The sequence below is a fragment of the Pyramidobacter sp. CG50-2 genome (assembly GCF_003612005.1).
Classification (GTDB): Bacteria; Synergistota; Synergistia; order Synergistales; family Dethiosulfovibrionaceae; genus Pyramidobacter.
In genome coordinates this window covers 1-44509 of the sequence record NZ_RAWT01000018.1, presented here as the reverse complement: position 1 = coordinate 44509, position 44509 = coordinate 1, and the positions used below count along the sequence as shown (strand labels likewise).

The 44509-nt window shown below is 62.1% G+C and carries 42 protein-coding genes and 2 pseudogenes; 29 read left to right on the top strand and 15 right to left on the bottom strand.

Annotated features, from left to right (window positions below):
- Positions 1-539 precede the first annotated feature (539 nt).
- The 8 genes from D7D26_RS05425 (at position 540) to fic (ending at position 8965) form a co-directional block, all read left to right on the top strand.
- Positions 540-1538 carry a lipoate--protein ligase gene (locus tag D7D26_RS05425; protein ID WP_120372344.1) on the top strand — a complete coding sequence of 333 codons (999 nt, stop codon included), beginning with the start codon at positions 540-542 and terminating at the stop codon, positions 1536-1538.
- A gap of 139 nt (positions 1539-1677) precedes the next feature.
- Positions 1678-2784 carry a glycine cleavage system aminomethyltransferase GcvT gene (gene gcvT / locus D7D26_RS05420; RefSeq protein WP_120372343.1) on the top strand — a complete coding sequence of 369 codons (1107 nt, stop codon included), beginning with the start codon at positions 1678-1680 and terminating at the stop codon, positions 2782-2784.
- Positions 2785-2848: 64 nt separating this feature from the next.
- Entirely contained in the window at positions 2849-3250 is a 402-nt protein-coding gene (gene gcvH / locus D7D26_RS05415; RefSeq protein ID WP_120372342.1) for a glycine cleavage system protein GcvH, read from the top strand.
- Positions 3251-3357: 107 nt separating this feature from the next.
- Positions 3358-4710 carry an aminomethyl-transferring glycine dehydrogenase subunit GcvPA gene (gene gcvPA, locus D7D26_RS05410; protein ID WP_199674701.1) on the top strand — a complete coding sequence of 451 codons (1353 nt, stop codon included), beginning with the start codon at positions 3358-3360 and terminating at the stop codon, positions 4708-4710.
- Entirely contained in the window at positions 4710-6170 is a 1461-nt protein-coding gene (gene gcvPB / locus D7D26_RS05405) for an aminomethyl-transferring glycine dehydrogenase subunit GcvPB (protein WP_120372340.1), read from the top strand. The genes gcvPA and gcvPB overlap by 1 nt, the downstream gene beginning before the upstream one ends.
- A 121-nt stretch (positions 6171-6291) precedes the next feature.
- Positions 6292-7647, top strand: a complete 1356-nt coding sequence (locus D7D26_RS05400) for a dihydrolipoyl dehydrogenase family protein (RefSeq protein WP_120372339.1) — start codon at positions 6292-6294, stop codon at positions 7645-7647.
- A 1-nt stretch (position 7648) separates the two neighbouring features.
- Positions 7649-8371 carry an alpha/beta fold hydrolase gene (locus tag D7D26_RS05395; RefSeq protein WP_120372338.1) on the top strand — a complete coding sequence of 241 codons (723 nt, stop codon included), beginning with the start codon at positions 7649-7651 and terminating at the stop codon, positions 8369-8371.
- 51 nt (positions 8372-8422) lie between these two features.
- Positions 8423-8965: a protein adenylyltransferase Fic gene (gene fic / locus D7D26_RS05390; RefSeq protein ID WP_120372337.1), complete on the top strand. Its 543-nt coding sequence runs from the start codon at positions 8423-8425 to the stop codon at positions 8963-8965.
- 71 nt (positions 8966-9036) lie between these two features.
- Here fic and D7D26_RS05385 read toward each other — a convergent pair whose 3' ends face one another.
- From D7D26_RS05385 to D7D26_RS05355, 7 genes are all read right to left on the bottom strand, one after another.
- Positions 9037-9867, bottom strand: coding sequence for an RnfABCDGE type electron transport complex subunit B (locus tag D7D26_RS05385; protein WP_120372336.1), 831 nt, complete (start codon positions 9865-9867; stop codon positions 9037-9039).
- Positions 9868-9876: 9 nt separating this feature from the next.
- Positions 9877-10455: an electron transport complex subunit RsxA gene (gene rsxA / locus D7D26_RS05380; RefSeq protein WP_120372335.1), complete on the bottom strand. Its 579-nt coding sequence runs from the start codon at positions 10453-10455 to the stop codon at positions 9877-9879.
- Positions 10452-11183: an electron transport complex subunit RsxE gene (rsxE, locus tag D7D26_RS05375; protein ID WP_120372334.1), complete on the bottom strand. Its 732-nt coding sequence runs from the start codon at positions 11181-11183 to the stop codon at positions 10452-10454. The genes rsxA and rsxE overlap by 4 nt, the downstream gene beginning before the upstream one ends.
- 1 nt (position 11184) lies before the next feature.
- The gene (locus D7D26_RS05370; protein WP_120372333.1) at positions 11185-11757 is read right to left on the bottom strand and encodes an RnfABCDGE type electron transport complex subunit G; all 573 of its coding nucleotides are present in this window, start codon (positions 11755-11757) and stop codon (positions 11185-11187) included.
- The gene (locus D7D26_RS05365; protein ID WP_120372332.1) at positions 11741-12679 is read right to left on the bottom strand and encodes an RnfABCDGE type electron transport complex subunit D; all 939 of its coding nucleotides are present in this window, start codon (positions 12677-12679) and stop codon (positions 11741-11743) included. The genes D7D26_RS05370 and D7D26_RS05365 overlap by 17 nt, the downstream gene beginning before the upstream one ends.
- Positions 12679-14022, bottom strand: coding sequence for an electron transport complex subunit RsxC (rsxC, locus tag D7D26_RS05360; protein WP_120372331.1), 1344 nt, complete (start codon positions 14020-14022; stop codon positions 12679-12681). The genes D7D26_RS05365 and rsxC overlap by 1 nt, the downstream gene beginning before the upstream one ends.
- A 315-nt stretch (positions 14023-14337) precedes the next feature.
- On the bottom strand, positions 14338-14778 hold the full coding sequence (locus tag D7D26_RS05355) for a MerR family transcriptional regulator (RefSeq protein WP_078015741.1): 441 nt from the start codon (positions 14776-14778) through the stop codon (positions 14338-14340).
- Positions 14779-15006: 228 nt separating this feature from the next.
- Between D7D26_RS05355 and D7D26_RS05350 the strand changes: the two genes are divergently transcribed.
- The 10 genes from D7D26_RS05350 (at position 15007) to D7D26_RS05305 (ending at position 25165) form a co-directional block, all read left to right on the top strand.
- Entirely contained in the window at positions 15007-16242 is a 1236-nt protein-coding gene (locus tag D7D26_RS05350; protein WP_120372330.1) for an MFS transporter, read from the top strand.
- Positions 16243-16366: 124 nt separating this feature from the next.
- Positions 16367-16840: a hypothetical protein gene (locus tag D7D26_RS05345; protein ID WP_120372329.1), complete on the top strand. Its 474-nt coding sequence runs from the start codon at positions 16367-16369 to the stop codon at positions 16838-16840.
- 508 nt (positions 16841-17348) lie between these two features.
- Positions 17349-18074: a creatininase family protein gene (locus D7D26_RS05340; protein WP_158606281.1), complete on the top strand. Its 726-nt coding sequence runs from the start codon at positions 17349-17351 to the stop codon at positions 18072-18074.
- A gap of 27 nt (positions 18075-18101) precedes the next feature.
- Positions 18102-18926, top strand: a complete 825-nt coding sequence (locus D7D26_RS05335; RefSeq protein ID WP_120372328.1) for a carbon-nitrogen hydrolase family protein — start codon at positions 18102-18104, stop codon at positions 18924-18926.
- 9 nt (positions 18927-18935) lie between these two features.
- On the top strand, positions 18936-19607 hold the full coding sequence (locus D7D26_RS05330; protein ID WP_120372327.1) for an RraA family protein: 672 nt from the start codon (positions 18936-18938) through the stop codon (positions 19605-19607).
- 62 nt (positions 19608-19669) lie between these two features.
- On the top strand, positions 19670-21157 hold the full coding sequence (locus tag D7D26_RS05325; RefSeq protein WP_120372326.1) for an ABC transporter substrate-binding protein: 1488 nt from the start codon (positions 19670-19672) through the stop codon (positions 21155-21157).
- 106 nt (positions 21158-21263) lie between these two features.
- Positions 21264-22238, top strand: a complete 975-nt coding sequence (locus D7D26_RS05320) for an ABC transporter permease (protein WP_078015734.1) — start codon at positions 21264-21266, stop codon at positions 22236-22238.
- Positions 22239-23150: an ABC transporter permease gene (locus tag D7D26_RS05315; protein ID WP_120372325.1), complete on the top strand. Its 912-nt coding sequence runs from the start codon at positions 22239-22241 to the stop codon at positions 23148-23150.
- An 18-nt stretch (positions 23151-23168) separates the two neighbouring features.
- Positions 23169-24152 carry an ABC transporter ATP-binding protein gene (locus D7D26_RS05310; RefSeq protein ID WP_120372324.1) on the top strand — a complete coding sequence of 328 codons (984 nt, stop codon included), beginning with the start codon at positions 23169-23171 and terminating at the stop codon, positions 24150-24152.
- 2 nt (positions 24153-24154) lie between these two features.
- Complete coding sequence (locus D7D26_RS05305) at positions 24155-25165, top strand: ABC transporter ATP-binding protein (RefSeq protein WP_078015732.1); 1011 nt, start codon at positions 24155-24157, stop codon at positions 25163-25165.
- A 286-nt stretch (positions 25166-25451) separates the two neighbouring features.
- On the opposite strand, the gene D7D26_RS05300 is transcribed toward D7D26_RS05305, so the two are convergent.
- The 4 genes from D7D26_RS05300 to D7D26_RS05285 all read right to left on the bottom strand — a co-directional run bounded on the left by D7D26_RS05300 (position 25452) and on the right by D7D26_RS05285 (position 29065).
- Positions 25452-26171: a GntR family transcriptional regulator gene (locus tag D7D26_RS05300; protein ID WP_120372323.1), complete on the bottom strand. Its 720-nt coding sequence runs from the start codon at positions 26169-26171 to the stop codon at positions 25452-25454.
- Positions 26172-26373: 202 nt separating this feature from the next.
- Positions 26374-26742 carry a hypothetical protein gene (locus D7D26_RS05295; RefSeq protein ID WP_120372322.1) on the bottom strand — a complete coding sequence of 123 codons (369 nt, stop codon included), beginning with the start codon at positions 26740-26742 and terminating at the stop codon, positions 26374-26376.
- Entirely contained in the window at positions 26743-27816 is a 1074-nt protein-coding gene (gene rlmN / locus D7D26_RS05290) for a 23S rRNA (adenine(2503)-C(2))-methyltransferase RlmN (protein WP_120372321.1), read from the bottom strand.
- A 157-nt stretch (positions 27817-27973) separates the two neighbouring features.
- Positions 27974-29065: an aminotransferase class I/II-fold pyridoxal phosphate-dependent enzyme gene (locus D7D26_RS05285; protein ID WP_120372320.1), complete on the bottom strand. Its 1092-nt coding sequence runs from the start codon at positions 29063-29065 to the stop codon at positions 27974-27976.
- Between the two features lie 331 nt (positions 29066-29396).
- On the opposite strand from D7D26_RS05285, the gene D7D26_RS05280 reads away from it, so the two are divergent.
- From D7D26_RS05280 to D7D26_RS05265, 4 genes are all read left to right on the top strand, one after another.
- Entirely contained in the window at positions 29397-30296 is a 900-nt protein-coding gene (locus D7D26_RS05280; protein WP_120372319.1) for a radical SAM protein, read from the top strand.
- The gene (locus tag D7D26_RS05275; RefSeq protein ID WP_078015726.1) at positions 30293-31330 is read left to right on the top strand and encodes a radical SAM protein; all 1038 of its coding nucleotides are present in this window, start codon (positions 30293-30295) and stop codon (positions 31328-31330) included. The genes D7D26_RS05280 and D7D26_RS05275 overlap by 4 nt, the downstream gene beginning before the upstream one ends.
- Complete coding sequence (locus tag D7D26_RS05270; RefSeq protein WP_078015725.1) at positions 31311-32138, top strand: lipoate--protein ligase family protein; 828 nt, start codon at positions 31311-31313, stop codon at positions 32136-32138. Before D7D26_RS05275 ends, D7D26_RS05270 begins: the two co-directional genes overlap by 20 nt.
- Positions 32139-32442: 304 nt before the next feature.
- Positions 32443-33705, top strand: a complete 1263-nt coding sequence (locus D7D26_RS05265) for a lactate racemase domain-containing protein (protein WP_120372318.1) — start codon at positions 32443-32445, stop codon at positions 33703-33705.
- Between the two features lie 165 nt (positions 33706-33870).
- On the opposite strand, the gene D7D26_RS05260 is transcribed toward D7D26_RS05265, so the two are convergent.
- Positions 33871-34470, bottom strand: a complete 600-nt coding sequence (locus D7D26_RS05260; protein WP_078015723.1) for a hypothetical protein — start codon at positions 34468-34470, stop codon at positions 33871-33873.
- A gap of 437 nt (positions 34471-34907) precedes the next feature.
- On the opposite strand from D7D26_RS05260, the gene D7D26_RS05255 reads away from it, so the two are divergent.
- The 6 genes from D7D26_RS05255 to D7D26_RS05230 all read left to right on the top strand — a co-directional run bounded on the left by D7D26_RS05255 (position 34908) and on the right by D7D26_RS05230 (position 41509).
- Positions 34908-35774, top strand: a complete 867-nt coding sequence (locus tag D7D26_RS05255) for a DMT family transporter (RefSeq protein ID WP_158606280.1) — start codon at positions 34908-34910, stop codon at positions 35772-35774.
- Between the two features lie 25 nt (positions 35775-35799).
- The gene (locus D7D26_RS05250) at positions 35800-37434 is read left to right on the top strand and encodes a PucR family transcriptional regulator (protein WP_120372316.1); all 1635 of its coding nucleotides are present in this window, start codon (positions 35800-35802) and stop codon (positions 37432-37434) included.
- 168 nt (positions 37435-37602) lie between these two features.
- The gene (locus D7D26_RS05245; protein ID WP_078015720.1) at positions 37603-38349 is read left to right on the top strand and encodes a DUF5058 family protein; all 747 of its coding nucleotides are present in this window, start codon (positions 37603-37605) and stop codon (positions 38347-38349) included.
- Positions 38350-38373: 24 nt separating this feature from the next.
- On the top strand, positions 38374-39057 hold the full coding sequence (locus tag D7D26_RS05240; protein WP_078015719.1) for a hypothetical protein: 684 nt from the start codon (positions 38374-38376) through the stop codon (positions 39055-39057).
- 65 nt (positions 39058-39122) lie between these two features.
- Entirely contained in the window at positions 39123-40316 is a 1194-nt protein-coding gene (locus D7D26_RS05235) for a M20 metallopeptidase family protein (protein WP_158606279.1), read from the top strand.
- Positions 40317-40318: 2 nt separating this feature from the next.
- A complete protein-coding gene (locus tag D7D26_RS05230) occupies positions 40319-41509 on the top strand; it encodes a M20 metallopeptidase family protein (RefSeq protein WP_158606278.1) in 1191 nt (396 codons plus the stop codon).
- A 141-nt stretch (positions 41510-41650) separates the two neighbouring features.
- Here D7D26_RS05230 and D7D26_RS12850 read toward each other — a convergent pair whose 3' ends face one another.
- From D7D26_RS12850 to D7D26_RS05220, 3 genes and pseudogenes are all read right to left on the bottom strand, one after another.
- Entirely contained in the window at positions 41651-41833 is a 183-nt protein-coding gene (locus D7D26_RS12850; protein ID WP_342447422.1) for a hypothetical protein, read from the bottom strand.
- Between the two features lie 115 nt (positions 41834-41948).
- Positions 41949-42263, bottom strand: a pseudogene (locus D7D26_RS12845) (sulfite exporter TauE/SafE family protein); the annotation flags it as partial.
- A gap of 118 nt (positions 42264-42381) precedes the next feature.
- Entirely contained in the window at positions 42382-43107 is a 726-nt protein-coding gene (locus D7D26_RS05220) for a sulfite exporter TauE/SafE family protein (RefSeq protein WP_120372313.1), read from the bottom strand.
- 300 nt (positions 43108-43407) lie between these two features.
- Here D7D26_RS05220 and D7D26_RS05210 point away from each other — a divergent pair.
- A pseudogene (locus D7D26_RS05210) lies at positions 43408-44509 on the top strand (hypothetical protein); the annotation flags it as partial.

Below are 44509 nucleotides of genomic sequence, written 5' to 3'. Positions count from 1 at the left end.
TGTACGTTCGCGTAGACGTTGTTATGGCGGCACGATGGGGAGTTCTTTCGAGGTGTCTTGCTGTGATGAGAGTGTGAGGGGGTGACTTTTTTAATGAGCAGTTATGGTGACATTTTTATTGGCTATTGACAGGGGCGATTCTTTACGGTTTTCCGTCCACGGACGGCCTATGGCGTCGCCGACGATTTCGTGTGACGCGGGAATAAAAACTGTCTCTGAGCAGCGCCGCGGGAAAATCTCTTTTTGCTTCAATAGTGTGAGTTGCATGACTCTAACTTACAAATCAAACAATGCCATGATTTCTTACTTTCAGCGCCTTAAAGAAAAATCTCAAGTGCGAATATTCGCACTTGTCGGTGTAGATTATTTCTAGTTTGATTACTATGATTCGCGGGGTTCTTGCTTGAAAAAAACGGACGGGTAATTTATGATTATATTGTCTTAGAGGTAATATTATTTTACGGCGATTGAAGAAACTTGCGTCGGATTGATGTATCGATGTGGATGTAAAAAAATCGCGCGCACGAGAGGAGAATTTTATGGACATTGTCAGGGCCCGCCTGGTTCGCTCGCCGGTGTGCAATCCGTGGAGAAATCTCGCCTGGGAAGAATATCTGACGAAAAACTGCGCGGACGACGAAGCGATCTTTTATCTCTGGCAGAACGCCCATACCGTGGTGATCGGGCGCAATCAGAACGCCTGGGCCGAGTGCCGCATCGAACTGATGGAGAAGGAAGGCGTGACGCTGGCCCGCCGTTCGACGGGCGGCGGCGCGGTCTATCACGACCTGGGCAATCTGAACTTCTCCTTCGTCGTGCCGCGCGGGCATTACGACATGACGCGGCAGCTCAACGTGATCCTGTCGGCGCTGCGGGCGCTGAGCGTGAACGCGGAGTTCACCGGGCGCAACGACCTGACCGTGGACGGCCGCAAATTTTCCGGCAACGCCTATCAGCTGACGAGGCGCGTCGGGCTGCATCACGGAACGCTGCTGGTCGATTCCAACATGTCGGTGCTGCCGCGCTACCTCAACGTCGATCCCGAAAAGCTCAAGAGCAAGGGCGTCAAATCGGTGGCGTCCCGCGTCGTCAATCTGAAGGAAGCGGCCCCGTCGCTGACGGTGGAGAAGATGTACGCGCCGCTGGAAGAAGCCTTTCTGGCGGAGTACGGTGGCGATCGCGTGACGCGCGAAAACTCGCTGCCGGACGACGACCTGTACCGCGAACTGTACGCCCGTTACGGCAGCCGCGAGTGGCTGCTGGGGCGATCGCCGCAGTGCGAGGCCGCGCTGCGCCGCCGTTTCGCCTGGGGCGGCGTGCAGCTGTGCTTCGACATCGAAGACGCTGCGGTGAAGGATCTGCGCGTCTTTTCCGACGCCATGGACGGCGAACTGATCCAGGCGGCGGAACGCTGCCTGGACGGACAGGCTTTTGACTGGAACGTCTTGGCGGAAGCGCTGGAACGCGCGTTCCCGCAGCAGGCGGAAATGGGCGATCTGGCCGTGTGGTTCCGCGAGCATCCGGCGCTGCAGGCATAACGGCGCGGATTTCAGCGTATTTCAGTCCGCCCCTTGCGGACGGACGCGTTTTTTGTAAAAACAGGCATCCTTGTGGGTGCCGGGGATTGGCGGCGCTGCCGCGCAGGCGGCGCCTTTTGAGAAAGCAGGAGGTCAAAAGATGAAGAGAACCCCGATGTACGAGTGCCACGTGGCCGCCGGCGGCCGCATGGTCGATTTCGGCGGCTGGGAGCTGCCGGTGCAGTACGAAGCGACGGGCATCAAGACCGAGCACCTGAACGTGCGTTCCAAGGCCGGTCTGTTCGACGTTTCCCACATGGGCGAAGTGACGGTGGTCGGCCCCAGGGCCGAAGCCTGGATCTCCGGCCTCGTCACCAACGACGTGACGGAGATGCACGACGGACAGGTGCAGTACAACATCATGTGCACCCCCACGGGCGGCGTCGTCGACGACCTGCTGGTCTACCGCTACACCAGGGAGCGCTATCTGCTCGTCATCAACGCGGCGAACGTGGAGAAGGACTGGGCCTGGTTCAACGACCACCTGACCGACGGCGTGAAGATCGAGAACATCTCCATGCAGACGGCCGAAGTGGCGCTGCAGGGTCCCAACGCCGAGGCGATCCTCAGGAAGATCGTCGATTTCGATCCCGCGGCGCTGGAATTCTTCCACTTCAAGGATCCCGTCGACGTGGGGGGCATCAAGGCCATCGTCAGCCGCACCGGCTACACCGGCGAGGACGGCTTCGAGATCTACGTAGACTGGAGCAAGGGCGCCGAGCTGTGGAACATCGTTATGGAGGCCGGCAAGGACCTCGGCCTGATGCCGATCGGCCTGGGCGCGCGCGACAGCCTTCGCTTCGAGGCCGGGCTGCCGCTGTGCGGGCAGGAATTTACCGACACGCTCGGACCGCTGGAAGCCGGATTCGGCTTCTTCGTCAAGGTCGACAAGGCGGGCGGCTTCATCGGCCAGCCGGTGCTCAAGCAGCAGAAGGCCGACGGCCTGAAGCGCAAGATCGTGGCCGCGAAGCTGATCGACAAGGGCGTGCCGCGCCACGAGATGGAAGTAGCCGACAAGGACGGCAATGTCATCGGCGTGGTCACCACGGGCGGCTACGGCCCCTCACTGGACGCCAACCTGGCCAACTGCCTTGTGAACGTGCCCGCGCCGGCTGTGGGCGAGAACCTGTGGATCGTGATCCGCGGCAAGGCCAAGAAGGCCGAAGTGGTGAAGAAGCCCTTCTACAAGAAGAGCTACAAGAAGTAACGCGGCGTTCGCGCTGAAAACGCATCGAGCGAATCAACAAAAATTTTTGAGGAGGATACTGACAATGACGACCAAAGTTCTGCCTGAGCTGAAGTACACCAAGGACCACGAGTGGATCAAGATCGACGCCGACGGCTTCGGCCTGATGGGCATCACCGACCACGCGCAGCACGCCATGGGCGACCTCGTTTACATCGAGCTGCCCGACGTCGACCGCGAAGTGAAGGCTCACGAAGCCACCGTGATCGCCGAGTCCGTCAAGGGCGCCAACGACGTGTTCGCCCCCGTGTCCGGCACGGTGGTGGAGGTCAACTCCGAGCTTGAGGACGCTCCCGAAAAAGTCAACGCCGATCCGTACGGCAGCTGGATGGTCAAGCTGAAGCCCGCCGACCTGAAGGAAATGGATAACCTGCTCGACGCCGCCGCCTATCAGGCGCTGGTGGAGAAGGAAGAAGCGGAGGCGTAGTTCCGCTACGGGAAGTCTCGTCCGGAGACAGGGCTGTCGCTTTCCGGACGAGATTTCCCGCCGGAAGACCGTGATTTTTGAGCCGATCAATGGAGGTGTTCAACTTTATGAGTCAATATATCCCCAACACCGAGGCTGATCGCCGCGCGATGCTCGACGTCATCGGCGTCGCGTCGATCGCCGAACTGTTCTCGGATATTCCCGCTCAGGTCCGCCTGGCCAAGGCGCTCGACCTGCCCGAGGCGCTTTCCGAGCCTGAATTGGCGCGCCATCTGCGCGCGCTGTCGGGAAAGAACAAGAACCTTGACGAGCTGACCTGCTTCCTCGGCGCCGGCTCCTACGACCATTTCATCCCTGCCGCCGTCGATACGATCGTTTCGCGCGGCGAGTTCACCACCAGCTACACGCCCTACCAGCCGGAAGCGGCTCAGGGCACGCTGCAGGCCATCTTCGAGTACCAGACCATGGTCTGCGAGCTGACCGGCATGGAAGTCTCCAACGCTTCGATGTACGACGGCGCCACCGCCGCCGCCGAAGCGATGGTGATCGCGGCCGCCGAAACGCGCCGTTCGCGCCTGCTCGTATCGTGCAGCGTCAATCCCGAAACGGTCCGCGTGCTCGGCACCTACTGCTGGAGTCGCGGCTATGAACTGACCGTCCTGCCCTGCAAGAATGGTCAGCTCGATCGCGAAGCCCTAAACGCCGAACTGTCCAAGGGCGACGTGGCGGCGTTGCTGTTGCAGACGCCCAGCTTCTTCGGCGTCGTCGAGGATCTGACCGGTCTGGCCGACGAGCTGCACGCCGCCAAGGCGCTGCTGATCGTCTCCACCGACTTGCTGGCGCTGGGCTGCCTCAAGGCTCCCGGCGAGTTCGGCGCGGACGTGGTCGTCGGCGACGGACAGAGCGTGGGCAGCAGCGTCAGCTTCGGCGGCCCCGCTTTCGGCTTTATGGCCGCCACGAAAAAACTGATGCGCAAGATGCCCGGCCGCATCGTCGGCCGGACCAAGGACGTCAAGGGGCGCAACTGCTACGTGCTCACCCTGCAGGCCCGCGAGCAGCACATCCGCCGCGAGAAGGCCACGTCGAACATCTGCTCCAATCAGAATCTGTGCATCGTCGCCGCCTCGGTCTATCTCAGTCTGATGGGGCCGCGGGGACTGCGCGAAGTGGACGAGCGGATCCTCGCCAAGACGGCCTACGCCGTGGACGCTCTGGTCAAGACCGGCAAGTTCCGTCCGGCTTTCGCCGGCGCTCCCGCGTTCCGCGAAGTCGTGCTGATCTGCGGCGAACCGGTCGCCAGCCTCAACGCCCGCCTGCTCGAGGCCGGGATCCTCGGCGGCCTCGACCTCTCGAAGAGCCATCCCGAACTCGGCAACGCCTGGCTGCTGGCTGTGACCGAACAGCGCACGAAGGAAGAAATCGACCGCCTTGTGTCGATCGCCGCAGGAGGTGACCGCTAATGCTCCGCCCTGTTGAATCTCTGTTCGAAGCCAGCCGTCCCGGCCGCGTCGGTTACTCGCTGCCCAGGCTCGACGTTCCCGCCGCGCCGGCGAACGCCCTTGGCGGCATGGCCCGCGCGGAAGCTCCCCGTCTGCCGGAGATGGCGGAAGTGGATGTGGTGCGCCACTTCACGCGCCTGTCCCATCTCAACTTCTCCGTCGACGAAGGATTCTATCCGCTCGGTTCCTGCACCATGAAGTACAATCCCAAGATCAACGAAGCGGCCGCCCGTCTGCCCGGCTTCGCCCGCATCCACCCGCTGCAGCCGGAGAGCACCGTACAGGGCGCGCTCGGCCTGATCCACGACCTGTCCGCGATGCTGGCGGAGATCACCGGCATGGCGGCCGTCACGCTGCAGCCGGCCGCCGGCGCTCACGGTGAACAGACCGGCCTGATGCTGATCAAGAAGTACCACGAAGACCGCGGCGACCTCAAGCGCACCAAGATCATCGTCCCCGATTCGGCCCACGGCACCAACCCCGCTTCGGCCACCGTCACCGGCTTCGAGCCGGTGGCCGTGCCTTCCGACAAGGACGGCATGGTCGACCTGAACGAGCTGGCCAAGCTGATGGACGACACCGTGGCCGGGCTGATGCTGACCAACCCCAACACGCTGGGCATCTTCGAGAAGAACATCCTCGAGCTGACCGACATGATCCACAAGGCCGGCGGCCTGTGCTACTACGACGGCGCCAACGCCAACGCCATCGTCGGTCAGGTGCGCCCCGGCGATATGGGCTTCGACGTGCTGCACCTCAACCTGCACAAGACCTTCAGCACGCCGCACGGCGGCGGCGGCCCCGGCGCGGGCGCGGTCGGCGTCAACGAGAAGCTGCTGCCCTATCTGCCCACGCCCATCGTGGTCCGCAAGGACGGCGCCTATACGTTGGAGACGAAGGCCGAGCATCCCAAGAGCATCGGCAGCGTGCGCAGCTTCTACGGCAACTTCGGCGTGCTGGTGCGCGCCTACGCGTACATCCGCAACCTCGGCGCCGCCGGGCTGAAGGAAGTTTCCGACATCGCCGTTCTGAACGCCAACTATCTGGCCGCGAAGATCGGGAAGTTCTACCCGCTCGCCGTCAACGGCTTCTGCAAGCACGAGTTCGTGGCCGACGGCAGCGAGCTCAAGCACGAGACCGGCGTGTCCACCATGGACGTCGCCAAAGGCCTGATCGACGCCGGCTATCATCCGCCCACGACCTACTTCCCGCTCATCGTCCACGAGGCGCTGATGATCGAGCCGACGGAGACCGAGTCCAAGGAAACGCTCGACGGCTTTGTCGACGCTCTGCAGAAGATCGTCGAAGAAGCCAAGGCCAAGGGCGCGGAAGAATTCCACGCCAAACCGCACAGCACCGTGATCGCGCGTCCCGACGAAACCGAAGCGGCACGCCATCCGGTCCTGCGCTGGCAGTTCTAATACCGGAATCAGACGTCAAAACGCGAAGCGATCGCGCCGCGGGGGATTTTTCGCCACAGGCGGCTCCCCGCGGCGCGACCGCTTCGCATTTTTTTGACGAAAACAGAAGGAGAAAAAACACATGTATGATCTGATCGTCCTCGGCGGCGGCCCCGGCGGCACGCGCGCCGCGGAACTGGCGGCCCGTCACGGCATGCAGGTCGCGCTCGTGGAAAAAGCCCACCTCGGCGGCACCTGCCTGAACCGCGGCTGCATCCCTACCAAAGCGCTCTATTCCCACGTGATCGGCGGCAAAGGCGCGCGCGAAGGACTGTGGGCACGCCTCGAAGGCGTGATCGACACGCTGCGCAAGGGCAACGCCCAGCTGATGAAGATGGCCGGCGTCAAAGTGCTGCGCGGGACCGGCGTCGTCACCGAATGGGAAGGAACCAAAAAAATGACCGTCACTCACGACGACGGTTCTGAGGAACAGATCGAAGGCAAGCGCCTGCTGATCGCCGTCGGCGCGCGTTCCGTGCGCCCCGAGTTCGCCGGCAACGACCTGCCGCAGGTGCTCACCGGCGACTGGGCCATCACCGACCCGCAGCTTTGGGATCCCGAACGCAACGCCGACGTGCGGACCGTGGCCGTGCTCGGCGCCGGCGTCATCGCGCTGGAAATGGGCATGATCCTGCAGGGACTGGGGAAAAAGGTGATCCTGCTCAAACATTCCGACCAGATCCTGCGCCGCCTCGACGGCGACGTTAAGAAGAAAGTCGCTCTGGCCGTCAAGCGCCGCAAGACCGTCGTCAAGGATTACGTGCGCCTCACCGAAGCCGTACCCGACGGCGACGGACTGATCCTGCGCGGCACGTCGAAAGACGAACCGTTCGAGGAGCGCTGCGACCGCCTCATCGTCGGCTCCAGCATGACGCCGATCCTCGAAGGCTACGGTCTGGAAAACAGCGGCGTGAAGATCGAAAAGGGCTGCCTCGCCGTGGACGCGCAGATGCACGCCTCCGTCGACGGCGTCTGGGCCATCGGCGACTGTACCGGCGGCGCCATGCTGGCGCACCTGGCCGAGTATCAGGCGCTGGCGGCCGTCAGCAGCATGACCGGCGGCGAGTACGCCGTCAATCTCGACGCGCTGCCCGCCTGCGTCTTCATCGAGCCGGAAGTCGGCACCGTCGGCCTTACCGAGGAAGAAGCCAAATCCCGCGGCATCGATTACGCGACCTCGCGCGCCTACTTCGCCGCCAACGGCATGGCGCTGACCATGGGCGAGGGCGACGGCTTCGTCAAAGTCGTCGCGCGCAAGGCCGACGGCGTGCTGCTGGGCGTGCACATCATGGGGCCGGAAGCGGCGTCTCTGCTGGGCGAAGCGGCGCTGGCCGTGTCCAAGGGGCTGACCGCGCGCGACGTGGCCTATTCCATCCACGCGCATCCCACGTTGTGCGAGTGCTTCCGCGACGCCTGCCTGAGGATCGTCGAGGGCTAAGATGACGCCGAACGTCCCGCTGCTGTTGCTGCCGGGACTGGCCGGCGGCGCGGACTGCTGGGGCCAGCCGTTCCTCGCCGCCCTGCGGCGGGCCGGCGCGACCCCGCTGCTTTACGCGCCGCCGCGGGATTATTCGTTCGCCCGCGCCGTCGCCGCGGCCGCCGCGCAGATCGAACGGCGCGGCGCTCCCTGTGCCGTGCTGGGCTGGTCCATGGGCGCGGAAGTCGCCCTGCGTCTGGCGCTGGAACGCCCGGAGCTTGTCGCCTCGCTCGTGCTGTGCGCCGCCTGTGCCGGCCAAAACGCGCTGGCGCTCCGTCGCGCCCCTCTGCGCGAACTGCTCGAAGCGCCGTGGCCGCGCTGGCACGAACTGCTGATGCGGGCCGTCATGCCCCAGTCCCTGCGCGAGCGCCCCGCCGCGGCGCTGAACTTTATGCGCCTGACGGCGGCGCGCCGGACGCCGGACGACGCGCTCCTGTGGAACGCCCAGCGCGAAGCGCTGAAAGCCGCGCCCCCGCTGGACCCCGTCCTGCCGCGAATCAAACAGCCGGCGCTGGTCTGCGCCGGGGAACACGATCTTCTGTTCCCGCCGGAAGAAGTCGAAAAACTCGCCGCCGCCCTGCCGGACGCGCGCTTCCGCCTCTTCCCAGCCGGTCACGCCGTCATGTACGACTGCCCCGAAGAATTGGCCCAAACGATCGCCGCGTTCTTGGCCGCTGTGGTATGATCGATGGTATCATGAAAGCGCAAAACGCCGGAAGGAAGAGGGGACGCAAGGATGAACGACGTTGACGAAAAAAGCCTGCGCAACGCCCGCCGTCTTTATGAGAGCGGTGACGTCGATCATGTCGAGGTCGGTACCGTCGCGGGGCTACGGCGGATCCACGAGGCCCTGTTCGGCGGGTTGTGCGATTCCGCCGGGCAGATCCGCACGTGCAACATCTCCAGGGGCAATTTCCGCTTCGCCAACTGTCTTTATTTGGAAGAAGCGCTCCGCGCCATTGAAAAAATGCCCGAAAACTCTTTTGAGGAGATTATCGCCAAGTACGTGGAGATGAACGTCGCTCACCCGTTTATGGAGGGCAACGGGCGCGCCATGCGCATCTGGCTCGATCTGATGCTCAGGAAAAAACTGCGCCGCGTCGTCGACTGGCAGAACGTCGACAAAGCCCTCTATCTTCAGGCCATGGAGCGCAGCCCCGTCAACGATCTGGAGCTGCGCTGCCTCCTTCTGCCCAACCTTACCGACCGCATCGACGACCGCGAAGTCATCTTCAAGGGCCTCGAACAGTCGTACTGGTACGAAGGGCACCGTCGTTAAAAAACGTCTCGCGCCGGACATTCGCGAATGTCCGGCGCGAGACGTTTTTTTGTTCTTTGACGACGCGGATATTACGCCACCGACGCCGGCGGCACGACGACGGGCTTGGCCTTGGAATTGTCGATGGCGTGCACGGGGCACTTGGAGGCGCAGAGGCCGCAGTTGATGCAGTTGCTCGGGTCGATGACGGCGAGAGCGCCTTTCATGGAGATGGTCTGCTTGGGACAGACTTTCACGCACATCTGGCAGCCGATGCAGCCGATCGTGCAGACTTTGCGCACGAAAGCGCCGGGCATGGGGTTGCTGCAGGCGACGTGGACCGTTTTCTTTTTGGGGACCATGGCGATGATGCCGCGCGGGCAGGCTTCGACGCAGGCTTTACAGCCCACGCACTTGTCGCGGTCGACTTTGGCGACGCCGTTTATGACGTGGATGGCGTCGAACTTGCAGGCTTTGACGCAGGTGCCGAAACCCATGCAGGCGAAAGCGCAGGAGGTGGGGCCGCGCCCCGGCACGACGGAAGCGCTCTGGCAGTCGCCGATGCCCAGATAAACGCAGTCTTTGTGTGTCTTGTCGAAGGTCCCCTGGCAGCGCACGAAGGCGACTTCGGGCTCGGCGCCATCGGCGGAGACGCCCATGATCTTGGCGATTTTTTCCGCCACGGGGGCGCCGCCGACGACGCACTTGTTCAGCGCGCAGGCGCCGAGGACGCAGCCTTCGGCGTAGCCGTCGCAGCCGGGATAGCCGCAGCCGCCGCAATTGGCGCCGGGAAGCGCGGCGCGGATCTTGATCTGGCGCGGATCGACGGCGACGGCGAACTTTTTGGAAGCGAAGGCGAGCAGGCAGCCGAAGACGACGCCCAGCCCGCCCATGACGAACATGGGGTAAACGATGGCAGTCATGGCTGTCACCTACTTGACCAGGCCGCTGAAGCCCATGAAGGCGATGGACATCAGCCCGGCGGTGATGAGCGCGATCGGCAGGCCGCGCATGCAGCGGGGCATTTCCGCGTTCAGCTCGATCTTCTCGCGGATGCCGGCCATCATCACGATCGCCAGCATGTAGCCGACGGCGGTGCCGAAGGCGTTGACGACGGCGGTGAGCAGGTCGTACTTCTCGTTCATGTTGATCACGGCCACGCCGAGCACGGCGCAGTTGGTGGTGATCAGCGGCAGGAAGATGCCCAGCGACTTGTACAGCGCCGGCATTATTTTCTTCATGACGATCTCGACGAACTGCACGAGCGCGGCGATGATGAGGATGAAGGCCAGCGTGTAGAGATATTCGAGGCCGAGCGGCACGAGCAGGAAGTTGTAGGCCAGCCAGGTCATCACCGACGAGAAGGTGATCACGAACACCACGGCCAGTCCCATGCCCCTGGCCGTCTCCAGTTTGCCGGAAACGCCGAGGAACGGGCAGCAGCCGAGGAAGCGCATGAAAACGATGTTGTTGACGAAGATGGAGCTGATCAGCAGACCCAGCAGATTCATTTGCCCTCACCGTCCTTTTTCGCGGCGCAGTCCGTCTTGCGGCACGCGCCCGCCAGCGCGCAGCCGCTGCACGAGCCGAGTTCGGCCCAGCCGTCGTAAGCGGGTTCGGCCAGAGGCGCGCGGCTTTTCAGTTCCTTGCGGATCTTGAGCTGATGCATGACGGCCATGAGCACGCCCAGCACGATGAAGCCGCCCGGAGCGAGGATAGCCAGCAGCGCGGGCTGGTAAAAACCGGGCGCGAAAACGTGCGCTCCGAAGACCGAGCCGGCGCCGATCAGCTCGCGGATGGCGCCGATGACGATGAGCGCCAGCGTGAAACCGAGCCCCATGCCCAGACCGTCGCAGGCCGAAGCGAAGACGCCGTTTTTGGAGGCGAACGCTTCGGCGCGCGCGAGAATGATGCAATTGACGACGATCAGCGGGATGAAGATGCCCAGCGCCTTGTCCAGCGCCGGGAAATAGGCGGCGATGACCAGCTGCAGCACGGTGACGAATCCGGCGATGACGACGATGAACGAGGGGATGCGGATCTCGTCGGGGATGGCGCGCCGCAGCGCCGAGATCGCCACGTTGGAACCGATCAGCACGGCCGTGGCGGCCAGCCCCATGCTGAGGCCGTTCATGGCGCTGGACGTGACGGCGATGGTCGGGCACATGCCGAGCACGAGGACGAAGATCGGGTTTTCGGCGAAAAGGCCGTTGATGATGGTTTTGAGAGGATTGCCCATTTTACTTTGCCTCCTCTTTTTTCAGATGGTTTTTCCAGTAAGCGCGCGCGGCGTTGACGGCGTCGGTGACGGCGCGCGACGTGATCGTGGCGCCGGAAATGGCCTGGATCTGGTCGCCGTTCTCGGGCGGCGTCTTGGTAACCTGCAGATCGCCGTCGGCCAGCCGCCCGTGGAACTGCCCGGCGAACGCGGGCTCGGAAGCGCGGGCGCCGAGGCCGGGCGTCTCGCTGGACTCGAGAATCGCGATGTCCGTGACGCGGCCTTCGGCGTCGATGCCGCAGACCAGCGTCATCAGGCCGCCGAAACCCTTGGGCGTGAGCGTGAAATTGTAGCCGAGCGTTTTGCCGCCGCCGGAACCGGAGAAGATCTCGGCGATAATGCCGGCGTCGGTTTTGAGCGCCACGGGCGTGAAGTTTTTCGCGCCGGGCAGCGTCGCCGCCAGCGCGTCGTTTTTCTGACGGGCGCGTTGGGCGGCGATGGAGCCGCTGGTGATGTTCTGCACGGCGCCGAGGAGCAACCCCGTGACGGCCGTGATCGCGAACAGGATCGAACCGAGCTTAGCGATTTTTGGCATGGCTCTTCACCTCTCCGAAAATGCGTGGCTTGGTGGCGCGGTCGATCAGCGGCACCAGCAGGTTCATGATCAGGATCGAATAGGAGACGCCCTCGGGATAGCCGCCCCACGTGCGGATCACCGCTGTGAGCAGGCCGCAGCCGGCGGCGAAGACGATCTGCCCCTTGAGCGTGATCGGCGACGTCGTGTAGTCGGTGGCCATGAAAATGGCGCCGAGGAACAGACCGCCGGACAAAATCTCCGCCAGCGGCGCCGCCGGACGGCCGAAAACCGTGCACAGCACGGCGACGACGGCGACGTAGACCGCCGGAACCTGCCATTTGATAATATCTTTCCAGAGCAGCACGGCGAATCCGATCAGCAGCGCCAGCGTGCAGCTCTCGCCGATGCAGCCGCCCGTCCTGCCGAGGAACAGATCGAGATACGAGGGCAGGGCGCTCACGTCGCCGGATTTCATCAGCGCCAGCGGCGTGGCCGCGGAAACGCCGTCCAGCGTCCAAGTCGTCATCGGTACCGGCCAGCTGGCCAGCATCATGGCGCGTCCGGCCAGCGCCGGGTTGACGATGTTGCCGCCGAGGCCGCCGTAAAACTGTTTGACGACGATGATGGCGAACAGCGAACCGCCGACGGCCATCCAGTAGGGGATCGTGGGCGGCAGGTTGTAGGCCAGCAGCAGCCCCGTGACGGCCGCGGAGCCGTCGCCCACCGTGACCGCGCGCCCCGTGCATTTTTGCCACAAGAATTCGAAGAAGACGCAGGCGAGCACGCACACCGCCATCACCGCCGCGGCGCGCGCGCCGTAGCGGACGACGCCCATGACGCCGGCGGGAACCAGCGCCGCCAGCACCCAGGCCATGATCTGCGGCGTCGTCAGACCGGCGTGGGCGTGGGGAGAACTTGAAACGACCAGCTTATGATCCATTATTTTCCCGCCGCCTTTCTCTTTTTGCGCTGCGCCATGACGAAGCTCTTGCCGTCGCGGCAGCTCTGCGTCAGCGGCCGGCAGGCCGGGCACACGTAGGTGCAGCTGCCGCACTCGATGCAGTTCATGCCGCCTTCGGTTTCGAAGCGCTCGTATTCTTTGCTGAGTACCAGCGAATCCAGCGCGCTGGGCACCAGCCCCATCGGGCAGGCGTCGACGCAGCGGCCGCAGTGCAGGCAGGCCGTAGCGCGTCTGAGCATCGTCGATCGCGCCGTCAGCGCCAGAACGCCGGAAGTGCCCTTGACGGCGGGAACGTCGAGCGAGCGCATCGACATGCCCATCATCGGGCCGCCGGCCAACACCTTGACGGGCGCTTCCTTGAAGCCGCCGCAGAAATCCACGAGCTCCCGAATGGAAGTGCCCAGCGGGATGCGCACGTTCTTCGGTTCGGCGATCGCGTCGCCGGTGACGGTGACGACGCGCTCCGTCGACGGTTCGCCGAGGGCGATGGCACGCCAGCACTGCTGCACGGTGCGCACGTTGGCGATGATGCAGCCCACGTCGGCCGGCAGCGCCGTGACGACGTACTCCTGTCCCGTCAGCGCCTCGATCAGCATCTTTTCGGAACCCTGCGGATATTTGACGGTGAGCGGCTGCACGCGCACGTTCTTCGCCCCCAGGCGCGCGACCGACTCGGACAGCGCCGCGATCGCCTCGGGCTTGTTGTTCTCCACGGCGATCACGCCCTCGGCCTCGGGGAAGAGGCGCAGCAGCAGCGCCGTGCCTTTGACGATCTCGTCGGTCGCTTCCATCATCAGGCGGAAGTCGCAGTTCAGATACGGTTCGCATTCGGCGCCGTTGACGATGAACCACTTTATTTTGTCCTGAGGCGGCGGCGCGAACTTGACGGCCGCCGGGAACGTGGCGCCGCCGAAGCCGACGATGCCCGCCTCGCGGATGCGCGCGAGATATTCTTTGGGATCGCAGTTCTCGTAATCGGGCAGCGGCGCCCAGCGTCCGTCTTTCTCGTAAAGGCCGTCGTTTTCCACGACCACGCAGGTGTCGAACGTGCCGGGCACGGTTTGGCGAGGCCCCACTTCTTTCACCGTTCCGGAAACGCTGGAAAGCACCGGCGCGGAAACGAACGCTTCGGCGCTGCCCAGCGGCGTGCCGACTTTGACTTTGTCCCCCTTGGCGACGACGGGCGCATTCGGCGCGCCGATGTGCTGCGACATCGGAAACGTCAGATTGCCTGTGGGCAGATACGGTTCGATCTGCTTGTCCCGCGTCAGATCCTTGTTTTGAGGCGGATGCACGCCGCCCCAAAAAGTAGGAAATCCCATAAATCTTTCCCCCTTTTGCCTTTTCCGACAGCCGCTGAGTCTGTCGGATCGACGTATTTTGTATACGTGGATCAATTCGTTTTTAATGATAGCATTTTTTATGGAAAACAAAAGATTGATGAAGCAAGAAACATGTAAATTATACTTGAAAATATAATAATGTGAATGAAGGCGCAAAGATTCTATAAAAAAACGCCCGTCAGCGCGGCGAAACTCCATCACGCTTCATGTGTCTTCCTGCGGCGCGTGGAGCCTCGCAAAGGGCAGAACAAAAGCCGGGATCCCGAGCGTTGGCGGGATCCCGGCTGATATTCTTCATAAAAGTTTTCCGGACGGATCGCAGGCGCAGGGCGGCATTTTCAGTTTTTCGCCGCCGCGGTGGATCTTTTCCGTGCCGGCTTCGACGGCGGTCCGGTAATAGTGGCATTTATAGTTGATGAAATCGAGCACGGCCTGATCCTCCCTGAGCTGCCGCTCCATGGCCTGACGGCGGCGTTCGAACAGTTCGAGGCGCTGCCGCAGCGAGGCGTCGCCCTCTTTCAGCAGCTGGATGAAACGGCCGATCTCCTTCAGCGGCATATGGGCCTTTTTCAGCCAGATCACGGTTTTCAGCGTTTCGATATCGTGTTCCGAGAACACGCGATAGCCCGATCTTTTGCGCTCGAGGGAAGGCAGCAGCCCCTCCTTGTCGTAGTACCGGATCGTGCTGATGGGGATGTTCAGCATTTGCGCCGCCTCCTTGATCGAATACTCCATGGCTCTCACCCTGCTCTCACGTAATATGACAACGATGATAATCTAACATTGAAGTGGGCTTCAATGTCAAGAGCCGTTCAGACGGCGCCGCCCCGCACGGGCAGGTCGACGACGCGGGGGCTGATTTTCCAGGTCGCCCTCGTCGGGGGCTCTCCCCAAACTGTTCTGGATCTATTAAAATACGGGCGTGAACGCGTAAAAAATTTTTCTCGAAAGCCGTGAGTCTTCGTGAATGAGCGAGTCGATGAAAACAAGGATCTGAAGCGCGCCGCGCTGTCGTTCATCGTGCTGATGGGCGTCGTCAGCCTCTTTTCGGACATGACGCACGAGGGCGGCAAGAGCATTCTCGGCGCTTATCTGAGCCTGACGGGAGCGTCGGCGGCGGTCGTGGGGTTCGTTTCCGGCTTCGGCGAACTGGTCGGGTATTCGCTGCGCTGCGCGACGGGACGTCTGGCCGACCGCACGAAGAGATATTGGCTGCTGACGATCGTCGGCTACGCCGTGGATCTTCTCGCCGTGCCGACGCTGGCGCTGGTCCCCGAAAACGGCTGGCTCTGGGCGGCGGCGCTGATCGTCGTGGAACGCGCCGGCAAAGCCGTCAAGAAGCCCGCCAAGGACACGCTGCTGTCCTTTGCCGCCGCGCAGAACGGCGTGGGGCGGAGCTTCGCGCTGCAGGAGTTTCTCGACCAGCTGGGGGCGTTTTTGGGGCCTGTGGCGCTGTTCGCCGTGATGTACTTCAAAGGTTCCGGCGACAGCCTTACCGATTACCGCCGCTGTTTCGCGCTGCTGGCCGTGCCGGCGTTGGTCACGATGGGGCTGCTGGCGGCGCGCCGGCTCTTTCCGCAGCCGGAGAATTTCGAACCGGATACGAAAAAAGCTGCCGTCGGAAATTTTGCTTCCGGAAAGAAATTCACGCTTTATATCGCCGGAATCAGTTTATTCGCGCTGGGCTTCATGGATTTCGCGATGATCTCCATGCACGTCTCGCGGCGCGGCTTGATGTCGCCGGGCGCATTGCCGCTGCTTTACGCCGCGGCGATGGGCGTCGACGCGGCGGCGGCGCTTGCTTTCGGCTGGCTTTACGACCGCTGGGGCATGAAGGCGCTGGCGCTGTCGGCGCTGCTGACGGCGCCTTTCAGCGCGTTGATCTTCCTGCTGCCGGGTGGCGTGGCGCTGTACGTCGGCGCGGCGCTGTGGGGCGCCGGCATGGGGGCGCAGGAATCGATCCTCAAGGCGGCGGTGGCGACGTTGGTTCCCAAGGAGCGCCGCAGCTCGGGCTACGGTTCGTTCCAGACGGCGTTCGGCGTCTGCCTGTTCGCGGGCGGCTGGCTGATGGGCTGTCTGTACGACCGCTCTCCGGCGGGCATGGCGATCTTCTCCATGTCGGCCGAACTGGGCGCGGCCGCGCTTTTTTGGCGTACGGCGCGGCCGGAGCGGGGCGGCGAAGGAAAAACCGCCGCGTAAACGCGCCGGAACCGGCAGGCAATCCCCGGAGAGCGCGGACGCCGTGCTATAATGTGCTTGAACTCAGCCGGCGGATTCGCGCGGCTGCGAAGAAACGATATTCGAAAAAGCTGGAGGAAAAAACATGAAGCGCACGTTGTTGTCATTTTTGGGATTGTCGGCGCTCTGCGCTATGCTGGCCGCGCCGGCGAACGCGGCTTCACGGGATCTGACCCCGTTTTCGGAGTACAAGCCGGCGGGGGAAAACGCGCCGGCCGCGAACCGCGCCGAACCGCTCGTGCGCGCGCAGTGGGCAAAAGACGCTCCGGCCGGGATCTCCGTCTGCGGCGAGTTTGTCGCCGGCAGTTCGGAACCGCAGGCCAAGATCCTCTTTTCGGCCGATCGCGCCGTAAAAGACTTCAAGGTGCTGGCGTTGGCGTTTGAGAGCGTGGACGAAAACGGAAAAGTCTCGTTCGCGGTCAAGGAATTGTATCGGCTCGACCAGCTCGCGCCGGAACATCCTCTGGCGGTCGTGACGACGTTTTTCGCGACCTGCCCAACAACGGCGTCTCTTACGTCGGCGAGGACGGCGCGACGCGGAACTTCGCCGTCAACGTGAGCGGCGAGGACGGTTCGCTGGTGCTGACGGAGTTCTGATATTTCCGGGAGCCCGCCGCGCGAGAAAGACGTGCCGACCGCCATGTTCCACGTGGAACACGGCCTATGAAAAATCCCTGAGGCTTCAGTTGATATGCTCCCTCTATGAGAGACAGTGAAAAGAGAAAAACACTGTAATCATAGGGGGAGCATTGTTATGGCACACAAGCAAAGAATATCCGTAAGAGGAACGGTCGAGATCATTCGAGAGTGTCTCGGCAGCGAGCAAGGCATAGGCGAAGGTACAAGAGAAATCGGAGTAGGTAATAAACCTCTATGCAGTTGGATCAGAAACTCTATAAAAAAGGAGCAGAAGGGCACATTCAGCTTTATGCACGTTATACTGTGCCAAAAGGGTAGATCTGCTGAAAAACTTGCGGCCATGTGATTATGATGTTATAATCACATGCAATTCACGGAGATCCATGGTCAAATTCAGAGTTTTTGTAGTGCGATATGGAGGCTGTCAGATGCTGTTGATGAAAGAGATGAACTTTGTCGATTACCGTGCCGAGGTTGCCAAAACTCGCGCGATAATTCTTCCGGTTGGCGCGTTCGAGGTCTGGGGGCCTCATCTCCCCGTCGGTGCCGATACGCTGGTGGCCGAAGAGATCGCCAATCGTATTTCCGAAAAGATTGGCTGGGTCGTCGGCCCTTCGGTTCCCGTCGGCTATTCGGAAAGTCTTTTTGCGCCTGAAGGCGGTACTATTACGGTTCGTCCCGAATCGCTGCGCAATTATCTTTATGACATTGTCGAGAGCCTTGTGGAAACGGGAGTGAACCGTTTCTGCTTTGTTGCCCCGCATCTGGGCAACGTGTCCGTTATTACCGAGATCGCCACGCACCTGCGCCGTACCAGGAACGTGAAGTGCTGTCTGATCGACTGGTGGCGGATCATCCAGCCCATTTGCAGGGGCATTCTCAAGTATGACGGCCGTCCCGCCCATGCTCATGCCGCTGAGGCCGGCACCTCCACGTTTATGTATTTGCGCCCCGACCTGGTCAAGACCGAGCGCTTGAAGGACGTGGGGCTTGCCGCCAACGAATATCCCGATATTCCTCAGTTTGTTCCCTTTGTGGAAACGTATCCCGAGGCCCACGTAGGGGATCCCACGCCGGCCAGCGCGGAGAAAGGCGAACAGATCGTCGGCAAAACAGTGGAACGTGTGGTCGAGTTCCTCAAGCAATGGCGTTAAAGCAGCACAAAGGAGATTGCGAAACAGATGAGAAAATACCTGATGGCCGTGATTCAAATGGATACGCGCGACAATAAAGACGCCAATCTGAAGGCTGCCTGTGACTTTATCGACGAGGCGGCGTCCAAAGGCGCGAAATTTGTCTCTTTCCCGGAAGTTTTCAATGTGATCGACGAGGGGCAGGAGGCGCCTGAACTTGTTCCCGAAGGGCGGACGATTTCCCTGATGGCCGAAAAAGCCCGCCGGCATAATCTCTGGATCCATTGCGGCAGCATCGCCGAAGTGAACCCGGAGGGCGACCGCAAGTTCAACACGACCGCCGTGTTGAATCCCCGGGGAGAAATGGTTGCCAAATACCGTAAGCTTCACACGTTCGACATCACGCTCCCCGATGGCAGCGTGGCTGAGGAATCGGCCCGCATCAAGCCCGGCCGGGAGATGGTGACGGTGGGCACGGAAATGGGCTGTCTTGGGCTGTCGATCTGCTACGATATCCGTTTTCCCGAGCTGTACCGTTATCTGACCCTGCATGGCGCTCAGATCCTGTTCGCGCCGGCCAACTTCCGCATGGCGACGGGAAAGGATCACTGGGAAGCGCTCCTGCGCGCCCGCGCTATCGAGAACACCTGTTACGTGGTGGCGGCCGGGCAGTACGGCAAAAAACACGGAACGTCCGATTCCTTCGGCGGCAGCATGATCGTCGACCCGTGGGGAACGGTTGTCGCCCGCGCCTCCGAAGGCGCCGGAATCGCCGTCGGCGAGATCGACCTCGAGTATCTCGACAAGGTACGCGCTCATCTGCCGTCGTTGAAAAACCGCCGCGCCGACGTGTACGACACGGTCAGGAAGTAGGCGCCTGTCATGGAATGGACGCCTGAACTGACAAAGCGGTTTATGAGCACCGATCCGGCGACTTATGGACATTTTCCCGGCGTCAGCTTCATGATGCCGCGCATCAAACCGATCAGCCGTTCGATGAAAATGGTCGGCCCCGCTTACACGGCGCGCATCCTCGGTAAGGATTCCTGCGCCATGTATAAGGCTATTCAGGAAGCTCCCGGAGGTTCTGTGCTGGTGGTCGATCGCGCTGGCGACGAGGTCTTTGCCTGTGTCGGGGAAATGGTGGCGCGCAACGCCCAGGCTCTCGGTCTGGCAGGGATCGTCATCGACGGTCCGGCGACCGATTCGGTCTGGCTCGACCGTATGGGGTTCCCCGTGTTCTGCGCCGGCATCTCGGCAGCGACGACCAACGTCTGGGGGCTCTCGGGGCAGTACGACATTCCCGTCAACTGCGGCGGCGCCGTCGTGCATCCCGGCGATATCGTTTTTGGCGACGCCGACGGCGTGATCGTGATGCCGCCCGATAACTGCGAAGCGTACTTGGCCAAAGCCGAAGCGGCGGCGATACGAGAAGCGAAGATGCGCGAGGACTTTGTCGAGGGAAAATTTTCGCTGCGCAGCGTCGATCCTCTTATCGAGGCGAACATGGAACAAGTTGTCGCCGATATTCGTTCCGGCGCGAAGAAACTGTAACCTTTGCGGCTCTGCGGCCGCGGGTTGAATCTTGTTATATTTGTTCAGCAGGAGGGAGAAATATGAAGAAATTTTTTGCAATGGTCCTGTGCGTCGTGTCCCTGATGGGACTGTGCGCTGCGTCTGCCCCGGCGGCTTTCAAGGACACGATCACGATGGTGAACGAGCTGGAGCCGGACACGTTGGACCCGCGGCGCGGCAACGGCATTTCCAACAACATCGTCATGACGCTGATCTACGACTCGCTGGTGGATCTTGACCGCGAGGGCAAAGAGATTCCCCGTCTGGCGACGAGCTGGGAGTTCATCGACAGCACGCACCTGAGAATGCATCTGCGCCGCGACGTGGTGTTTTCCAACGGTTATCCTCTGACTGCCGAGGATGTCCTCTTCAGCCTGGGGCGCACCAAGGACGATTCCACCTCCTATTCGACGATGATCTGGTACGACGAGAAAAACTCCAAAGCCGAAGATCCCTACACGGTGGTCCTGGCCATGCATCAGCCTTACGCTCCCGTGTTCAACGTGCTGGCCAGCGGACGCTGCTGGATCGGCTGCAAGAAAGCCATGGAGGAGATGGGCGAAAAGGATTATGCCCGAGCGCCCGTCGGTTCCGGCGCTTACAGGCTGGTCAAGTGGACCAACGGCGCCAGCATGCTGTTTGAGCGGAACGAAAAATATTGGGGTACGCCGGCGAAGACCAAAAATGTCCTGCTCAAATTCGTCCCCGAGCCCGCTTCTCGCGTGATCGAGCTGGAGACCGGCGCCGCCGACTTCGCGTTCTACATCAACGGATCCGACATCGACCGCGTCAACGCGATCGACGGCTGCCACGTCGAATCGGGACGTTCCGAAAAATATTATCTGATCACGATGGCCATGAACCACCCGATTCTGTCGAATCAGAAAGTCCGTCACGCCCTGTCGTATGCCGTTGACATTCCCGCTTTGGCCGACGCGGCCTTCGACGGTCACGCTCACGCCATGACGGGCGTATATCCCTCCATCGTCGAGGGCTGGAAGGATATGGGCGGCTGGGAATACAACCCGGAGAAAGCCAAGCAGCTTCTGGCCGAGGCCGGCTATCCCAACGGCTTCGACGTCGAGCTGCACCTTCTGCCCGAGGCGCTGTATCAGCAGATGGGCGAGATCGTTCAGGCGTACTGGGCAGCCGTCGGCGTGAACGCTCGCATCGAACAGAGCGCCCTGGCGACCCGCGAGGCGCAGGGGCCTTGGGAGGCCTCGATCCGCACGGCGACGGCCAACGAGATCTCCAATATCCTCATCATTTACGAGAAAGAGTTCGGTTCGCGCCTGGCTCCCAACGACATGAAACTCGACGGCATGCTCAAAAAGTTGAAGACGTTGTACGATCGGGAGGAACGGAAGGTCCTGCTCGGCGAGATCCAGGATTATCTCTATGAGAAACGCTATTCCATTCCCTTTGCCGAAGCCGACACGATCTTTGGCGTCAGCGACAAGATCAAAAACTTCGTCATGCCTACGACGATCTTCCGCGTCAACGTCAAGGACTGGGAAGTCGAAGAATAGCATTCGCGTCTCGTCTTCACGCGCCATGATTGGGCAGCCGGACTCTTCCGAAGGATCCGGCTGCTTTTTAGAATGAGTATTTCACGAGGAAGGGGAAATCCGGCGTATGCTCAAATTCATCGGCAAACGCGTCCTGATGATGGTTCCGGTCATGCTGGGCGTCGTGCTGCTGGTCTTCAGCATGATGTACTTTTCTCCCGGAAAGCCTGAGGATTACATCCTCGGTGACATGGCGACCGTAGAGGACAAGGCAAAATTCCGGGCTGAAAACGGCTTGAACGATCCATTCATCATCCAGTATTTCAACTATATCAGGAAAGCCCTGACGGGGGATCTGGGCATTTCCTACACGACGAAGCAGCCTGTGGTCACCGAGATCATGAGCCGCTTCCCGACCACGTTTCAGCTGGCTTTTTTCAGCACGTTGATCGCGGTGGCTCTGGGGATTGTCACCGGCATTGTTTCGGCGGTCAAACAGTATACTGTGTGGGACAATATCTGCCGCGTGCTGGCCATGATCGGCGTGTCCATGCCGAATTTCTGGCAGGGCCTGCTGCTGATCATTCTCTTTTCGGTTGTTCTGAAGTGGTTCCCGTCGTCGGGATTCAGCAGCTGGAAACATGTGGTGCTTCCGGCGCTGACCATCGGTACTTCCTCGGCGGCGGCCGTGATGCGCATGACCCGTTCCAGCATGCTGGAGGCCATCCGTCAGGATTATGTGCGCACGGCTCGTTCCAAAGGACAGTCTGAAGTGAAAGTCGTCTGGCATCACGCCTTCCGCAACGCGATCATTCCCGTCATGACGGTGGTGGGCGTCAACTTCGGCAAGATGTTGGGCGGCGCGGCGATCAGCGAGGTCGTTTTCGCCATCCCCGGCCTGGGGAACCTGATCATCGGCGCCATCAAGGTGAAGAACGCGCCGCTGGTCCAGGGAGGCATCATGTTCATCGCTCTGGCCATGTCGGTCGTCAATCTGATCGTCGACGTGCTTTACGCTTACGTGGATCCGCGCATCCGTTCGCAATATCTGAAGCCGCGGCGGTCGCGTCTCGGCAGGAAATCGGCAAAGGGGGGAGCGTAGATGTCAGGGATCGAGAACAAAACAGCGGCGTTCGAAGATCTCGCCGGACTCGAAGAAATCTCCATCAGCAGCCGCGGACAGCTGAAAGACATTTGCAGACGCTTCCTGAAGAATCGAGCCGCCGTGCTCGGCCTGGTCATCATCGTCATCCTCGTCGTCTGCGCTCTGTTTCCCGGTCAGATCAGCGGATTCGATTATGCTCGCCCCAACCTTCGCATGCGTTATCTGCCGTTGTCGGCGGAGCACTGGATGGGGACCGACGAGCTGGGGCGCGATATCTTTACCCGCGTGATCTGGGGCTGCCGCACGTCTCTGACGATCGGACTGAGCTCGGTCGTGATCGCCTGCGTCATTGGCACGGCGGTGGGCTGTGTGGCTGGATTTTACGGCGGTTGGCTTGACAACGTGCTGATGCGCTGCATCGACGTGCTGCTGGCGGTTCCCAACTTGCTGCTGGGCATCTCCATCGTGGCCGCGCTGGGGAACAGCATTCCCAACCTGATCCTGGCCATCGGTCTGGGGCTGATGTCGAGTTTTGCGCGCGTCACCCGCTCGGCCGTGATCACGGTACGCGGCGAGCAGTATATCGAAGCGGCCCGTTCCACGGGGGCCTCAAATCTGCGCATCATCTGGAAATATGTGCTGCCGAACGCCATGGCGCCGATCATCGTCCAGGTGTCCATGGGCATCGCGACGGCGATTCTGACCATTTCCGGTCTGAGCTTCATCGGTTTGGGAGTGCCGGCGCCGACGCCCGAGTGGGGCGGCATGCTTTCCACCGGCCGTCAGTTCATCCGCGACCACTGGAACCTGATCACGTTCCCCGGAGTGGCCATCATGATCACGGTGTTCGCCTTCAACCTGTTCGGCGACGGTCTGCGCGACGCGCTGGATCCCCGTTTGAAATCCTGATGAGCGGAGGCCGACACGATGAGTGAAAACGACAAGAACCTCCTTGAAGTCAGAGATCTGACGATTCATTATTTCGTCGATAAAACGGTGGTCAAAGCGGTCAACGGCATCAGTTTTGCCCTGGCGCAGGGAGAATCTCTCGGCCTGGTCGGCGAAACCGGCGCCGGGAAAACCACGACGGCTCTCGGCATTATGCGTTTGGTCCCCAATCCTCCCGGGCGTATCGTCGGCGGCTCTATCCTCTACAAAGGGGAGGATCTCTGCAAGAAATCCGAAGAGGAGATGCGCAAGATCCGCGGTCACGAGATCTCCATGATCTTTCAGGATCCGATGACGGCGCTGAACCCCGTACTGACCGTCGGTGACCAGATCGCCGAGGTCATCGGCCTGCACCGGAAGATCGCCAGGAAGGAAGCGCTGCGCAAGGCCATGGAAATGATGGAAATGGTCGGCATCGAGGGCGGACGCTGCCACGAATATCCCCATCAGTTTTCCGGCGGCATGCAGCAGCGCATTGTCATCGCCATTGCGCTGGCCTGCAATCCTTCGCTGCTGCTGGCCGACGAGCCGACGACGGCGCTGGATGTGACGATCCAGGAACAGGTGCTGCACCTCATCGAAACGCTCAAGAAGCGTTTCGGCACGTCGTTGGTGCTGATCACCCATGATCTTGGCGTTGTGGCCGAAGTCTGCGATCGAGTGGGCATTGTCTACGCCGGAAACATCGTGGAGTACGGCACGCTGGAGCATATCTACAACCATACGTCGCATCCCTATACGCAGGGACTGTTCGGCTCGATCCCCAACTTCGACAAAAAAGTTCGCCGCCTCAAACCGATCGCCGGTCTGATGCCCGACCCCGCCAACCTGCCCGACGGATGCGTATTCGCCGCCCGTTGTCCGGAGGCGAGGGAATCCTGCCGTCACGGCGTCATTCCCAACGTGGAGATCGCCCCCGGCCATTTCGTGCGTTGCCTGAACTTTGCGGGCAGAGGGGAGTAGCCATGTCTGCGATCCTTGAAGTCGTCGATCTGAGAAAGTATTTCGAGACGCCCCGCGGTCTGCTGCACGCCGTGGACGGCGTGTCCTTTGCCATCGAACGGGGCAAGACTCTCGGCGTCGTGGGCGAATCGGGCTGCGGCAAATCCACGTTGGGGCGTACCGTGATCCATTTGCAGGAACCGACATCCGGCACGATCGTCTTTGAAGGGCGGGACATCAGCCGCGTTGACGAACATCGGCTCAAAGATCTGCGCGAAGACATGCAGATGATTTTTCAGGATCCCTTTTCGTCGTTGAACCCGCGCATGTCCGTCGGCCAGCTGATCGCCGAGCCTCTGCTGATCTATAAGAAACACGGAACTGAGCGCGAACTGGCGCGTCACGTCGCCCGACTGATGGATACCGTCGGCCTGGCGCGCCGTCTGGCGAACTCGTATCCCCACGAGCTCGACGGCGGACGCCGGCAGCGCATCGGAGTCGCCCGCGCCCTGGCGCTGGAACCGAAGTTCATCGTCTGCGACGAGCCCGTGTCGGCGTTGGACGTGTCCATTCAGGCGCAGATCATCAACCTGATGCAGGATCTTCAGGAAGCCATGAACCTCACCTATATGTTCATCACCCACGACATGTCGGTGGTCCGCCATGTTTCCGACGATATCATGGTCATGTATCTGGGCAGCATGGTGGAGTTTGCCGATTCGGAAGAAATGTTCAACGTCCGTCTGCATCCCTACACGCAGGCCTTGCTGGCCGCCGTCCCCATACCGGTGATCGGAGCGAAGAAGGAGCGTTCGTTGCTGAAAGGCGAGATCACCTCGCCTGTCGGGCTCGGCGACGGATGCCGTTTTGCGAAACGCTGCCCTCATGCCGAGGATCGCTGCTTTCGGGAAACGCCCAGGCTCGACGAGCTCCGCCCCCGCCACTTTGTCGCCTGCCACCGGGCGCGGGAAATCAATCGGCTGAGTTTGGACAAGCGTTTGGAGCTTAGACCGGAAAGGCTGGATTTTTCGTAAAACCTTGCAATACTATTTCTTGATAAAAAGCGTTAACATAGTTTGCCGGGCGCTGCGAGGGAGTTCAGTCGCTCAGGACTCCCTCGACCGCTGCGCGGTCTGCGCGGCTCGCTTTGCGAATCTCCCTCGCAGCGCCCTTGGGTTCGGCCTTTTAATTAAGAAATAGTATTAATTGAGAAATAGTATAAAATAACTGTTGGGATGGCGTAAACGTGACCGTTTGCGCCATCCCAACAGTTTTAAGGCGTGCTTTATGCGTGCCGGCAGAATGCCCGGATTACGAGCGTCAATAGTTAAGCGTGGAATCCATCTCGTATTCCCATTTTTCAGTAAAAACGTATTGATTGCTCACCCACACGGCTTTCCCCTGGTTGTCGGAGAAGAAACGACGAACTCTTAGAACCGGCGTGTGTTCAGCGACCTGCAAATAATCCGTGATCTTTTTAGGCGGGATACGAACGGCAAGTTTCTCGTGAACGCGGCAGATCATGGTGTTGAATTTAGAGGTCAGCATCTCCTTCATGGAGATAAAATCTCCTGCCGCTTTGAAAATGGAGAGGTCAAAACGCTGCGGAAGATAATGTTCAAAGACGAAGACGGGGGTTTCTTCGATACATTGGCTGCGGATCAAATAAGTCGTTTGCTCCTTTTTGCCCAAATTCAGGAAGGTTGGGATGTCCCGATCGTGCGGGACCTTCAGGGAGATCTCCAGCGTTTGGGTTGAAAGCCGGTCCCAATACTGCTCATACACGTTCACAAAGCCTGTGGCGGTAAACCAAGGGTGCGTGCGCACCTGCTTGGTGACAAAAGTCCCCTTGCCTTGGAGGCGGAGAACGAGCCCTTCGTTTTCAAGAGCTCCGAGCGCCTGTCGTACCGGGGCGCGGCTGGTGCCGTAAATTTTCTCGAGATCGGCCTCCGTCGGCAGCATTGCCCCCGGCTTATAGAGTCCTTCGCAGATCTTGTACTGTAAATCGCGATAAATTTGATAATAAAGAGGTATAGTCATTTCATTGTCTCCAGAAGTGTGCGATAGTTTCCCCTCTCATTATCGATTTTTGAAATAATAAGTCGGGGCCTCAACTGACGTGTCGCTGTTCAGTGATAATGTCATGCTGTTTCTTTATTGATTCGGGTCGAACTCAAGACGTTGCGAGGAAAATCCACAAAGCGAACGGCGCAGCCCGCTTCGCGGGGTTCCCGCGCGGCCCTCAGCGCTGCGTCCGGTCCAGTTCGGTCCAGCCGAAATCCGCCGCTTCGGGCTGCCAGCGCAGCAACAGCGAGGAATCGGCAAGGTGCACGACGGCCCAGCACGGCGCGACGAAACAGAGCTGGGCGTTTCCGGGCAGATCGGGCCGGGCCGCGCGCAGAGACTTCTCCAGCGCCGCGCGGTTCAGGCGGTCATTCCATCGTGGTTCGGGAGCCATCAGGCGCATCCGCGCCGCCAGTTCGGCGGAATCTCGCGTCACTTTGCCGCTGCGGGCGACGACGCCCCAGAGCACGACGGTGCAGACGACGAGCGCCAGCGCGGCCGCGAGCGCCATGACCTTCGCCGACGGGCCGAGAGGATTGGGCTTCATTTAACTGACCGTCTTGCCGCGCAGCTGCCCGCAGGCGGCGTCGATGTCGGTCCCATGCTCCTTGCGCACTTCGCACTCCACGTTCAGCTCTTTGAGGATCTTCATGAACGGCGCGATGCGGCTGGCCGAAGGACGGGCGAATCTCGTGCCGGCCACGGGGTTGTAGGGGATCAGGTTCACGTAGACCTGCAGGTTCGAGAACAGCGTCGCCAGCTCGTAAGCGCAGTCCGGCGTGTCGTTGACGTTCTTGAGCATGACGTACTCGATGGTGAGGCGCACGCCGGTCTTCTGCTGCCAGTATTCGAGCGCGCTGAACACGGCGCCGAGCGGGAAGCGCTCGTTCACGGGCATGATGCGCGATCTCAGCTCGTTGTTGGGCGCGTGCAGCGACAGGCACAGGTAGATGTCCAGCCCTTCGTCGGCGAGGCGGCGGATGCCCTCGGGGATGCCGGACGTGGAGATGGTGACGTGCCGCACGCTCAAGCCCCGCATCTTCGGCTCGAGGAACATGCGCACGGCTTTGACGACGTTCTCGTAATTGAGCAGCGGCTCGCCCATGCCCATGAAGACGACGTTGTTGATATCGTGCCCGACGTCGGACTCCATGGCGGCGAAATGCGAGACGATCTCGCCGGCGCTGAGGTTGCGCCTGAAGCCCTGCTGCCCCGTGGCGCAGAACTCGCAGCGCAGCGGACAGCCGACCTGCGAGGAGATGCAGGCCGTGTAATGGTTGCCGTGGTCCATCAGCACCGACTCGACGTACTCGCCGTCGTCGAGCCGCCATAAGTACTTGCGCGTGCCGTCGGCGGCCGTCTGCCGCTTGGCCAGTTTCGGCAGCCGGATCTCCAGCAGCTCGGGCAGACGCTCGCGCAGCGCTTTGGACAGGTTGGTCATGGCGCCGAAGCTGAAAACTTTCTTCTTGTAGATCCACTGGCACAGCTGATCGGCCGTGTAGCGCGGCATGTCCAGCTCTTCCTGCACGAAACGCTCCCAGTCGGCCAGCGTCATCTCGAAAGCGCTGCGCTTCGCCGCGGCTTCGGGCGCGTTCGTCACGTTCAGTTCGTCGTTTTCCATTTTCTTTCCCTTTTCCTTTCATGAAGGCCGGCGCTTCCCCAAACGGCAAAGCGCCGCCCGGCCTTTCGATTACGAAAAGCATAACAGTTTTATTCCCCGCTGACAAGGCCGCCGTTCGGCGCGCAAAGAAAAAGACGCCCGAGGGCGTCCTCTCGCTCTATTGCCCCGCGTCGATCCGTTCCATGGCCGTCAGGACTTTTTCGAGGCGAGGCCCGATAGGCACGCGCAGGCGCGCCGCGTTGCGCCCCGCAAAGCCTTCGCAGGAGACGGCACGCACGCCGCGGCGGGCGAACTCGCGCGCCAGGTCGACGTTCGAGTCGGCGTGGACGACCATGCAGATCGCCACGCTGTCGGTCGTATGCGCGAAAGAAAGATGCCGCCACGGCCGCATCAGGCTTTTTTTCGCGGCGGCGGTGCGGGCGCGCAGCTCGTCCAGGAACTCCGGTTCGCTCAACGCGGCGGCGGCCACGCGGCGCGAGAGCGACGACACGGCATAGGGGTTGGAGAGGGTGTTCGCCGCCGCGGCCAGCTTGGGAGGCAGGAGCAGGTAGCCGGCGCGCAGCCCCGCCAGCCCGAATCCCTTGGAGAAGGAACGGGCGACGAGCAGGTTGTCGTACGCGTCGAACAGGCTCACGGCCGAACGCCCGCGCGGCACGTAATCGCCGTAGGCTTCATCGACGAGCACGCAGACGTTCGCCTCCCGCGCCGCGGCGAGGATCTCCTCGAGCGCGGCGGGCGGGACCGCCTGTCCCGTCGGATTGTTGGGATTGTCGAACGCCGCCAGCTTGAAGCGCGGCGACAGCGCCGCCGCAAAACGCGCGGCGCTGAAACGGTAATCCTCCTCCGCTTTCAGCGGCACCGTCTCAAAAAAGCCGCCGTGCAGACGCACGTCGGCGCCGTACTCGAAAAACAGCGAAGCGCCGCCCAGCACGCGGTCGCCCGGTTCCAGAAACAGCCGGTTGACGAGATACAGACCGCTGACGGAGCCCTCGGTAAGGACGATGTTCTCGTTTCCCAGCGCGGCATGATCCTTCCAATAGGCGGCGATCGCCTCCTTCAGTTCGTTGGCGTGGGGATACGGCGCGCACATGTTGAAATCGAGCGCCGCGAAGGCCCGGCGCGCCGCCGGCGAAGTCAGTTCGACGTTAACGCCTTCGCCGCAGTCCACTTCGCAGGGCGGCGTTTCCGTTCCGAGCGCGTAGCTGACGCGGGGCTGGTTTCTGACGGCGCGGGTGATGCGATATTCCATGGCGTCCTCCTGAAAAACGTTGATGTGCACATTATAGTACGGCGCCGACGGAAATCAAAAACGTTCCGCCGGATCATACGTGACCGCCAGCGGAACGTTCAATACCCATTTCTCGGGCAAAAAGCCGGACACGAGGGCGCTGCGAGGGAGATTCACAAAGAGAGCCGCGCGGACCGCGCGGCAGTCGAGGTAGTTCTGGGCGAGTGAACTTCCTCGCAGCCCCCGGAAAACTATGTTGACGCTTTCTATCAAGAATCAGTATGAGAAGAGAGCGGCCGTGCTATAATAAATAAAATGTTTCTGCAGAGATGTGACTGAAAGGAACGCCGCCATGACCGCCGACGAATTGACAAGACTTTCGCTAAAAGCAAGGGCCGCGGTCGAGCGCGCTTGGAACACGGCCCGCTCGCATTTTCCGCCGCAGCTGATCTGCGATCGTCCCGGCTCCACGCTCGCCGTTTCGCTTACAGGCGCGAAGTGCGCTCTCAACTGCGCTCACTGCGGTGGGCACTACCTCGAGGGGATGACTCCAATTGAAAAAATTGAAGCGGCTCTCGCGACGGGGCGCTATACCAGCTGTCTCCTTTCGGGCGGATGCACGCCGGCCGGCAAGGTTGAAGTCGCCCGCCAGGAAAAACTCGTAATGCGGCTTAAGAGCCGCGGGCTGAAAATCAACGTGCACGCCGGCCTCATCAGCCAGGCCGAGATCGACGTTTTAGCGCCGCTCGCCGATCGGATCTCATTCGATATGGTGACTGACGATCGGACTATCCGTGATGTATTTGCTCTGACGCGTACCGGAGATGATTATATTGATACTTATCGCCGGCTGCGCGCCGCTGGAGCCCGGGTCGTCCCTCACATTTGCGTCGGCCTCTGGGGCGGTCAGGTGCGTGGCGAATACGACGCGCTGCGCGTGCTCGCCGAACTTGGCGCTGACGCGCTGGTCTTTATCGTTCTCATACCGACCCCCGGCACGGCTTTTGCCGACCGCCAGCCGCCTCCGCTTGAGGATGTCGCGAACGTCTTTGCCCGCGCGCGGGAACTGTTCCCGCGCCAATCGATCAATCTTGGATGCATGCGCCCGGCAGGACGCTACAGAGCCGAACTTGACACGCTTGCCGTCGCCAGCGGCCTCAACCGTCTTGTGAATCCCACGCCGCCGGCGCTGCGCCTGGCGCGTTCGCTCGGCCTTGAGCTGATCGACCGGAAGGAGTGCTGCGTATTGTGAAGATACGTCTGTCAATCGGCACCGCAGCTGTTCTTGGTCTTGCGCGTCTTAAATCCGACGCGCTTCCCACCACAGCGTATCTGATGGATACGGGCGGCAGATGCGCGCACAATTGCGCGTTCTGCGCTCAGGCGCGAGAGGCCGAAACTGGAGAAGATCATCTCTCAAGGGTTATCTGGCCGGTTTATGACTTAGGAGACGTTCTCAGCGGCCTTATCACCGCCGCTCGAGGCGGGACTATTCGCCGTGCGTGCATTCAGGTTACCCTGAACGCCGGTTCCTTTGAGCGCACCCTCGTTATTCTCAAAGCCGTGACGAACGCAGTATCGCTCCCCGTCAGCGTCTCGACCAATATCACCTCCGCCAGCCAGGTCGATCGACTGATGGGAAGCGGGGCGGCGCGAGTAAGCATTGCGCTTGACGCCGCTACTCAATCCCTTCATGATCAGGTGAAAGGCACGGGCTACGCTCGCAAGGTCCAACTCCTGACCGAGTGCGCGAGGCGCTACCCCGGCCGAATCACCACGCACTTCATCGTCGGTCTTGGAGAGTCGGAGGAAGACGTGATCGCCGCGATACAAAACATGCACGACCTGAATGTCACCGTGGGGCTTTTCGCCTTCACGCCTCTGCGCGGCACGCGCATGGCGAAGTGCCCGCCCCCCGAGGCCGGACGCTACCGTCGCGTTCAGCTGGCAAACTGGTTGATCAAAACGAAACGTCGGCGCGTTTCCGACATGTCTTTTTCGAATGGGCGACTCTCTGGCATTGACGGAGACATAAAAGAACTGCTGTCAGTCCTATCCTCCGGCGAAGCGTTTGAGACGGCGGGATGCCGCGACTGCAACCGTCCTTACTACAACGAAAATCCCGGACACGGCGTGATGTACAACTACCCTCGCCCGCTGAAAAACTCAGAGGTCATCCAGGCCTTGAAAGAAACGCATTTATTTGCTCAGACAGACCTGAACGATCTGACGCCCGTCACCGGCAAGGAAACAAGGAGGTGCCCTCATGAAATGGCGATTCATTGATACCAAAATCCATTCGGGCGCGTGGAACATGGCGATCGACGAGGCCGTTATGACCTGTTGCGCCGCCGGACGCGTGCCGCCGACTCTTCGTTTTTACCGTTGGGGGCCTCCTGCGCTCACGCTGGGGTATTTTCAAAAGGCCGAACGCGACGTGAACTTCGACGCCTGCGCTCATCTCGGCATCGACGTCGTGCGCCGTCTCACCGGCGGCCGCGCCGTTCTTCACGACCAAGAATTGACCTACAGCATCGTTATGCCTCATGAGGGGTGCCCGTTGCCCGACAGCATCACTGACTCGTATCGCGTGCTTTCCAGAGGACTGGCCGAAGGCTTTCGGATACTCGATTTGCCCGTAACGATGAGTCATCCGGCGCCGAGAAGCGGTAAACCGGGAAGTTCCGCGGCCTGCTTCGACGCCCTTTCGGTCTGGGAGCTTGAAGCGGACGGCAAAAAAATTGTTGGGAGCGCCCAAGCCCGTCGCTTTGGCTCCGTACTCCAGCATGGTTCAGTGCTCAACGACCTGAATCCGGAGATGCTTTTTGCAACCATGAAGGACGAAAACCCTCGGAGATTGGAACGGGCCAAGGCGACGTTTCTTGAAAAAGCGACGAGTATACGCCATCTCACTGGCCGCCCGCTTCCGTGGAACGAGCTCTTTGACGCGTTCAAAGAAGGCTTCTTCATCGCGTTGGAGCGCGATCTGGACGCTCATTTCGTGGAAGACGACTTGACTGACGACGAGCTTTCGTTGGCGGAGGACCTGATCGAAAATAAATACGCGACGCGCGATTGGAACCATCGCCGCTAAACGCATGAAGCGCCGCATTCCCCAACGCAGGGAATGCGGCGCTTCATGCGTATCAGATCCAGTTCAGTTGAAATGCAGGTGCAGCGCGCTTTGATACTATTTCTTGATCGAAAAAACCGAACACGAGGGCGCTGCGCGGCAGTTCCGAGCGGCTGAACTCCCTCGCAGCGCCTAAAAAACCATGCTAACACATTCTATCGGGAATCAGCGTTATGTACAGAAATTTATTTTTGAAATGATGATTGACCTTTTAGCTCAAATGAGACTATAATGAGACAAAATTTTCTGTCGCAAGGAGTCCGCCATGAAAACTTACGAGGTGAAGATGGGCCGCGGCGTGCAGCGCTGGCAGAGCCCGTATGACTATATCGTCCCGCAGCCGCGCGGCCGCGGCCTATGCGGCGCGTCGTGCTCCGTCGAGGAGGCGCTTGACCGCCCCATCGGTTCTCCCTCGCTGGAAGAACTGGCGAAAGACTCCCGCCGCATCGCCATCGTCGTGCCCGACGTCACGCGCGGCTGGTGCCGCGCCCCCGAGATGAACGCGGCGGTAAGAAAACGCCTTGCCGTCAACAAATCGGCCGAGGTGACGTGGATCGTCGCCACGGGACAGCACCGCGCCGTGGAAGAGCGGGACAAAGAACTGGTCTTCGGCGGCGCGATGATGTCCGGCGACCGCTGGCTCAGCCACGACTGCGAAGACGTCGTGGACACGGGGCTGGTCACGCCGCTGGGCACGCCGGTCACGCTCGATCCGGCCTTCGTCGCCGCCGATCTGGCGGTGCTGGTGGGCGGCATCACGTTCCACGACATGGCCGGCTTTTCGGGCGGGCGCAAGATGATCATGCCCGGCGTTTCCGGACGCCTTTCGATCGTCAAAAATCACAACCACTGTCTCAAAGACGGCGGACTGAATCCCGCCACCGACAGCGGCCTGCTGGAACACAACCCGATGGCGCAGGATCAGCGCGCTTACGCCGATCTGGCGCTGCGCGGCAAAAAATGCTTCGTCCTCAACACGATCGCCGACAGCGTGGGCGAGCCGGCGGCGTGGGTGGCGGGCGACATCTGGCAGGCGTGGGAGGCGGGCTGCCAGACGAGCCGTTCCTTCGCCTCGCTGTGGATCCCGCGCCGGGCGGCGCGCGCCGTCTCTTCCTGCGGCGGCTTTCCGCTGGATCTCGATCTTTACCAGGCCACCAAGGCGCTGTTTTCGCCGCTGGCGGCCCTGGAGCCCGGGGCGCCGATCGTGCTGGTCGCCGATCTGGAAGACAGCCTCGGCCCCGGCGATTTCGAGGCCTCGCTGCGCAGTTCGCTGCACGACGCGTCGGCCTTTATGCGCCACATGGAAACGGCGTTCACGATCCCCGGCTACATCGCCCTGCGCACCGTGCTGGAAATGCGGGGACGCCCCGCGGCTCTGGTGACTTCGCGCGAGAACGTGCCTTTTCCCGGGCAGGTTTTCCGCGACATGCAGTCGGCCGAAAGGTGGCTGCAGGAACAGTCGGGAATGAACGGCCTGTCGATCCTGGTCCCCAGCGGCAACGCCGTCCACGTCCTCGCCGCGGAATAAGCGCGGGAACGACGAGTGCGGATGACTGGCGCACGATCCAGCCATCCGCACTCGTTTTTTGCTGACGGGGCGCGCCGTGTCCCGGGGACGGGGCGGCGCTCATGCGCTCTTTACGGGGCGCGCTTTTTCGACAGGCGTCCGGGCGCCGGGCCTCCGCCGCCGGTTTCACTGGCCGCCGGTCGGCGTTCGTTCGGCGGCGATCTTCGCTTCGGCGAAGCGGAGCGCGGCGGCGTAGCTTTCCCGATCGGGACAATAGACGCGCATCAACGTGCCGCGTTTCCCCTTGAGCAGGAGGACGCGCAGGGAACGCAGCTCGGCGGCGCGGGTGACGTCGCCCCAGCCGACGTGTTTTTCGACGCTGCGCGCGGAGAACGGCGGCGGCTCGATCGGATAGCAGAGGCAGTGGAGCGCTTTGCGCGACAGCGCTTTGGGATAGCACTTGAGGTTGTCGCAGTGCGCCCCCGTGCGGTCGAAGCGGTAGAGCGCGGCGTAGCGGTTGCGCATGACGAGAAAACAGACGACCGCGTAGAAGATCGCGAGCAGGACGCAGAAGTCGAAGGCGACGATGGCGCCGCTCCATACGTGGGCGGCGGTAACGAATCCGTCGAAGTAAAACTGCGCGGCAAGCAGCACCAGCCAGGCGAGCAGGAAGGCGACCACGAGGATCGAAGCGAAGTCGAGCAGGATCAGCGGATTGGAACCGACCGGCACGCCGACGCGCCAGCTCAGCTCCGGTTCCTGCCGTTTCGTGACGGGAGAAGGCATTTTTTTATTGAGCCCCTTTTTCTGAAAGATAAACCCCCGCGCGGCAAAAAATCCTGCCGCGGGGGCTTTTTTGTCAAGCGTCCACGGGCACTGTAATGCTATTTCTCAATTAATAAGGATGGGCGCCCTGCAAACTCTGTTAATGCTTTTTGTCAAAAAATAGTATAACACAGCCGCCCGTCCCTTTCCACGCAAGAGCGTCGCCCGGCAAAAGGAAGCCGTTTTTTTCGCTTTTTCAAAGGACGGGCAAAATAAATCAGGTAAGGTCAATGCCTTAAATCGCAAAATTTGCGCGAGCGCTCCCTTTTTGAGGAAAGTCCGTACGTCGGGAACGGCCGGAGCCGACGGATGGGGGCGCTGCGAGCGGCGAATGTGGTATGATAAATTGCCTCCGCGTGGGGGCGCAAATTCTTTTACAGAGGAACGGAACTTTGATCATGGCCAGACACTATCTTGCGGTCTTGACGGCCGTCGTTTTTTGGGGAGCTTCGTTCATCGTCACGGCGATCGCCTACCGGACCATCGCGCCGCTGCAGCTGGGGCTGGTGCGCTCCGCGCTGGCGGCGCTGCTTTTTGCCGGTTGCAGGGCTGTGACGGGCGGCCGCGGGCGGCCGGCGAACAAGGATCTGCCGGCAATCGCTCTGAGCGGTTTTTTCGGCGTGACGCTCTATTTCTCCTTTCAGAATCTGGGGCTCGACATGACCTCGTCGTCGCACGCGGCGCTGATCGTGGCTTCCTATCCGGCGATCACGGTGCTGATGGAGTGCGCCGCGCGCCGAAGGATGCCGCCGCTGCGTCAGGTCGTCGGGATCCTCGTCGCCATCGCGGGAGTGGCGCTGCTGACGGGCGCGGCGGTGTCGCGGGGCCCGCGGGAGGCTCTGGGCAACTGGCTGCTGATCTCCACGGGCATCGCCTGGGGATTCTACAATCTGATCACTCAGAAGGTGGCGGGTCGCTATCCTGCGTCGATGCTGACGGCCTGGCAGATGCTCTTCGGCGCGCTCTTTTTCGTGCCGTTCGCCGCGTTCGAGGGGCGTCCCTGGATCATGCCGACGGTCTCGTCGGGGGCGGCGATCCTCTTTCTGGGCGTGTGCTGTTCGCTGCTGTCTTATCTGTTCTACAATTATTCGCTGACGGGGCTTTCGGCGTCTGCGGCGGCGCTGCTGAATCTGGTGCCGGTGGTGGGCATCGTCTGTTCCTGCCTGGTGCTTCATGAAGCGGTTTCCGCGCGGCAGATCCTCGGCGGGCTGGTGATCGTCGCCGGGGTGTGGCTCAGTTCCGCCGCGGCGAAATCTACAGGCTGAAGCGGCGGTCAAGGGGGAGAGGGAAATGGCTGTAACCGTACGGGACATTCTCAACATGCCCGAGTTCAAGGGCTTTCGCCTGCTGGGCGGAGCCGGCGGGCTGGGGCGCGAGGTGCTGCGCACGACGGTGGGCGACGCGCCGGACTGCTATAAATGGTCGCAGGGCGGCGAGTTCGTGATCACCTCGGGCTATCCGTTCCGCGATCTGGAAAACGTGGAACAGCTGATCCGCGGTTGCTGCGAGTCCGGCACGGCGGCCCTGGGCATCAAACTGGGGCGTTACATCGACAGGCTGCCGCCGCAGGCGCTGGCATTGGCCGATAAAATCGGTTATCCGCTGATCTCCATCCCGCTGGAAATGCCCTTCGCCGAGATCCTCCATCCCGTACAGTCGCGCGTCATCAGCGATCAGGCGCATCTGCTCCGCTATTCAAGCACCGTGCAGAAGGCCTTTTTCGACCTGAACGTGCAGTGCGCGAGCCTCGAGGATCTGCTGGAAACGCTGCGCAATTTCACTCATCTCAACCTGGCGCTGCGCTGTACGGAAAGTTCTTTCGACCGTCTCTGCGCCGACGCAGGCCCTTTCCGGGAAGCGCTGGCGTCGCTGCCGCTGCCGGAAGTGCTGAAGCGCTATCCGTGGGAGAAAATCGCCCTCTGCGGCGAGTCCGCTTCCGCCTGGCTCGTTTTCGACGCGGAGCCGTCCCGGCTGCGCGAGTCCTGGAACGAGATCCCCATCACCCAGGCCAAGGGCGCGCTGCTGCTGTTCTTCCAGCGCTGGAGCTCGGGCGCGCAGGTGGAGCGGCGTTACCGCAACGAGTTCGTCATGGACATCCTCATGAACAACCTGCGCCTCAAGGACGAAGTGTGGAACCGCGCCCGTTCGTTCGGCTGGGATCTGGGCGGCGCCAAGAAAGTCGTGGTCTGCGACATCGACGACTACAAGAACCGCCTCACCCGCGCCATGGCCGCCGGGCAGGGGCCGGCCGTCCTCGAAGAGTCGAAGGGGCGCATCTTCGCCGTCTGCCGCGAGTTCATCGGCCGCATGGAAAAGCACGTGCCCTACGCGGAGATGAGCGACTCGGCCGCGTTTATCCTTTCCTCGCGGGGAATCTTCGAGGAAGAGCAGCGCCAGTTGGAATGCATTTTGACGCCGATGATGGAGCAGATCGCCGCGCAGACGGGCTTTTCCGTCACCGTGGGCGTCAGCGGCCGCTGCGGCGACGTGTTTCTCTGCTGGAAGGGCTACAATCAGGCGCGCATGGCGCTGGAGCTGACGCGGCGGACGGCCGGCGGCAACCGCATCGCCTGGTGGAACCGTATGGGCGCGCCGCGCGTGCTCTGTACGACGCTTCAGAATCCGGCGGCGCGGGAATTCGTCGAGGCGCAGCTGGGGCCGTTGCTGCGCTGCGACGCAGAAAAAAAGGAAGACACGCTGCGGCGCACGCTGGAAACGATGATCGCCTGCAACTGGAGCGTGAAGAAAAGCGCCGCGGCGCTGGGGCTTCATTACAACACGCTCAAATATCGCTGGGGAAAGATCTGCGCCCTGCTGAGCGAGGATTTTTCCAGCAGCGAAAGCCGTTTCTGCGTGGAATTGGCGCTGAAGATGAAACAAATGGACGATTTTGGTGAAGAATCTTTGTCTGATAAGTTCATTTAGACGGGAATCATTGTTTCGAGAACGGAATATTAAAATTTCATGATCGTTTTTCGTCGTGAAATAACGATGAAAAGAAAAACAAGAATTTGGATAATGGTCTCGGCGCTCGAAAGTCACGCTTTCGCGGCGCGGAGATCATTTTTATTCTTTAAATGGGGAGGTTTTGTGATGCCGCAGGAAGTTTTTCAGGTAGCGAACAACGCGGTGGTGTGGTTCCTCTGCTTTATCGTCGTGGCGGTGGCGCTGATCCAGTCGCTGCTCTACATCCGGCTGTCGCTGAAGGCGGCCGACGCGATCGGCTTCGAACGGCGCAACGTGTACAAGGGATTGTGGACGGGCGCGGTCTCGTCGGTGGGGCCGTCGTTCGCGGTGTTCCTCGTCATGGTCGGCCTGATCAGCGCCGTGGGCGCGCCGATCGCGTGGCTGCGCTGCTCGATCATCGGCTCGGCGCCGATCGAGATGACGGGGGCGATGCTGGGCGCTCAGGCGTACGGCGTCGAGCTCAACTCGGCCCAATACGATCTCAACGCGCTGGCCGCCTCGTGGTGGACGATGTCGGTCAACGGCATCGGCTGGCTGATCGTGGCGGCCGTGCTGACGCCTCATCTGGAAAAGGTGCGCGCCAAGTTCGGCGGCGGCGACGCCCGCTGGCTGGTTCTGATCGCCGTGGCGGCGACGACCGGCTGTTACGGCTATCTCAGCGCCGACACGATCGGCAAGGCGCTGCGCAATTACCGCAAGGCGCTCGCCGCGGGCGGCTCGGGTATGGCCCCGCTGCAGCCGATGATCGCCACGATCGCCGCCGGCGTCGCCATGGCGGTCCTGATCCGCGCCTCGAAGAAGCGTCCCAAACTGCGCGAGTACAATCTCGGTCTGGCCATGCTGGCCGGCATGATCGTGGCCGCGTTTTTTTGATCGCGGGAAGAAAGGGGAAAACTCATGTCTGACAAACTTTCGGCTTTCGGCGGCGTGTGGAACCGTCCGGCCCGCGGCATCGGCGTGACGACGCTGTGGATCGTGATCGCGGCCTGCTTCTTCCCGAACCTGTACCTTTATCTCGTCCACGGCGCGTGGCCCGGCTGGGGCGCGGCGTTCCAGGCCTGGCTGATGATCGTCTCGATCTGCGGCGCCGTGTACTTCATCGAACCGATCTCCTACTTCCCCGTGCTCGGCGAAGTGGGCATCTACATCGCCTTCCTGACGGGCAACATCGGCAACCTGCGCGTGCCCTGCTCGGCGGCGGCTCAGGAAGCCGTCGGCACCGAGAGCGGCTCGCCCGAGGCGCTGATCGTTTCCACCGTGGGATTGACGGGCTCGGTGGTCGTCAACCTGTTCTTCGTCACGCTGGCGGCGCTGGCGGGAGCTTCGGTGCTCTCCGCGCTGCCCGCCGGCATCGTCGCGTCCTTCAAGAGCTGCGCCGTGCCGGCCGTTTTCGGCGCCATGTTCGTTTCCTGCGTCATCAAGGAACCGCTGCTGGCCGTTCCCGGCATCGGCATCCCCGGGCTGCTCTTCGCCAGCGGCAGGCCGGCGCTGCAGCATCCGGCCACGCTGATCCTCGGCGCCGTGTTCGGCACGATCATCACGGCGCGGGCGCTTTACAAAGCCGGCATCATCAAGAAGTAAATTCGCCGTTCCGCCTGTCCGTCCCGGGCAGGCGGAATTTCATGAAAACTAAAGGAGAGTACGCAATGGACACTGTTTTGAACGAGGCCCAGGCGCTTCAGGAACAGATCCGCGGCTGGCGGCGCGAGCTCCACGCCTTCCCCGAGGTCGGGCTGGAAACGCCGCGGACGGAAGAATACCTGTGCCGCCAGCTCGACGCCATGGGGGCCGAATACCGCCGCGGCGTGGGCGGCCACGGCGTCGTCGCCGTGGTCAGGGGAGCGCGGCCGGGCGGATGCCTGATGTTCCGCTGCGACTGCGACGGCCTGCCGATCCGCGAGGAATCGGGCGAATCGTTTTCGTCGCGCAACGAAAACATGCACGCCTGCGGGCACGACGCCCACAGCGCCATGGGGCTGGGCGCGGTCAAGCTGCTGCTGGCGCGCCGGCGCGAACTGAACGGCGCGGTCAAGGTGCTGTTCCAACCCGCCGAGGAGATCGGCGCGGGCGCGAAGGCGATGATGGCCGGCGGCTGCCTCGAAGATCCCGTCCCCGACGCGGCGTTCGCGATCCACGTGTCGATGGGGTCGGGCGAACGCAAAAAAGCAGGCTCCTTCCACTTCATCAAGGGCGCGGCGCTGGCCTGCATGGACAGGTTCGAGATCGACCTGACGGGCAAGGGCAGCCACGGCGCCATCCCCGAGATGTCGCGCGATCCCGTCGTGGCGGCGGGACGGATCGTCACCGGAGTGCAGACCATCGTCAGCCGCAACGCCTGCCCGATGTGCCCCTCGGTCGTCTCCGTGTGCCAGTTCGAGGCCGGCGAGACGTCCAACGTCATCCCCGAGACGGCCCGTCTGGTGGGCACGGCGCGCACGCTGTGGCCGCAGACGCGCGACCTGATCGAACGGCGCCTGGGCGAGATCGCCCGCCTGACGGCGGAGAGCATGGGCGTGAAAGCCGGCGTGAAGTACACGCGCGGCGCTCCGCCCTTGCTGAACGACGAACGGGTGATCGGCGCGGCGCACAAGACGGCGGCGGCGCTGTTCGGCGACGAAAACGCGCTGTTCGTGAACGAGCCGATGCTGGCCGGCGACGACTTCGCCTTTTACACGGAACATGTTCCCGGCGCCATGGCGTTCCTCGTCGTGCCGCCGCCCGACGGGCCCGCGTACAACATGCACAACTGCCATTTCCGCATCGACGACCGCTGGCTGTGGCGCGGCGCGGCGCTGTTCGCGGCGCTGGCGCTCGGCCGTCCCGCGAAGGAGGGCGAATGAACATGAAACGAATTCTCGAAGAAGCGAAAGCCCTCGGCGCGCAGATCGTCGCCTGGCGGCGCGAGCTGCACCAGTTCCCCGAGCTGGGGCTGGAAACTCCCCAGACCGAAGCCTACATCTGCAAGACGCTCGACTCGCTCGGCGTGCCGTACCGCAAGGGCGTGGGCGGCCACGGCGTCGTCGCCCTGATCGAAGGGCGTCCCGGCAAGTGCTTCACCTGGCGCGCCGACTGCGACGGCCTGCCCGTCGTGGAACAGACGCCGGTGGACTACGCCTCGAAAAACGGCTGCATGCACGCCTGCGGCCACGACACGCACACCGCCATGGCGCTGGGCGCGGCATCGCTGCTGATGAAACACAAAGACGAACTGAACGGCGCGGTGAAGATCCTCTTCCAGCCCGGCGAGGAGACCGGCAACGGCGCCAACGCCATGATCGCCGACGGCTGCCTGGAAAATCCGCACACCGATTTCATCGTCGGCCTTCACGCCGGTTCCATCGCGCCGCACGACTGGCCGGCGGGCACGTTCGGATTCTATCCCGGCGCGTTCATGTCCTTCCTCGACAGCTGGCAGTGCACCATCGCCGGCAAGGGAGGACACGGCGCCTTCCCGTCGCTGGCCGTCGATCCCGTGCTGATCGCCGCCCGCGTCATCGACGCCTGGCAGAGCCTCGTCAGCCGCGAACAGAGCGCCACGAAGCCGATGGTCCTGTCGGTCTGCAAGGTGCGCACGCCCGGCGCGGCCTTCAACATCATCCCCGACACCTGCGTGATGAACGGCACGGCCCGCGCCCTTTCCGAGGAGGAACGCTGCCGCATCGAAGAACGCATGAGGAACATGGCGGAGCTGATCGCCGAGGCGTCGGGCGCCACGGCCGAGCTGGTCTGGACGCGCGGCGCCGCCAATCTGGTCAACGATCCGGCGGCGACCGAAGAAGTCGTCGCCATCGGGCGCGAACTCTTCGGCGACGAAGCTTTCCTGCGCGTGCCGCTGCCCACCACGGGCGGCGAGGATTTCGCCGGCTATCTGCTCAAGGGGCCGGGAACCTTCCTGCTCATGTACACGCCCTCGTCCCACGGCCCCACGCCGCAGCACAGCCCGCGCTTCGAGATCGACGACGGCATCCTCTGGCGCGGCGCCGCCATGGCCGCCGGCAGCGCCATGACGTGGCTGGCGCGCCACGGCCGCTGAGATTTCGCGGCGACAAAAAAACGGTTCTTCGGCATGACGAACGCCGGAGAACCGTTTTTTTTGCGAGAACGAATGTTCCACGTGGAACAACCGATCGAGAACGCAGCGCGGAAGCGCTTTCGGGCGGGGGATGATTTTTTCTCACTTGAAGAGCATCAGGAGCCCGGAGGCGATCAGATAGCCGTAGACGAGCAGGCGCAGGCGCTTGGGGTCGAGGCGGCGGAAGATTTTCCCGCCGATCCAGGCGCCCAGCAGCAGCGAAACGAGGACGAGCCCGTACGCGCGGATCGTGGCGGCGGTAAAGGCCCCGTTGCGCCAGCGCATGAACGTGGTGATGCAGGCGGTGAAGCAAAAATGAGCGTTCAGCGAGGCGCGGTATTCGTCGTTGCTGTCGGTGGCGGCCGCTGAAGAAGATCGAATAAACGCCCAGCGCGACCAGCGCGGCGCCGAGGCTGCGAACCATGAACCCGTCGGCGGCGCCGGCGGAAAGCTGCACCGACAGAGCCGCAAAAACCAGCGCCGTCACAGCGCAGGGCAGCACGGTCTTCCAACGGATGTACCTGAAGCTGCTGGCGGCGACGAAAACGGCCGTCGTCGAGCCGCACAGGCCGGAGAGGGCGACCGCCTGCGCGTAGGGGAAGAGGTAGGGCAGCAGCGACATGTTCACCGGCCCGTAGCCGAAACCGCAGACGGCCTGGATGACCGCGCCGATCAGGCTGACCGAGAAGGCTGCGGCGAAAGTGAGAGGCGGCATGAAGAAAACTCCTTTTTAAAGGGGAATGTATCCACTTTACGCTTTCCGGCGCGCCTTTTCAAGCGCGAAAAAAACAAAGGCCGCTTTCTGCGGGGCGGTCCCCGCCGGCGCTCGGAACTCAGCGGAAGAGCAGCAGCGCGCCGGAGAAGATCAGGTAAGCGTAAACTATTTTGCGCAGCTTCGCCCCGTCGAGTTTGTGGAAGACTTTGTTGCCGACGAGAATGCTCAGCCCGACGGCGGCGGCCAGCAGCAGCCAGACCCGCAGCACCTGCGCCGTGATGATGCCGTTGCGCCAGCGCGCCCACGTGGTGCTGACGTTGATGAAGCAGAAGTACGCGTTCAGCGTGGCGCGGTATTCGCTGTTGGAGTCGGTCCCCGCGAGGAGGTATATGGCCACCGGCGGCCCGCCGACGGAGAAGAGCCCCGAAAAAGTGCCGGCCAGCGCGCCGGCGATGCAGCCGTTGAACGGCGACGCCTTGATACGGATCCGGCCGCTGAAGAACACCGAATACGCGCCCAGAGCGATGAGGATGACGCCCAGCGAACGAGTGAGCGCCTTTTCGGCGGCGCCGACGGAAAGATAGACCGACAGGCTGGAAAAGATCATCCCGCAGATCAGGCACGGCACCAGCTTTTTCCAGCTGATGAAGCGGTACGTATTGGACAGCAGCAGCAGATCGATCGTCAGCCCGCAGAGAGTGACCACCGATACGGACTGCATGTAGGGCATCAGGTAAGGCCAGACCGACATGGCCACGGCGCCGAGCCCGAAGCCGCAGACGGTGTTGATGATCCCGCCGGCGGCCGCGGAGCTCATCAAAAGCGCGAGGGTGAGGACATTCATGGCAGGTCTCCGTTTCTGGGTGATTTCCCGCTTACTCTACTCCTGAAAAACGATTTGTTCAAGGATTTTCGCGCGAAACGTCGCTCGGGCGGCGGCCGCGGCCCCGCCGCCCCGAAAGGCGGGAGCTTCCGCGGGCCCTCCGCCGACTCCCTCGGCGGCGCGCTTTGCGATGAAAAATCCGCGCCGCGACGAATACAATTTGTTATCTTTACGCGGGGGGGTGTTAAACTTGTAAATGTCAAAAGACAACATATCGTACGCCGCTCCATGCGGCGTGCCACACAAAGGAGACGGATCAAGATGAAAACGAAGGGAAAATTCTGCGCCGCGCGGGCGCTTCTGGCTCTGGCGCTGGCGGTCACGACAGCGGAAGCCGGCTGGGGCATCGTCGTGACGGGAGACCAGCTGCAGATCGGCAGCGCCGCCCTTCCGGGCGTGGGCGCGCTCGTCGTGATCGGCTCCGACTCGCAGGCGACCGGCGCTGACGCCATCGCGATGGGGAAGGGGACGGCCGCCATCGGTTTCTCTTCCATCGCGATGGGACAGCAAACGACCGCCAGCGGCGGCTCTTCCACTGCGATGGGAGGGGAAACGACCGCCAGTGGCGACTATTCCACCGCCATGGGATGGAAAACGGCCGCCAGCGGCGACTATTCCACCGCCATGGGAGGGGAAACGACCGCCAGCGGTTTCTCTTCCACCGCGATGGGGAGTTACACGATCGCCAGCGGCGACTATTCCACCGCCATGGGATACGCTTCGCAGGCGAAAGGCGAGAACTCCCTGGCCGCGTCGGGCGGCGTCGCTGAGGAAGCGGCGGAAAACTCCTTCGCCGCGGGCTGGGGCGCCCACGCCAAACTGGCCGGTTCCGTAGCCCTCGGCAGCGCCGCCACCGCGGACACTCCCGCCGGGGAAACGGCCTTTTTGGCCGGCGGGCAGACGGAGCCGGCTTGGAAATCCACGCACAACGCCGTCGCCGTGGGCAACCGGACGCCGTACAATTACACTTATACCAAACTGAACGGCAATCTCGTTACGGAAACCGTGCAGGTCGCCAGCCGCCAGATCACCGGCGTGGCCGGCGGCACGCACGGCACCGACGCCGTCAACGTCGCCCAGCTCAAGCGCGGCCTCTCGTTCCGCGCCTTCGACTCAAGCGGCGCGCTCCTGGGCGCGCTGGACATGGAAAGCGCCGCGGCCGCCCCGGCCTTCAAGGCCGGCGAAGGACTGAAACTGACCGTCGAGGGCCAGAACCTTGTCCTCGAACTCGACGGCGCCGGCGGCTCCTGGAACCTCGACACCAAGCCCGGCGCGCAGCCCCCGGCCGCCGTCAATCCCAACGACACAGTGACGTTCACCAGCGGCGACAACATCACCATCACCCGCGACGACAAAAACGTCA

Excerpts from the sequence above, each read along its gene's own strand:
- D7D26_RS05425 (WP_120372344.1), top strand. The coding sequence starts at position 540 with ATGGACATTGTCAGGGCCCGCCTGGTTCGCTCGCCGGTGTGCAATCCG.
- D7D26_RS05280 (WP_120372319.1), top strand. The coding sequence starts at position 29,397 with ATGACCGCCGACGAATTGACAAGACTTTCGCTAAAAGCAAGGGCCGCG.
- D7D26_RS05395 (WP_120372338.1), top strand. The coding sequence starts at position 7,649 with ATGACGCCGAACGTCCCGCTGCTGTTGCTGCCGGGACTGGCCGGCGGC.
- rsxA (WP_120372335.1), bottom strand. The coding sequence starts at position 10,455 with ATGAATCTGCTGGGTCTGCTGATCAGCTCCATCTTCGTCAACAACATC.
- D7D26_RS05400 (WP_120372339.1), top strand. The coding sequence starts at position 6,292 with ATGTATGATCTGATCGTCCTCGGCGGCGGCCCCGGCGGCACGCGCGCC.
- fic (WP_120372337.1), top strand. The coding sequence starts at position 8,423 with ATGAACGACGTTGACGAAAAAAGCCTGCGCAACGCCCGCCGTCTTTAT.
- D7D26_RS05240 (WP_078015719.1), top strand. The coding sequence starts at position 38,374 with ATGTCTGACAAACTTTCGGCTTTCGGCGGCGTGTGGAACCGTCCGGCC.
- rsxE (WP_120372334.1), bottom strand. The coding sequence starts at position 11,183 with ATGGGCAATCCTCTCAAAACCATCATCAACGGCCTTTTCGCCGAAAAC.
- gcvPB (WP_120372340.1), top strand. The coding sequence starts at position 4,710 with ATGCTCCGCCCTGTTGAATCTCTGTTCGAAGCCAGCCGTCCCGGCCGC.
- D7D26_RS05310 (WP_120372324.1), top strand. The coding sequence starts at position 23,169 with ATGAGTGAAAACGACAAGAACCTCCTTGAAGTCAGAGATCTGACGATT.
- D7D26_RS05340 (WP_158606281.1), top strand. The coding sequence starts at position 17,349 with ATGCTGTTGATGAAAGAGATGAACTTTGTCGATTACCGTGCCGAGGTT.
- rsxC (WP_120372331.1), bottom strand. The coding sequence starts at position 14,022 with ATGGGATTTCCTACTTTTTGGGGCGGCGTGCATCCGCCTCAAAACAAG.
- D7D26_RS05235 (WP_158606279.1), top strand. The coding sequence starts at position 39,123 with ATGGACACTGTTTTGAACGAGGCCCAGGCGCTTCAGGAACAGATCCGC.
- rlmN (WP_120372321.1), bottom strand. The coding sequence starts at position 27,816 with ATGGAAAACGACGAACTGAACGTGACGAACGCGCCCGAAGCCGCGGCG.
- D7D26_RS05230 (WP_158606278.1), top strand. The coding sequence starts at position 40,319 with ATGAAACGAATTCTCGAAGAAGCGAAAGCCCTCGGCGCGCAGATCGTC.
- D7D26_RS05250 (WP_120372316.1), top strand. The coding sequence starts at position 35,800 with ATGGCTGTAACCGTACGGGACATTCTCAACATGCCCGAGTTCAAGGGC.
- D7D26_RS05270 (WP_078015725.1), top strand. The coding sequence starts at position 31,311 with ATGAAATGGCGATTCATTGATACCAAAATCCATTCGGGCGCGTGGAAC.
- D7D26_RS05300 (WP_120372323.1), bottom strand. The coding sequence starts at position 26,171 with ATGACTATACCTCTTTATTATCAAATTTATCGCGATTTACAGTACAAG.
- D7D26_RS05345 (WP_120372329.1), top strand. The coding sequence starts at position 16,367 with ATGAAGCGCACGTTGTTGTCATTTTTGGGATTGTCGGCGCTCTGCGCT.
- gcvT (WP_120372343.1), top strand. The coding sequence starts at position 1,678 with ATGAAGAGAACCCCGATGTACGAGTGCCACGTGGCCGCCGGCGGCCGC.
- D7D26_RS05355 (WP_078015741.1), bottom strand. The coding sequence starts at position 14,778 with ATGGAGTATTCGATCAAGGAGGCGGCGCAAATGCTGAACATCCCCATC.
- D7D26_RS05245 (WP_078015720.1), top strand. The coding sequence starts at position 37,603 with ATGCCGCAGGAAGTTTTTCAGGTAGCGAACAACGCGGTGGTGTGGTTC.
- D7D26_RS05295 (WP_120372322.1), bottom strand. The coding sequence starts at position 26,742 with ATGAAGCCCAATCCTCTCGGCCCGTCGGCGAAGGTCATGGCGCTCGCG.
- D7D26_RS05385 (WP_120372336.1), bottom strand. The coding sequence starts at position 9,867 with ATGACTGCCATCGTTTACCCCATGTTCGTCATGGGCGGGCTGGGCGTC.
- gcvPA (WP_199674701.1), top strand. The coding sequence starts at position 3,358 with ATGAGTCAATATATCCCCAACACCGAGGCTGATCGCCGCGCGATGCTC.
- D7D26_RS05330 (WP_120372327.1), top strand. The coding sequence starts at position 18,936 with ATGGAATGGACGCCTGAACTGACAAAGCGGTTTATGAGCACCGATCCG.
- D7D26_RS05325 (WP_120372326.1), top strand. The coding sequence starts at position 19,670 with ATGAAGAAATTTTTTGCAATGGTCCTGTGCGTCGTGTCCCTGATGGGA.
- D7D26_RS05220 (WP_120372313.1), bottom strand. The coding sequence starts at position 43,107 with ATGAATGTCCTCACCCTCGCGCTTTTGATGAGCTCCGCGGCCGCCGGC.
- D7D26_RS05285 (WP_120372320.1), bottom strand. The coding sequence starts at position 29,065 with ATGGAATATCGCATCACCCGCGCCGTCAGAAACCAGCCCCGCGTCAGC.
- D7D26_RS05255 (WP_158606280.1), top strand. The coding sequence starts at position 34,908 with ATGGCCAGACACTATCTTGCGGTCTTGACGGCCGTCGTTTTTTGGGGA.
- D7D26_RS05305 (WP_078015732.1), top strand. The coding sequence starts at position 24,155 with ATGTCTGCGATCCTTGAAGTCGTCGATCTGAGAAAGTATTTCGAGACG.
- D7D26_RS05265 (WP_120372318.1), top strand. The coding sequence starts at position 32,443 with ATGAAAACTTACGAGGTGAAGATGGGCCGCGGCGTGCAGCGCTGGCAG.
- D7D26_RS05260 (WP_078015723.1), bottom strand. The coding sequence starts at position 34,470 with ATGCCTTCTCCCGTCACGAAACGGCAGGAACCGGAGCTGAGCTGGCGC.
- D7D26_RS05365 (WP_120372332.1), bottom strand. The coding sequence starts at position 12,679 with ATGGATCATAAGCTGGTCGTTTCAAGTTCTCCCCACGCCCACGCCGGT.
- D7D26_RS05370 (WP_120372333.1), bottom strand. The coding sequence starts at position 11,757 with ATGCCAAAAATCGCTAAGCTCGGTTCGATCCTGTTCGCGATCACGGCC.
- D7D26_RS05315 (WP_120372325.1), top strand. The coding sequence starts at position 22,239 with ATGTCAGGGATCGAGAACAAAACAGCGGCGTTCGAAGATCTCGCCGGA.
- D7D26_RS05320 (WP_078015734.1), top strand. The coding sequence starts at position 21,264 with ATGCTCAAATTCATCGGCAAACGCGTCCTGATGATGGTTCCGGTCATG.
- gcvH (WP_120372342.1), top strand. The coding sequence starts at position 2,849 with ATGACGACCAAAGTTCTGCCTGAGCTGAAGTACACCAAGGACCACGAG.
- D7D26_RS12850 (WP_342447422.1), bottom strand. The coding sequence starts at position 41,833 with ATGCGCTGGCGCAACGGGGCCTTTACCGCCGCCACGATCCGCGCGTAC.
- D7D26_RS05335 (WP_120372328.1), top strand. The coding sequence starts at position 18,102 with ATGAGAAAATACCTGATGGCCGTGATTCAAATGGATACGCGCGACAAT.